At 38.0% G+C, this 43,783-nt stretch carries 33 protein-coding genes and 2 pseudogenes (1 of these 35 running past the window's edge); 29 read left to right on the top strand and 6 right to left on the bottom strand.

Features of this window, described 5'->3' with window-relative positions; genetic code table 11:
• A partial coding sequence (locus BMX83_RS02290) for an IS256 family transposase (RefSeq protein ID WP_143059470.1) occupies nucleotides 1–747 on the bottom strand: 747 nt, incomplete at its 3' end.
• Nucleotides 748–1,175: 428 nt separating this feature from the next.
• Here BMX83_RS02290 and BMX83_RS02285 point away from each other — a divergent pair.
• From BMX83_RS02285 to BMX83_RS02260, 6 genes are all read left to right on the top strand, one after another.
• Nucleotides 1,176–1,907 (top strand): sugar isomerase domain-containing protein, encoded by a 732-nt coding sequence (locus BMX83_RS02285; RefSeq protein WP_091632766.1) that lies wholly within the window; start codon nucleotides 1,176–1,178, stop codon nucleotides 1,905–1,907.
• An 89-nt stretch (nucleotides 1,908–1,996) separates the two neighbouring features.
• Nucleotides 1,997–2,713 carry a GntR family transcriptional regulator gene (locus BMX83_RS02280; protein ID WP_091632763.1) on the top strand — a complete coding sequence of 239 codons (717 nt, stop codon included), beginning with the start codon at nucleotides 1,997–1,999 and terminating at the stop codon, nucleotides 2,711–2,713.
• Between the two features lie 285 nt (nucleotides 2,714–2,998).
• Nucleotides 2,999–4,168: an SIS domain-containing protein gene (locus tag BMX83_RS02275; RefSeq protein ID WP_091632760.1), complete on the top strand. Its 1,170-nt coding sequence runs from the start codon at nucleotides 2,999–3,001 to the stop codon at nucleotides 4,166–4,168.
• 21 nt (nucleotides 4,169–4,189) lie between these two features.
• On the top strand, nucleotides 4,190–5,128 hold the full coding sequence (locus BMX83_RS02270; protein WP_091632758.1) for a hexose kinase: 939 nt from the start codon (nucleotides 4,190–4,192) through the stop codon (nucleotides 5,126–5,128).
• 21 nt (nucleotides 5,129–5,149) lie between these two features.
• Nucleotides 5,150–6,145, top strand: a complete 996-nt coding sequence (gene lacD / locus BMX83_RS02265) for a tagatose-bisphosphate aldolase (RefSeq protein ID WP_091632755.1) — start codon at nucleotides 5,150–5,152, stop codon at nucleotides 6,143–6,145.
• Between the two features lie 90 nt (nucleotides 6,146–6,235).
• Entirely contained in the window at nucleotides 6,236–7,705 is a 1,470-nt protein-coding gene (locus BMX83_RS02260; RefSeq protein ID WP_218141908.1) for an arylsulfatase, read from the top strand.
• 109 nt (nucleotides 7,706–7,814) lie between these two features.
• Here BMX83_RS02260 and BMX83_RS02255 read toward each other — a convergent pair whose 3' ends face one another.
• Entirely contained in the window at nucleotides 7,815–8,651 is an 837-nt protein-coding gene (locus tag BMX83_RS02255) for an AraC family transcriptional regulator (RefSeq protein WP_091632752.1), read from the bottom strand.
• A 146-nt stretch (nucleotides 8,652–8,797) separates the two neighbouring features.
• On the opposite strand from BMX83_RS02255, the gene BMX83_RS02250 reads away from it, so the two are divergent.
• The 16 genes and pseudogenes from BMX83_RS02250 to BMX83_RS02185 all read left to right on the top strand — a co-directional run bounded on the left by BMX83_RS02250 (nucleotide 8,798) and on the right by BMX83_RS02185 (nucleotide 31,730).
• A complete protein-coding gene (locus BMX83_RS02250) occupies nucleotides 8,798–10,168 on the top strand; it encodes a carbohydrate ABC transporter substrate-binding protein (protein WP_091632749.1) in 1,371 nt (456 codons plus the stop codon).
• Between the two features lie 94 nt (nucleotides 10,169–10,262).
• Nucleotides 10,263–11,153, top strand: coding sequence for a carbohydrate ABC transporter permease (locus tag BMX83_RS02245; RefSeq protein ID WP_091632746.1), 891 nt, complete (start codon nucleotides 10,263–10,265; stop codon nucleotides 11,151–11,153).
• Nucleotides 11,154–11,168: 15 nt separating this feature from the next.
• On the top strand, nucleotides 11,169–12,047 hold the full coding sequence (locus BMX83_RS02240) for a carbohydrate ABC transporter permease (protein WP_091632744.1): 879 nt from the start codon (nucleotides 11,169–11,171) through the stop codon (nucleotides 12,045–12,047).
• 23 nt (nucleotides 12,048–12,070) lie between these two features.
• Nucleotides 12,071–14,227: a 1,3-beta-galactosyl-N-acetylhexosamine phosphorylase gene (gene gnpA / locus BMX83_RS02235; RefSeq protein ID WP_091632741.1), complete on the top strand. Its 2,157-nt coding sequence runs from the start codon at nucleotides 12,071–12,073 to the stop codon at nucleotides 14,225–14,227.
• Nucleotides 14,212–14,394, top strand: coding sequence for a DUF6903 family protein (locus BMX83_RS11170; protein WP_425425826.1), 183 nt, complete (start codon nucleotides 14,212–14,214; stop codon nucleotides 14,392–14,394). The genes gnpA and BMX83_RS11170 overlap by 16 nt, the downstream gene beginning before the upstream one ends.
• A 21-nt stretch (nucleotides 14,395–14,415) precedes the next feature.
• The gene (locus tag BMX83_RS02230; RefSeq protein WP_091632738.1) at nucleotides 14,416–15,312 is read left to right on the top strand and encodes an ROK family protein; all 897 of its coding nucleotides are present in this window, start codon (nucleotides 14,416–14,418) and stop codon (nucleotides 15,310–15,312) included.
• A gap of 257 nt (nucleotides 15,313–15,569) precedes the next feature.
• Nucleotides 15,570–16,214 carry a class A sortase gene (locus BMX83_RS02225; RefSeq protein WP_091632736.1) on the top strand — a complete coding sequence of 215 codons (645 nt, stop codon included), beginning with the start codon at nucleotides 15,570–15,572 and terminating at the stop codon, nucleotides 16,212–16,214.
• A gap of 136 nt (nucleotides 16,215–16,350) precedes the next feature.
• Nucleotides 16,351–22,269, top strand: a complete 5,919-nt coding sequence (locus tag BMX83_RS02220) for an endo-alpha-N-acetylgalactosaminidase family protein (RefSeq protein ID WP_091632733.1) — start codon at nucleotides 16,351–16,353, stop codon at nucleotides 22,267–22,269.
• 154 nt (nucleotides 22,270–22,423) lie between these two features.
• Complete coding sequence (locus BMX83_RS02215) at nucleotides 22,424–22,987, top strand: helix-turn-helix domain-containing protein (RefSeq protein ID WP_091632730.1); 564 nt, start codon at nucleotides 22,424–22,426, stop codon at nucleotides 22,985–22,987.
• Nucleotides 22,948–23,817, top strand: a pseudogene (locus BMX83_RS02210) (IS3 family transposase); the annotation flags it as partial. The gene BMX83_RS02215 and the pseudogene BMX83_RS02210, both read left to right, overlap by 40 nt.
• A 52-nt stretch (nucleotides 23,818–23,869) precedes the next feature.
• Nucleotides 23,870–24,195, top strand: a pseudogene (locus BMX83_RS02205) (PTS sugar transporter subunit IIA).
• The gene (locus BMX83_RS10860) at nucleotides 24,196–24,348 is read left to right on the top strand and encodes a hypothetical protein (protein WP_177170462.1); all 153 of its coding nucleotides are present in this window, start codon (nucleotides 24,196–24,198) and stop codon (nucleotides 24,346–24,348) included.
• Between the two features lies 1 nt (nucleotide 24,349).
• Nucleotides 24,350–25,732, top strand: a complete 1,383-nt coding sequence (locus tag BMX83_RS02200) for a glycoside hydrolase family 1 protein (protein WP_091632774.1) — start codon at nucleotides 24,350–24,352, stop codon at nucleotides 25,730–25,732.
• A gap of 15 nt (nucleotides 25,733–25,747) precedes the next feature.
• Nucleotides 25,748–27,067 carry a 6-phospho-beta-glucosidase gene (locus BMX83_RS02195; protein ID WP_091632723.1) on the top strand — a complete coding sequence of 440 codons (1,320 nt, stop codon included), beginning with the start codon at nucleotides 25,748–25,750 and terminating at the stop codon, nucleotides 27,065–27,067.
• A 658-nt stretch (nucleotides 27,068–27,725) separates the two neighbouring features.
• Nucleotides 27,726–29,255, top strand: coding sequence for a flavocytochrome c (locus tag BMX83_RS02190; RefSeq protein WP_091632720.1), 1,530 nt, complete (start codon nucleotides 27,726–27,728; stop codon nucleotides 29,253–29,255).
• A 177-nt stretch (nucleotides 29,256–29,432) separates the two neighbouring features.
• Nucleotides 29,433–31,730 (top strand): glycoside hydrolase family 65 protein, encoded by a 2,298-nt coding sequence (locus BMX83_RS02185; protein WP_091632717.1) that lies wholly within the window; start codon nucleotides 29,433–29,435, stop codon nucleotides 31,728–31,730.
• Nucleotides 31,731–31,938: 208 nt separating this feature from the next.
• Here BMX83_RS02185 and BMX83_RS02180 read toward each other — a convergent pair whose 3' ends face one another.
• Complete coding sequence (locus tag BMX83_RS02180) at nucleotides 31,939–32,637, bottom strand: SDR family oxidoreductase (protein ID WP_091632714.1); 699 nt, start codon at nucleotides 32,635–32,637, stop codon at nucleotides 31,939–31,941.
• 353 nt (nucleotides 32,638–32,990) lie between these two features.
• Between BMX83_RS02180 and BMX83_RS02175 the strand changes: the two genes are divergently transcribed.
• The 6 genes from BMX83_RS02175 (at nucleotide 32,991) to BMX83_RS02150 (ending at nucleotide 40,166) form a co-directional block, all read left to right on the top strand.
• Nucleotides 32,991–33,848, top strand: coding sequence for a metallophosphoesterase (locus tag BMX83_RS02175; protein ID WP_091632711.1), 858 nt, complete (start codon nucleotides 32,991–32,993; stop codon nucleotides 33,846–33,848).
• Nucleotides 33,849–33,987: 139 nt separating this feature from the next.
• Complete coding sequence (locus BMX83_RS02170; protein WP_177170461.1) at nucleotides 33,988–35,223, top strand: MFS transporter; 1,236 nt, start codon at nucleotides 33,988–33,990, stop codon at nucleotides 35,221–35,223.
• 100 nt (nucleotides 35,224–35,323) lie between these two features.
• Nucleotides 35,324–36,727 carry a M24 family metallopeptidase gene (locus BMX83_RS02165; protein WP_091632705.1) on the top strand — a complete coding sequence of 468 codons (1,404 nt, stop codon included), beginning with the start codon at nucleotides 35,324–35,326 and terminating at the stop codon, nucleotides 36,725–36,727.
• 69 nt (nucleotides 36,728–36,796) lie between these two features.
• Nucleotides 36,797–37,642, top strand: a complete 846-nt coding sequence (locus tag BMX83_RS02160; RefSeq protein WP_091632702.1) for an aldo/keto reductase — start codon at nucleotides 36,797–36,799, stop codon at nucleotides 37,640–37,642.
• A 216-nt stretch (nucleotides 37,643–37,858) separates the two neighbouring features.
• Nucleotides 37,859–38,425 carry a GNAT family N-acetyltransferase gene (locus tag BMX83_RS02155; RefSeq protein WP_091632699.1) on the top strand — a complete coding sequence of 189 codons (567 nt, stop codon included), beginning with the start codon at nucleotides 37,859–37,861 and terminating at the stop codon, nucleotides 38,423–38,425.
• Nucleotides 38,426–39,089: 664 nt separating this feature from the next.
• A complete protein-coding gene (locus BMX83_RS02150) occupies nucleotides 39,090–40,166 on the top strand; it encodes a bifunctional glycosyltransferase family 2/GtrA family protein (protein WP_091632697.1) in 1,077 nt (358 codons plus the stop codon).
• Nucleotides 40,167–40,218: 52 nt separating this feature from the next.
• On the opposite strand, the gene BMX83_RS02145 is transcribed toward BMX83_RS02150, so the two are convergent.
• Nucleotides 40,219–40,935, bottom strand: a complete 717-nt coding sequence (locus BMX83_RS02145) for a GntR family transcriptional regulator (protein ID WP_091632694.1) — start codon at nucleotides 40,933–40,935, stop codon at nucleotides 40,219–40,221.
• Between the two features lie 176 nt (nucleotides 40,936–41,111).
• Here BMX83_RS02145 and BMX83_RS02140 point away from each other — a divergent pair, with 176 nt between their 5' ends.
• On the top strand, nucleotides 41,112–41,792 hold the full coding sequence (locus BMX83_RS02140; protein ID WP_091632692.1) for an N-acetylmannosamine-6-phosphate 2-epimerase: 681 nt from the start codon (nucleotides 41,112–41,114) through the stop codon (nucleotides 41,790–41,792).
• Nucleotides 41,793–41,866: 74 nt separating this feature from the next.
• On the opposite strand, the gene BMX83_RS02135 is transcribed toward BMX83_RS02140, so the two are convergent.
• Nucleotides 41,867–42,682, bottom strand: coding sequence for an aldo/keto reductase (locus BMX83_RS02135; protein ID WP_091632689.1), 816 nt, complete (start codon nucleotides 42,680–42,682; stop codon nucleotides 41,867–41,869).
• Nucleotides 42,683–42,759: 77 nt separating this feature from the next.
• Nucleotides 42,760–43,783 carry the 3' portion of a DUF4153 domain-containing protein gene (locus BMX83_RS02130; RefSeq protein WP_091632687.1) on the bottom strand. It continues 743 nt past the right edge of the window, so only the last 1,024 of its 1,767 coding nucleotides appear in the window; its start codon lies off the right edge, out of view — the gene reads right to left on this strand; its stop codon occupies nucleotides 42,760–42,762.

The raw sequence follows: 43,783 nt of genomic DNA, 5'->3' as shown, positions 1-43,783 counted from the left end.
CGTTCCAACGAATACTTCTTTTATAGCTGCTTTCAGACCAGCGTGAGCATCCGAAATAATCATATCTGGCGTTGTCAAACCACGTTCTCTTAACTCTCGAAAAAAAGACATCCAGGTTACTTTTGATTCGCTATTTGCGACCTTAAAACCAATAATTTCTCGTCTGTTATTCTCATTGACACCTTGAGCGATATAAACGGCTTTACTGACGACTTTATGATCTTCTCTTACTTTAATATACATGGCATCAACGTAAACATACCTGTAGGTATGTTCTGTTAAACTACGTTGTTGGAAAGCATCAATCTCTGGATCTATCTTCTTCATAATGGAAGACACAAATGATTTTGAAACCATTTCACCACAAAGTTGTTCAACTATATTTGTGACTTTTCGTGTTGATACACCGTTAATAACTGCTTCGGTCATGCTTAAGACCAGGGATTGGTCCATGCGTTTATATCGTTCAAACAGGTAAGTAGAAAATTCTCCTGAACGGGTACGGGGAACATTTAGTTTCAACTTTCCAATAGATAGGGTATACCCACGAGAATAATAACCATTACGTGAATCAAGACGCGCTTCGCTTCTTTCGTATTGTTTTGCCTTAATATGTTCGTCTCTTTCAGTCTCCATGTACGCATTCATAACTATTACAGCTAGAGACTTCATCATACTATTCATATCACTTTTTAAAATAGCCTCTGTTAATTCTTCGAAGTTTATATTAAAATTTAGTTGGGTCATATCAAATTTCCTTTCTCAATGTTTGTCTGGTAACTACATTGTACCAAGGTTGATATGACCTTTTCTATTTTACACAATTATACGGACATAACACGTTATCTTTACAAGTTTCACCTAGCGGACCAATAACTGCTTAACCAAACACATTATCTTCATCAGTTACACGCAATCAAACAGTAACTCCTCAAGAAAACCCACACACCAACCCCCCTATAAGGCAGATTTTGTCAGGTCCTGACAAAACCACCATCATGAAGGTCTTGTTTTTATTATTGTTAAAGGTCAAGAAGAAAGACAGATAACTGGTTACGAAAATTTAAAATAAAAATAAAAGACAAACGGTACTCTAAATGAGAAAAATATGATAGAGTTGTAGATGAATGATTAAGAAAGCGCTACAAAACAATTAATTAAGGAGGGATGCATAAATGAAACACCTGGAGTACTTTCATAAGATAGAAGAGCAATTAAAAGAACAGATTAAAGAAGAAGGTAATATAGAAAAAGCGGCACAGTATTGTGCAGAATCGATCCGGGCTGGACGGTTGGTTCACGTTTTTGGAAGTGGGCATTCACAAATGATGGCCATGGAAGTTTTTTATAGAGCCGGTGGCATTGTCCCAATTAATGCATTGTTACTGCCACAATATGCGCTGTTCCCCCATGCAGAATTAAGCACACACCAGGAAAGAGTTGAGAACTTCTCAAATCACTACCTTCATATGGAAGATGTTGATGAAAGAGACACGATGATTGTGGCTTCGGTATCTGGTAGAAATGCAGGCGTTATAGATATGGCATTGGAGGCAAAAAAAGTTGGTATGCGTGTTGTAGCATTGACATCCTTATCATTTTCTAAATCCGTTACTTCTCGTCATTCGTCAGGGAAACTTTTAAAAGATGTCGCGGATGTTGTGATCGATATTAAGTGTGATCCGGGTGATGCGGCCATGTCGCTTGAAGGGGTCAATACGAAATTTGCGGCCACATCTAACGTTTTAGGCGTAACGGTTATGGAAAGCATGATGGCAAGAACCATCGAAATCAATCAAGAACACGATTTTGACACACCTATTTTTTTAAGTTCAAACCTTAATGAAGGCGATGAAACTAATAGCAAACATATCAAAAAGTACAGAGCGATGCTTTCTAATCTATAATAAATAAAAACAAGCCAGACTGGCTGTAAGTTGTACTCTTTGATTAAAAAAGTTACAGTTGATTTTAACAATAGGAAGGTAGATTACTTATGGATAAAAATAATAAAGTACCCTTGTATCTGCAATTAGTGGATGACTTGATAAAAAAAATCGAGAACAACACCTATAAAAAAGATGAAAAACTGCCATCAGAGCGCGAATTATGTGAGATGTATGGGATGAGTCGGATTACTGTCAGAAATGCACTCCAGGAACTTGATAGGGACAATTACATTTACAAACTGCACGGCAAAGGAACATTCGTGTCGTCGAAAACATATAAACAGAATTTAGTTAATCTATATAATTTTACAGACGAAATGAAAAAGATCGGAAAAACGCCGCAGACGAACGTTCTGTCATTCAAAACAATCAAAGCAGATAAACGATATGCAGAACGGTTGCAAATCGAACCTGGGGAAGAAGCTTATGAAATCAAGCGATTAAGATTAGCCGATGATGATCCGTTTATTTATGAAACGTCATACTTACCTAAGTATAAATTTCCAGATTTAACTAAAGAAGACTTGGAAAATAGTCCCATGTATAAAGTTTTTAATGAAAAGTATGATGTCAGTGTTTCTAAAGCCACTGAACAATTTAGGGCAACGGGACTCCGCAAAGAAGAAGCAAACTACCTCAAGCTTGAATCTAACCAGCCGGCCATGATGATCAAACGTTTTGCATATAATGAGGATGAATTAATTGAATATACAGTCAGTATTATAAGCGGGCAGAAATACTACTATACTGTAGAATTATCCTGATTCTATAGCTTTGAACTAACTGGTTATGACGACATTACCAGTATGAAACAAGTAAAATTAAAGTACTCATACTGTTTAGAAGTTTAGATGAAATAAAGAGCCTTCATTAGAAGGAGATGAGATGAAAAACAAACTTGTTATAACCAGTTGACTTTTGAAAGGACACCGTTTACACTATAGATGACTGGTCATAACAAGTGCGTGGGAACTGGACAGTTGAAATAAAGTACTAAAAAGTTTAAAACGACGAATAACAATGATTTTTTAAAAAATAGGAGGAGAAACATGTTTAATTTGACAGAAAAAGAATTAGAGCAAAAGGATGCACTTAATACAACAAAGGAAATAAAGCAGCAGCCTGAACTTTGGAAAGAGACACTTGCTAATTATAAGGCGAAAAAGAATGACATTGATGCTTTCATAGATAATATCAAAAAAAATCATGAAAGACTCAGAGTTATTTTTACAGGAGCAGGAACATCTGCTTACGTGGGAGAAACGGTCACACCTTATTTGAGGGAAAAATATAAGAATACGGCTATCGAAATAGAAAGTATTCCTACAACGACCCTGGTATCGAATCCCTATCAGTATTTTGAGAAAGAAATTCCAACTCTTTTAGTTTCTTTCGCTAGAAGTGGGAACAGCCCTGAAAGTGTTGCTACTGTTGATACAGCTTCTAAAATGATCGATGATTTTTATCAGTTGACTATTACGTGTTCAAAAGACGGAAAACTTGCCCAGAAAGCGCAAGGTGACGCTAAGAATTTAGTTTTATTGATGCCTGAGAGAGCAAATGATCAAGGCTTTGCTATGACAGGGTCATTTACAACCATGACTTTAACCACATTGCTGGTATTAGATACAATAGAAGAAACAGAAAAAGAAAGTATAGTTGGAGAACTCATTAATCTGGGTGAGAGTGTGATCAGTCGCGAAGATACGATCATGGAAATTGCAGAAAAAGGATTCAGCCGTATCGTCTATCTTGGTTCTGGCAGCCTGGAGGGTTTGAGTATAGAAGCTCAGCTTAAAATGCTCGAGCTGACTGCAGGTGAAGTGGTCACTGCATATGAATCACCTTTAGGATTCAGACATGGACCTAAATCAATCGTGAATGAAGACACAGCAATTATTGTCTTTAATTCTACAAATGCATACACAAGACAGTATGACCAAGATTTATTAAAGGAGCTTCACGCAGATAAGATTGCTAAAACGATCTGGTCATTGACAACAGATGCGAAAGATCACTTTGAAGGCGACTCATTCTTATATGAAAAAACATCAGAAGTCGATTTACATGATGCTTATCTCGCATTACCTTATGTTGTCTTTGCCCAAACGCTGGCACTTATGACGTCAGTAAAATTAAACAACAAACCGGATAATCCATCACCAACAGGTACTGTCAACCGAGTCGTTCAAGGCGTAACAATTCATAATTATAAATAACTGGTTAAAGGAATGAAAAAAATGATATTAACGATAACACTGAATCCTTCAGTTGATATCAATTATCAACTGGACACCTTGCACATTGACGATGTGAACCGGGTGTCGACCGTATCAAAAACGGCTGGGGGTAAAGGTTTGAATGTAGCCAGAGTCTTGTCACAGCTGGATGAGTCGGTTACGGCCACAGGTCTTTTAGGTGGAACGATTGGGGAATATATCAAAAATCAACTGAACGATCAGGAAATACCAGAACGATTTATGCCGATTTCCCAAGAATCCAGGAACTGTATCGCTGTCATTCACGATAGCGGCAAGCAGACGGAAATTTTAGAATCCGGTCCGGTTATTTCCAAGGAAGAAGGCGACAACTTTTTAAACCATCTGGAAACACTTTTAGATGAAGTCGCTGTTGTAACGATATCTGGAAGTCTGCCAAAAGGTTTGCCTGATGATTATTACGTCAAAGTCATAAAAAAGTGCAAGGACAGAAACATCAAAGTTATCCTTGATACAAGTGGTAGCGTGTTAAAAAATGTAATGGATTCAAAAGTAAAACCATTTGCCATAAAGCCGAATATAGATGAACTGAAGGGTCTGTTTTCTGACTCCGACTTCACATCAGAGAAGGCAATCAGGGAAGCACTGCAATCTGAAAAATTCAGCGGCATTGAATGCGTGATGGTTTCAGATGGGTCCAAAGGCTCTTACGTTAAGTGGGAAGAAAATAGTTACAAAGTCACTATTCCAAAAGTAGACGCTGTCAATCCGGTAGGTTCAGGAGATGCTACAGTTGCGGGGCTTGCGTCTGCTTTAGAAAACAAGCAATCAGTTGAAGAAGGCATTAAAACAGCGATGACCACAGGGGTTCTCAATGCTTTAAATGAAAAGACGGGATCCATCGATGCGACAGATTTTGATGCCATTTTCGATCAAATAACGGTTGAAGCACTAAATTAAATTTAAGAGGAGATATCAATGATGAAAACAATCAGCAAAAATAAATACGAAGCAATGGAAAGATTATCAACAAAAGAAGGCGTTATTTCAGCCCTAGCGATCGATCAAAGAGGCTCTTTGAAGAAAATGATCGCCGAAGGTTCGAAAGAAAAAATTGGGGACGAAGGAATTATTGAATTCAAAAAACTGATTTCCAAAGTACTGACGCCTTATTCCTCTTCAATTCTTCTAGATCCTGAGTACGGGATTCCTGCTACGAAAGAAAGAGACAGTGAATCAGGATTACTTCTGGCCTATGAAAAAACAGGCTACGATGCAACAGAACCTGGACGTTTACCGGATCTTCTGGAAGAATGGTCAGTGAAAAGACTGAAAGAAGCTGGCGTAGATGCAGTGAAATTCTTGCTTTACTATGATGTGGATGAAGATGAAAAGATCAATGAATTTAAACACGTTTATATGGAACGTGTGGGTTCTGAATGTATCGGCGAAGACATTCCATTCTTTTTAGAAATCGTTACCTATGATTCCAAAATTGACGATGCCAAAGGAAAAGACTATGCTAAAGTGAAGCCACACAAAGTCATCGAAGCAATGAAAGAATTTTCTAAACCCCGTTATAATGTTGATGTTTTGAAAGTGGAAGTACCTGTTCATATGCAGTATGTTGAAGGGTTTGCTGAAGCGGGAGAAGAAGTTTATTCCAAAGAAGAGGCTCAAGGCTACTACAAAGAACAAAGTGAAGCCACGGACTTACCGTTTATCTTCTTAAGTGCAGGTGTTTCTGCACAAATGTTCCAGGAAACATTGAAATTTGCACATGAAGCAAAATCAACATTCAACGGTGTACTTTGTGGACGTGCCACATGGAAAAACAGTGTGCTTCCTTATGCATCAGAAGGAAAACAAGCAGGTGAAGACTGGCTGAGCGATCAGGGCGTACGCAATATCACTGAATTAAATGACGTGGTCGATGTGACGGCCTTGTCATGGAAAGAAAAAATTAAACAAGCTTAAAGCAATTAATCAAAAGCAGTTACCGCATTTTAAATAAAGCGTAACTGCTTTTGAACTATAAAGATAAGATAGCAGATTGGAGGCAGAAGGTTGAAAGATAAACCCAATATCATATTGATGATGGTCGATCAGCTCAGATTTGACAGTATCGCGGCAAATGGTCATCCCATCGTTTCATCGCCCAACCTGGATATGATGGCTGCTCAAGGATATAATTTTAAAAATGCTTTTACAGCAGTACCGAGCTGTATCCCATCAAGAGCAGCTTTAATGACCGGTCTTTCTCAAAAAAACCATGGTAGAGTAGGTTATGAAGATGGTGTAGACTGGGCTTATGACCGCACGTTGGCTGGAACGTTTTCTTCTTTAGGTTATCAGACAGAGTGCATAGGAAAAATGCATGTGTATCCTGAAAGAAATCGACTGGGGTTCGATCATGTAATGCTGCATGACGGTTACTTGCACGAAGCTAGAAAATACAGAAAACCGTACCGCTCTCAGTTTGAAAATGTAGATGACTACTTGATGTGGTTCAAAAGAAAAAAAGGCGTGGACGCCGATCTGATGGATATTGGTCTGCACTGCAATTCCTGGGTCGCTCGTCCTTGGATGTATGAAGAAGAGCTGCATCCGACCAACTGGATCGTTTCAGAGTCGATTGATTTCTTGAAACGCAGAGATCCAACAGTGCCGTTCTTTTTGAATATGTCTTTTGCCCGTCCGCACTCTCCACTTGATCCGCCAGAATACTATTATAATATGTATAAAGACATCAGTGAGGATGCACCCGAAGTTAATACAGGAGACTGGATATTTGAGGAAAAAGAGGCACCGTTATTCTCTACGACTGCGCTGAAAGGAAACTACAGTAAACAGGATATGGACAGAATGAGAAGGGGCTATTATGGTTCCATCACCCATATCGATCATCAAATCGGTCGGTTTCTTATTGCGCTGGAAGAACATGATCTAAATAAAAACACAGTCATCCTGTTTCTTTCGGACCATGGGGATCAGCTGGGCGAACATCACTTGTTCCGCAAATCTTATCCTTATCAAGGGAGTACGCACATTCCTTTTATCCTGTATGATCCTGCTGATTTACTCGAAGGGAAAGTGGGAACCATTGATGAACTTGTTGAGTTAAAGGATGTTTTCCCGACTTTAGTGGACATTGCTGCTGATGAAAAGGTAGACGGAGTTGATGGGATTAGCTTAAAAGAAAACCTTAAGCGACATCATACAGTTACACGAGACTATATCCATGGCGAGCACAGCTTCAAAAAAGATTCCAATCAGTTTATCTTAACAAAAGAATGGAAATATATTTGGTATCCCGTCAGAGGAACCGAGCAATTATTCCATTTGTCTTTAGATCCCAAAGAAGAAATAGATGAGTCGAACAATCCAAAGCATAATGAGATAAAAAGGCAGCTGAAAAATCACTTGATTGATGAGCTGCGAGATCGAGAAGAATCGTTTGTTGTCAACGATGAACTGGTTCAGCTTGAAAGAACGAAATCCACGTTATCGTTTTTGAATAAAGAACAAGAAACATAATATAGGTGGATAGATAGTACTAAAATGACCAAAAAGGCCGAGTCATGCGGCTCAGCCTTTTTGTGTCTTGAAATATTTTATAAAGCATTTACTTACAAGTCTACGACACTTATTGGATCAAATCAGCTTGTTGCTGTTCCCGATATTTGCTTGGAGAAACAGAGGTCATTTTTTTGAATCGCTGGGAGAAAAATGACTGAGAAGAAAAACCAGTAAAACCGGCGATATCAGAGATAGAGTAATTTGTACTTTCAAGAAGTATTTTAGCATTTTTTATACGTGTCTGATTCAGATAGTCTATAGGTGAAAGACCCGTTTCATTTTTAAAGGTGTGAGACAGATAATATTTATTTAAGTGACTAATATTTGCCAGGTCATCCAGTGTTATCCACTCGCTGTAATTGAGGTCTATGTATTTTATGAGTTCATAGACATTACTCTTTATTCTCTGGTTGGAAGATTCCTGAATCTCTACATTGTGAAATTGATTGATTTTCAAGATGATGATTTCTAAAATATTCCGGCTTATGTGAAAGGCTTGATCCTGATTCTTTTTCAATTCTTTTAAAAGGAAATCAACTAGAGAAAAAATTTCCAGAAGAGTGTCTTCGTAAATAATAATGGTTTCCTTGATGTTGTTTTTGTTTTTACCAAAAGTTATCCCGTCAAACCCTAAAGTAATATACTCTAAAGAGTCTTCATTTGAGGATTTTTCTGTATGACTAACATTAGCATCAATAATAACCAGCTGATCTTTTTCGACATGATACTCACTATCGTTTACCACAAAAGCTCCTTCACCTTTAACGATATAGAAAAGCTCAACAAAATCATGGGAGTGGGGTCTGCTGTGCCATCCTTTATCATACGAGGAATGTGTAACGTAGAGTAGACGGACGGGAAGTCGTTTGATCTCATCTTTTATTTTGTGAATTTCATAGGCCATTGCACATACTCCTTTGGTCGTTTATTTTATTTTATCTCTAATTTAAAATGATAGCAAGATATATAATAATCGGAGCAATATTTTTATGGTGAAAGCGTTTGTAAAAAAGTAAACTGAACGTACAAATGAATTAGGAGGAAAATATAATGACTAAAGAAAAATTAATGAAATTTGGGCTGGCATCATTCATGACTCTGTCTCTCGCTGCGTGTGGCACCACAGACGATGCTGAAGATACAGATACAAGTTCAGAAGAAACCACAGAAGAAACAGATACTTCTTCAGATGAAGCAGTGACGTTGAATGTAGCAGCGTTAACATCCGGTTACGGCGAGGAAATGTGGAATGAAATTGAAACCGCTTATGAATCAGCTAATGAAAATGTCGATATCGAGCTGACTCTTGCAGCTAATCTGGAAGAAGTGATCCGTCCGAATATGCAGGCCGGTGATTACCCTGACGTTGTTCTTTTGAGTGTATCTAGAGAAGAAGCACTAACAGAAACATTGATTAAAGAAGATGGTCTGGAGAACTTGACCGATGTATTGGACATGAACGTTTACGGTGAAGATGTCAAAGTGTCTGAAAAACTCCTGCCAGGCTTTACCGATACAATGGTAACAAACCCTTATGGTAATGATGAAACATACCTGATGCCAATGTTCTACAGTCCAACTGGTTTATTCTACAACAGTGGACTATTTGAAGAAAAAGGCTGGGAAGCACCAACAACTTGGGATGAAATGATGGCTCTTGGAGAAACGGCTATGGAAGATGATAAATACCTGTTCACTTACCCAACCAGTGGCTATCTAGATACGCTTGTCGGTTCAATGTTGTATGCATCCGGTGGTTCTGACTTCTTCGAATCAGCAATGAGTTATGAAGAGGGCGCATGGGCATCAGACGAAGCGACAAAAGTATTTGAAACAATTGGAGATTTAAGTCAATACGCACATCCAGATACTACTGCGAATGCAAATCCGAACGACTTCACTCAAAACCAGCAGTTACTTTTAGATAATGAAACGTTATTCATGCCAAATGGTACATGGATCGTTGGAGAAATGGAAGAAGCACCAAGAGCAGATGGATTTGAATGGGATATGATGGCTGTACCAGCCTTTGAAGATGATGCGGACCGTTATGCATTCACATTCTTTGAACAAATCTGGGTGCCTTCTGAAGCGCAGAACATTGACGCAGCTAAAGAATTTGTAACCTATATGTACGCTGATGAAGCTGTGGATATCTTTGCAGAATCTAACGCAATCCAGCCAGTAGAAGGAAGTACAGATCTTCTAACAGGTCAGAACGAGAAATTCTATGCTATCTATGACGAAGGTGTATTGCCTGCCATGGGTGGATTTGCAGCAACTGATCCAGTCCCTGGTGTAAGTATCAGTGATGAATTATACGGAAAAGTGGATAGTGTAATGTCTGGTGATGTATCTGTTGAAGAATGGCAGAACAGCGTAATAGAAGCTAGTGACCAATTACGCCCTGCATTACAATAATCAGGAAACTTGCTTTAAAAACGGTGAGTATTTACTCACCGTTTTTTTAAAAAGGATTTAAGCTTGTTTTACTAGAAATGAAAGGAAGAAAAATATGAATAGAAAGAAAAGAGAACGACTTTTCATTATGGCTTGTCTTTCACCGGCAGTGATTTTATTTCTTATATTTATGGTCTGGCCGACTTTTGAAGTTTTTAGAATGTCTTTATATCGATGGGGAGGATTTTCAAATACTCAAACGTTTGTAGGACTGGAAAACTTTAAAATATTATGGAATGACAGCAATTTCTATCGGTCATTTCAAAATACGATACTACTTATTGTTGTCGTTACAGTAGTGACCTTAGCTGTCGCCATATTTTTCGCAAATATTTTAATAAGAGAAAAGTTAAAAGGAAAGAATTTTTTCAGAGTTATTTTTTATATCCCAAATATCTTGTCAATCGTTGTTATTGCAGGTATTTTTTCAGCCATTTATAGACCCAGTCAGGGACTTTTGAATAATACATTGAGTTTAATAAATCTGGAGAACCTTCACCAATTATGGCTTGGCGATCAGAAAATCGTTATCTACAGTCTTATTGCTGCTTTGATCTGGCAGGCTATCGGTTACTATATGGTTATGTATATGTCGAGTATTGCCAGTATCCCTGAGAGTTTTTATGAGGCAGCGGCTTTAGTCGGTGCAAATAAATGGGTACAGTTCAAAGACATTACCTTGCCTTTGCTGTGGAATAATTTAAGAACGACACTCACATTCTTTATCATCAGTACGATAAACCTCAGTTTTTTGCTTGTACAGACAATGACTGGCGGAGGTCCTGATGGCTCGTCTCAAGTGTTCCTGTTTTATATGTACAATCAGGCCTATACAAATTCAACGTATGGGTATGGTATGGCGATCGGAGTCGTCGTATTCTTGTTCTCATTTATCCTTTCAGCGGTATTGATGAAAGTGACGAAGAGAGATGTATTAGAATTTTAAGAGGGGGTGGCATTCATGAAAAAGAAAAAATTAAGTCCTGAAGCACTTTATAAACTGTTTATTTATGTTGCTATGATTACTTTGGCTATTTCGATCATCGTTCCAGTTGCCTGGGTATTTATGGCATCAGTCAAAGAAAATGCTGAATTTTATGGAAACCCATGGACGTTACCCCAGTCATTGAATTGGAGTAACTTTATCGAGGCGTTCCAAGAAGCCAATATGGGGACCTACATGTGGAATTCTGTTTTGGTGACAGCGCTGGCTCTTGTCATTTTACTAGCTGTCGCTTTACCGGCAGCTTATGTACTGTCGCGCTTCAAATTTAAAGGATCGCGGTTTTTCAAAACGCTTATTCGGTCAGGCTTATTCGTTAATATCAGTTTTATCGTTGTTCCTATTTTTCTCATGCTATTAGAATGGGACGACACATTAAGACTAGCTATGGGTAGTGGGTTCTTTCTTAATAACCGCTTTGTTCTCGCATTGGTTTACGCTGCTACAGCATTACCTTTCACCATATTTTTATTGTCAAGTTATTTTGAAACACTGCCACACGATTTTGAAGAAGCAGCCCATATGGATGGCGCCGGCTACTTTAAAACGATGACAGTCGTTATGATCCCAATGGCTAAACCAAGTATTATAACCGTCATATTATTCAATTTCCTGGCATTCTGGAATGAATATATTCTGGCATTGACTTTGATGCCGGGGGCGAATAAGACATTACCGGTCGGTTTGATCAACTTGATGGCTGCAGAAAGAGCAGCTGCCAATTACGGACGACTTTATGCAGGCATGGTCATTGTTATGTTACCGACGCTCGTGCTTTATATCCTTGTTCAAAAACAATTGACTCAAGGGATGACAGCCGGTGGAGTGAAAGGATAAATGATATATCGGAGGACAGTTAAATGAAGAATAAAGGTCGAGTGACTTTACCAACAGAACAAAATTTTTTAAAGGAAACAAAGGAATTAATTGATAAATGGGGCGCAGATGCCGTTAGAGATAGTGACGGGACTGAACTGGATAAAGGGATTATAGAATTAGATACAAAGGTTTATAAAACCTATTTTGTAGCCCGAGGACATAATGATTTTATCAAAAAGCATTTAGAAGAAATGCAGCAGCTGTATCTGATGTCAAAATTTAATACCGCAACGGATAAGACGCTTGAAGTGGCATTAATGGACGGCTATTATGAAGAACAAATCGAGCCGGATTATCGTCATGATCCCAAAAAGTGGTGGGAAGTGATTGATCGTACAACAGGAGATGTTGTAGCCACAGAAAACTGGTCAGTGAATAAAGAAGATCATACAGTCAACATCAATAATGTTGAGCCTTTCCATGAATACACTGTTTCCTTCCTTGTTTACATGAAATGGGATCCAACGCATATGTACAATCACATTACGAATGACTGGGGAGACGCACCTCATGACATTCCTTTTGATGTCAGACAGCCTAACTCTCAAGCCTATATGAAAGATTATCTAAAAAAATGGGTGAAAGAAAATCCGGAAACTGATGTTGTTCGGTTCACAACTTTCTTCTATCACTTCACACTTGTCTTTAATGACTTGGCTAAAGAGAAATTTGTTGACTGGTTCGGCTATGGGTCTACGGTATCTGTATCAGTACTCGAAGCATTTGAAAAAGAAAAGGGTTATGCTCTAAGACCGGAAGATATTGTGGATCAGGGGTATTACAATACGGCATTCAGAGTGCCAAGCAAGGCCTACCTTGATTACATCGATTTTGTTCAGGCATTTGTTGCAGAACAAGCCAAGGAACTTGTGGATATCGTACACGATGCTGGAAAAGAAGCCATGATGTTTCTTGGAGATAACTGGATCGGAACTGAACCATACGGAAAATATTTCGAAAAAATTGGACTGGATTCAGTGGTTGGAAGTGTCGGAGATGGCGCAACCTTAAGAATGATTGCGGACATTCCGCACATCAAATATTCTGAAGGACGCTTCCTGCCTTACTTCTTCCCGGATACTTTTAACGAAAATAATAATCCAGTTACGGAAGCGAATGAACGATGGTTAAGCTCCAGACGCGCTATGATGCGTAATCCTTTGGACCGTATTGGTTATGGCGGTTACTTGCATCTGGCCTATGAATTTCCGGAGTTTGTCGAGTATATAGGCAAAGTCACTGATGAATTCAGAGATATCATCAGCCATGTAGACGGATCAAAACCTTTGACCAAGTTGAAAGTGGCCTTTGTCAGTTCCTGGGGCAAATTGAGAAGCTGGCAGTATTTCATGGTATCGCATGCTCTCTGGTACAAACAGATCTATACTTACCAGGGGATATTGGAATCATTAAGCGGACTCCCCGTGGATGTGGACTTTATATCTTTTGATGAGATCAAAGAAAATGGTGTGCCGGAAGATGTATCTGTCATCATCAATGCCGGCGACGCAGGTACGGCCTTTTCTGGAGGCGACCACTGGACCGACCCTAAACTTGTTGGAAACATTAGAAAATGGGTACACAATGGCGGTGGCTTCATAGGCGTAGGAGAACCCTCAGCTGTTTCACATCAAGGAAGATACTTCCAGCTAGCTGATGTTCTGGGAGTTGACAAGGAATTAGGTTTTTCACTGTCATCAAATAAATATTTCACTGAGACAACTACGGGTCACTTTTTAAACCGTAACCGAACTGATTTCGATTATGGTGAAAGCATGAAAAATATTTATGCAACATCTAAAGATACAACGATTTTAGATTATTCAGACGGGGAAGTCCATCTATCTTCGTCAACCTATGGCAAAGGACGTTCCGTTTATATGGCGGGATTACCATTCAGCGTAGAAAATACACGTCTGCTCTATAAAGCAATGATGTACGCAGCCAACAAAGAGGACGAATACACAACATGGCACGTCACAAATGCGAACTGTGAGGTTAATGTTTACCCAGAAAAAGGCTGGTATGCGATTATCAATAATTCAATGGAACAGCAAAAAACTGATGTGTATAACGGGGAAGGAAAAGCCCTGAGTTACACTCTTGAACCTAGCGAATTGAGATGGGAGAGAATATAATGAGTGATAAATTAAAATTCATATTGAAACTTATTATCTTTATCGGCTGTCTGGTTCTGGTTGTATATGGTCATCAGGCAACCGGGAAGATATATCTGTTAATACAGCTTGTCGGTTTAGCAGGTCTCATTTCACTTCTATGGAACTACAATAGAAAATATGTATGAGGTTTATAAGGAGTGGCATAAATGAACTACGCAATTGCCTTAGATATAGGCGGGACCAAAATAGCAGCAGGATTGATCAATGAGCTTGGAGAGGTATCAGCTTACGAAAAGTTGCCCAGCAAGACTGGTGATAAAGAGAGCATGTTTAAACAAGTCGTCGCGGCAATTGATGCAATCTTCGCTCAATCAGATGCAGTAAAAGAAAACATCATCGGCATAGGTGTTGGACTGCCGGGAAAAGTGGACAGGGAAAACGGTGTGGCCGTTTTTCAGAACAACTTACCCTGGACAAACTTCCCACTTAAAGAAAGACTGCTGGAAGTATATCCAAAGTTGGCTATCCTTATCGAAAACGATGTGGCGGTGGCAGCCTACGGAGAATATTTCTTGAGTAAAGTTGAAACAGGTCAGCTCTTCACGTATATCACTCTAAGTACAGGGGTTGCTTCTGCCAGCATTTTGAACAATGAGCTGATCAAGGGTAATGGCTTCTCTGGTGAACTGGGTCTGATCCCGGTTCAGGCTGGATTAGAAAACAATGAACTGAGAATCCTGGAAAAGTGTACATCTGGTGTTGCAATCGAAGAATATGGCAAACAGTTTTTCAATGATCAGACAATAACTACAAAAGATGTGTTTGACAAGTTTTATGACGGAGATGAGACAGCAGAGAACATACTTAATGAAGTAGCGCGCTCACTGGCTATCGGCTTTACGTCAGTCATCTCACTGCTTGATCCAAATAAAATTGTCGTTGGCGGGAGTGTTGCCGTACATCACCCTGCCCTGGTTGAATTAGTGAAAAAAAAGTTAGCCAATTATCTGCTTGAAGCTCAGCATGATGCTATTAAACGAATCACTGTATCGACTAGTCCTGATGCCGCGCTTATTGGCTCAGTCTCACGTTTGTTCGAATAAAGTTTGTCGTTGAGTAGTTATTTGAAGGTTATGAATGAAATAAGTTTATAAGTAAGTGTGTGACGATCTAGAGTTCACTTCAATGGGTTCTAGATTGCAACGCTTATTTATTGTATTACTTTATGATGATAAAACATCCTCAATGTTTAGTTTTGATAAAATAATGACACTACTCGCCTTGGGATTATAAAAATCCTTGGAATATAAATAGACATCCGTAGATTAACTAATTTATACACTTATTGTGGGGTAAACCTATGAGAAAACATCAAAAAAAGTTAAAATTCTTTAGCATATTAATGATTATTACAGGGATATTTCTATTATTAAAAAAGCCTTTACAAGATCAGAGTATAGCGTATATAAGCCAAAAGTACTCTGAAGAAGTCGTTACAGCTGAGGTGGTTGAAAATAATAATGAAAAGGAAGTCTCATTTGATTTTGATATTATAGAGGACTTGGATGGAGAAGCTGTAATTAAGGCTATGAGAGAACATAAGGATCTACCTGTCATAGGCTCATTGAGTATTCCAAGTGTTGACTTGTCTCTGCCTATCATAAAAGGGGTTTCCAATGCTGGCTTAGCAGTTGGAGCAGTGACACTATCAGAAGATCAGAAAATGGGGCAAGGTAACTATGCACTTGCCGGTCATTATATGACTAATCCGAAATTGCTTTTCAGACCAATCTATCGTATGAAAAAAGGACATCTGATGTATCTCAATGATGGAGATCGTGTTTATGTTTATCAGATGACAGAAAGCAAAACAGTTGAGGCAACAGATTTAAGTGTGTTGGAAGACTCGCTGGATAAATCGGTTATTACGCTTATCACTTGTAATAATGAAGGTGAAACAAGGTACATTGTTAAAGGCGAATTAGTCGAATCCAAAAACATATAATGGTATAAATTATTTTTTAAACAAAATGACAGCGTTACACAAAAAGTGATTTCGCGCAAAGGAGGTGAGAAATAGCGTAGATTTACTGCCAATTTAAAAATAACAATAAAATCTGATTGATTCATAGGAGGATAAAATGGTAGGTAAAAATAATGAGGTAGAAAAGCAAAAGTACTATGGTATCAAATCATATCGTTATGTTCTTAGAAAAACACAAATGGGTTTGATTTCTGTTATCGGTGCTGGGTTTATCGTCTTTCCTGGGCAAGGGCAAGTGGCATCAGCAAATGATATCGATGACAGCCAGTCCGAAACAGTCGTTTCTGAAATGGAACAAGAAAATACTGAATTGCCTAAAGATGCTATAGAACTCGATATTGACGAAGCAGGATCTTTACATAGTGAAGATTCAGCAGTAGAAGAAGCGTCTGTAAATAAAGATTCAGCTGAAACAGAAAAAGAAGTATTGGATGAAAAAGAAGACGCAGTTGAAGATTCTGTAAAAGAAGAAAGTCCAGAGTCGGTTGAAGTCGAAACGGTAAAAGAAGATGAAACTGCTTTAGAAGAGGAAAAACTAACTACTGAAGCATCTGAAGTTGAAGAATTGGTTGATAGTCAAGACGAAGATATGGCTGAAGTACCTGTTGAAGAAACGGCAGATGATAATGAAGTAGTTGAAGATTCAACACTAGTAGATGGGGTAGAAAGAGAAGAGACAGATCTCAGTGATACAACAGCTGAAGAGTCATTGGAAACAATAGAAGAAATGGAAGCGTCTGCATCACCTCGTTCGACATTCGCGCTGTTCCCTGAAGAAGAAACTGCTGGAACTGCATCGGCAGATACAGCAGTTTTAGCCGTAGCCGCTGAAAATACCGAAGAAGTCATTGACTGGACATCTACATCAGATCCAGAAGTTGTTGTTGAAGAGGTTATTGAAGATGGTGTCCGTTACAACGAATTGAAATCTGAAGAGGAGCATGCAAACAATACCAATCCTGCTACATTTGAGAAAGACGGTTTGAATGTTGATGAAAATGGGAACGCTACAATAAACATAGACTTTGTCGAAAAGTCAACACCTGACGAAGGCCGTTTCGGTGTTTTCCTGAACTACGGTAGTCCTGATGAGCATATTTTAGTTGGTTACGATAAAGGTGGCTGGTTCTGGGAGTATAAATCATCAGCCGAGAGCACCTGGTATAGAGGGACACGCGTACCTGCTCCACAAGTTGATTCAAAAAATCATCTGGAAGTCAGTCTGAAGTCAGATGGTCAACTGAACGCTAAAAATAATGACGTTGATCTATTTTCAACTGTGAATATACCAACAAACGTCATGGAAGCTCTAAGCCAGTATAATAAAGTGACATTGAAAGCAGGTTCTTTCAATACAGAACGAACATCTGTTTTAGTTGAAACAGATAACCAGGAAAATCTGCCGGAAGTGGATGATCAGCCAATCGAAAAAGGCGATCCGATCGAAGATCAAAATGCCGTATACGATACCATTCAGTCAGATCAGCTTCAGGCACAAATAGATACACTTTTCCCACGTATTAAAGAATACCAATTCAACGGGGATACATTACCAGGTCAAGAAAATTCAATTGATACGGTAAAGGTGAATGGTCTTGATGTTAAACCAACTGTCGAATATGAAAAGGTAGATGAAACGACTGCTGTATATACAATGGCATTAAGAGATGCTGACAACTTTGTCAATGCAGATATAAAAGTACAGCTGAAGATATTTGAAAATGAATTACACTTTGATGTCATCGACATTCTTAATCACAATGATATCACGCCTGGAGAGGAAATCGATGATGTAAGAAAATTGATTCAGACAATCGAATTCCCTGGGAACTATCTTGTTGCGGTATCAAGTGAATATGAAGATGCCAAGTTTGATGGAGCTCGCATGTCGACCAACACTCATCGCAACGGTGATGTTCATGTTGATGTAGAAAATCCGATGTCTGATTTAGGCAGCGAAGGTTATATGTATGGATTTGTATCAAGTGATAAAATTTCTGCTGGTGTATGGAGTAACTCTCAATTCAGTTACGGCGGAGGATCTAATGACTATACCAGGTTGACTGCTTCCAAGGAAACAATAGGAGACAATAATTATATCGGCTTAGCCAGTTCACCTTTCATATATCAACGTGCCTATCAAGGTTCTGATGTCAATAAAGTGTATGATGCACGAACCTTTATCAATCCAAGCGCAAAAGTAGTCTTTACAAACGACGCGAATGATGATGGTATTGTAGACTGGCAAGATGGCGCGATTGCTTACCGGGATATTATGAATAACCCTGAAGGACATGAAGATGTACCTGAATTAGTGGGCTACCGAGTCGTTATGAACTTTGGCTCACAAGCACAGAATCCTTTCTTGATGACTGCGGACAATTTGAAAAAGATAGCCTTGCATACAGATGGACTAGGACAATCTTTATTACTAAAAGGATACGGAAATGAAGGACATGATTCCGGACACTTAGACTATGCAGACATTGGTGAACGCATAGGTGGAACTGAAGACTTCAAGAAATTGATCGAGATCGCCAGTAAATACGGCACACGTTTAGGTATTCACGTTAATGCTTCGGAAACTTATCCGGAATCACAGTATTTCCAGCCTGATCGTTTAAGAAAAGATGCTAACGGCAACTACTCATATGGGTGGAATTGGTTAGACCAGGGTATAAATATCGATGCAGCCTACGATTTGGCACATGGACGCTATGAACGTTTTGAAGATTTGTATGAAGAATTAGGAGAAGGTTTAGATTTCGTTTATGTTGATGTGTGGGGTAATGGTCAGTCTGGGGATAATAACGCCTGGGCAACACATATATTATCTAATGAACTGAAAGATTTAGGTTGGCGACCAACGTTTGAATGGGGATATGCAGGAGAATATGACTCAACCTTCCAGCACTGGGCGGCTGATTTAACATATGGGGGCTATACACTTAAAGGAATCAATAGTGATATGACCCGATTCATACGTAATCACCAAAAAGATTCATGGGGCGGTCATTATCCATCATATGGTGGCGCTGCAGTGACACCACTACTTGGCGGCTATGACATGAAAGACTTTGAAGGATGGCAAGGAAGAAGTGATTACCAGGAATATATTCAGACCTTGTTCAAATCAAACATTCCTACTAAATTTATTCAGCACTTTGAAGTGACTAACTGGGAAGATGGCGAAGCTGTTCAAATGACAGATAATGGTGAAACTTACTCCTGGACACCGGAAATGCGCATAAAATTAAAGAACAGCACAGGCAGTAATTTGGTCATTGAACGCAAATCGAATGATGTGTCCTCAGCAGGTTACAACGAAAGACTGATGATGCTTGACGACCGTGTCGTTTATGATAATGATGCCTATCTCTTGCCATGGAACTGGGATGCTGATGGCAATGATCTGGAAGAAGACAAACTTTATCATTACAATGAAAATGCAGGAACAACAAGCTGGGAACTTCCTGAAGGCTGGAAGTTGGGGGATGTCTATCTATACAAACTAACTGATTTAGGAAAGATGGAAGAAGAAAAGTTAGAAGTCGTCGATGGTCGAATCACTTTGACTGCTGAAGCTAACACACCATACGTTTTATATCAGACAAAACAAACAAATCCGGAAGTATCATGGAGTGAAGGTATGCATGTTTATGATACAGGATTTAACAGTGGCACACTTGATCACTGGGATATCGATGGAGAAAAAGCAAGTGCCGATATTGAACGATCTCAAGGTGACAATCCAATGTTGCAAATCAAAGACAACACAGATACTGTGACATTGACTCAGCGTTTAGAGAACTTAAAGGCAAACACTCAATATGCCGTTTATGTTGGTGTAGATAATCGTAGTGAAACTAAAGCAAGTATCTCAGTTGATACTGGTTATAAAACGATTTCGAATTATACAAATCAGTCAATTGCTTTGAACTATATTAAAGCGAATGCACACAATACACTCCCTAAGAACGCAACAGTCGATGATAAGAGTTATTTCCAGAATATGTATGTCTTCTTTACTACGGGGGATGAAGTAGATGATGTTACGTTGTCACTCTCTCGCGAGGCAGGGGAACAATCAACCTATTTTGATGACATCAGAGTATTTGAGAATGGTTCTGAAATGTATGATGGTGCACATGACTTAAATAGTGGCGCCTTATATCAGGACTTTGAAGATGTACCTCAAGGGCTGTTCCCATTTGTTATCGGAGGTATTGAAGGCGTACAGGATAATCGTAGTCATTTAGCAGAGAAAAATGATCCTTATACGCAAAGAGACTGGAATGGAAAAGTTGTTTCAGACGTTATTGACGGGAATTATTCTGTTAAAACGAACGGCTTGACTGGCAGAAATCGTTTAGTTTATCAGACGATTCCACAAACCTATCGCTTTAACCCAGGTCAAAACTATCGTGTCAGCTTTGATTATGAAGCCGGATCAGATGATACTTACGCCTTTGTGATCGGCAGTGGTGAATATGGTTCGCCAGACACATTGACAAAGTATATGATGCCAGCAACATGGATCGATAGTGAGACACCAGGCAAAGCTTCATTCTTGGTCGAAGGTGACCAATCAGGAAAAACTTGGATCGGGATTTTCTCAACAACGAATGCAGCAGACACACAAGGAGATTCAGGTAAAGAGGCAACATTCAGATCATACAATGACTTTATGTTGGACAATTTGCTGATTCAGCCTGTTGAAATAAACTCAGAATTACTGATAAATGACTATAAGGATACAGTCGCACCATTAACCAATACTGATCGTTACACTGAATCTTCGATCAACGCGTACAAAGAAGCATTACTTTCTGTATTTGCAGTACAACCAGAAGATTTAACGATCGATGAGGCAAGGGCGCTCATTGAAAGCGTGAATGATGCAAGGAACAGTCTTGAAATGATAAGTGTAGCTATTGGTTCAGAGCACATCGAATCACTGGAGGCACCCGCACAACCCGGTGAAGGCTTGGAAAAAGCATTTGATAGAAGTGAATCATCTATATGGCATACACCTAGGTCTGGCGGTCATGTAGGCGAACCAGCGACCATTACATTAAATGGTCCAAGTGAAATCGCAGGCTTTACTTACTTGCCACGCCAGTCACAGTCTAACGGTATTTTCAAATCAGGCACACTTGAAATCGAAGATGCAGATGGAAAAGTTCATTCATTTGAATTCTCAGACTGGACGAATGATAATTTGCCGAAAGAAATAGACTTTGGTGAAGTTATCAATGCGAAAAAAATAACGCTGACACCAACAGCAACTTATGGTAATACAGCTGATACTTTTGCTTCAGCGGCTGAACTGATTTTCTCCTTAGCAAATGTTGAAGACCCAGCACCGTCAATTAATTATGAAGATATTAAAGAAGCATTAGCATCTGTAGCTGATATTGAAGATCTGGAAGCAAAAAATGCCTTCTTGGCAAAAATGACAGAACTCATTCCAGAACTTGAAAAATATGATTTACTGACAGGTGAACGTGCAGACGAAATATTAGCACAAGCTAGTGATATGCTGGAGCCGGTAAACGAGGAACCAACAGATCCAGAAGAACCAACAGATCCAGAGGAACCAACAGATCCAGAGGAACCAACAGATCCAGAAAAACCAACAGATCCAGAGGAACCAACAGATTCAGAGGAACCAACAGATCCAGAAAAACCAACAGATCCAGAGGAACCAACAGATTCAGAGGAACCAACAGATCCAGAGGAACCAACAGACCCAGAAGAACCAACGGATCCAGAGGAACAGGAACCAACAGATCCAGAGGATGATAAAGATACAGTAGTTCCCGGCGATTCTCAAGAACCATCAGATAAAGATGATTCACCAAAAGATAATGATGGTAATGAGACTGAACAAGATAAATTACCGCAGACAGGTGAAGCAAGTTCAAAAACTGTCTGGGGAGGGATGCTGGCCTTATTCGCTGGCGTAGGAACCCTGTTTGGAATCAGTCGTAAAAAGAAAGGAGAGAGAGAGTAAAAAAACTATAAAAAATATATTTTCCATGTTGTCTAAAGTCAAAATATGCTTATAGTTTGGAACGCCATTAATAAAAAGAAGTAAAAGTAATGAAGAGAAGGTACCAACCCCCAAAAGTTAGAGTAAATAATCTAACTTTTGGGGGTCTTTTTGTATGGCTAAATATAGTGCTGGATTTAAATTGAAAGTTGTGAAGGAGTATCAAAATGGGACGTTGGGATATAGATTATTGGCAAAAAAATACGGTATGCCAAGTTCCTCACCTATAGAAAAATGGGTAAATCTATATACTCACTATGGGGAAGAAGGGTTAATTCGAAAAAAAACAAAAGAAGTCTATTCTGTTCATTTCAAACTAGATGTATTACACTTTATGAAACGAACAGGTGCTTCTTATCAAGAAACGGCTAATTCCTTCGGAATAAGAGAACCCTCTATCATTGCGAACTGGAATCGAGCATTTAATAAAGAAGGTGTAGAAGGCCTGAAATCTAAATCTAAGGGGCGACCTTCTATGTCTAAACAACCAAAGAAAAAGAAACCAAAAGATAATGGAACTATGTCTAAAGAGCAAGCACTTGAACGTGAAAATGAGCTTCTCCGTTTGGAGAATGCTTACTTAAAAAAGTTAAAAGCTTACGAGGAGAATCCGAATGCTTACCTCGAAAAGCACAAGCAGCTGTGGCATTCGAGCTCAAAGAAGAAGGATACAAATTAAAGGATGTCTTTATAGTTGTAGGAATTCCAGAAGCTACGTACCATTACCATTTAAAGCGGTTGAACTCAGAAGACCAAGATAAAGATCTAAAAGATAAGATTTCAGAGCTCTTTTATCAATTTAAAGAACGCTATGGATACAAACGAATTACTAATGAATTGAATAAAAATGGACTGGTAATCAATCATAAAAAGGTTTATCGTCTGATGAAAGAGTTGGGCCTGAAGTGCATTAAATTCACTCGTAAGACTAGAAAGTACAATTCTTATAAAGGAACGGTTGGGGAAGTCGCAAAAAACTTACTAAACCGACGGTTTTCTACTCCCTTTGCATTACAAAAATTGGTGACAGATGTAACTGAATTTAAATGTTTAAATGATCAGAAACTTTATCTTAATCCAATTTATGATTTATATAATGGAGAAATCATCTCGTATGGTATTAGCAAACGTCCAACATTAGACCTAGTATTAGGTCCTTTAGAAGATGCCATTCAGATAGTAAAAAAGAACGGTACGGTTCGCACCACGATCCACTCAGATCAAGGATGGCTTTATCAGCATAAAAAATGGAGACAGCATTTGAAAAAGAACAAAATTTTTCAAAGTATGTCTCGAAAAGCTACCTGTTCTGATAATGCCGCAATGGAGAATTTCTTTGGTATTATGAAACAAGAAATGTATCATGGAGAGCCTCTAGTTACCTATGATCAACTCAAGAAACAAATCGAAGAGTATATCGATTGGTATAATACCGTCCGCACAAAACAAAAACTGGCAGGCTTAAGTCCAGTAGAATACCGAACTCAAACCAGCCAGTTGGCTGCATAATATTAAACTCTAACTTTTGGGGGTCAGCACCGTCTTATTTTATTTAGAGAGGATGTTAAAAATGGAAGAAATGGAACTGATATTTTTTGAAATTATCTCAACAGTAGGTACAGCGAGGTCAGCTTTTATTGATGCAATCGGTCTTGCAAAAAAAGGAGACTTCAAAGCTGCTGAAGCTAAAATCAATGAAGGAAATGAACACTTTTACAAGGACATAAATCGCACGCAAAACTGATTCAAAGAGAAGCCAGTGATGAAAAATTAGAATTTAGTTTAATCTTGGTGCATGCTGAGGATCAGATGATGAGTGCTGAAGCTTTCAAAATATTATCTGAGGAGTTTATAGACGTTTATAAACGAATCGAAGAAGGCGAGTAAATGAATAAGTGGGCGCTTTTTATCATATCAATCGGCTTTTTAATCCTAGCAAGCAGTCCCATGTTCACGAACCAAATTGTTTCTATACTAATGGGCGGGGTCGTTATATCTCTGGGCATTTACGTTTACATGAAAAAAGGAAAGGATGAGTGACATTTTAACATTTCCAAAAGATTTTTACTTCGGTAGTGCAACTTCAGCCACACAATCAGAAGGAACGTATGAAGGTGACGGAAAAGGCCAAGATATATGGGGCAAGTGGTTCGATATGGAACCTGAAAAATTCTACAACGAAGTAGGTCCTTATAAAACGACGACGATGTATAAGCATTATAAAGAAGATATCCAGCTCCTTAAACAAACTGGACACAATTCTTTTAGAACATCGATCAGCTGGGCGAGACTTTTTCCAGAAGGTCATGGTGAGATAAATGAAAAAGCCGTTGCATATTATAGAGATTATTTTGAAACATTGAGAAAGCATGATATTGAGCCGTTCGTTAACTTATTCCACTTTGATATGCCTGCAGCCTTGCAAGATATTGGTGGATGGGAAAATCGAAAAGTAGTAGACTACTATACAGAGTATGCCAAAGCATGTTTTGAATTATTTGGCGATGTTGTCAAAAAATGGTTTACATTTAATGAGCCAATTGTTCAAGTGGAGACGGGGTATTTACTTCAATACCAATATCCAATGAAAGTTGATGCTGCCCTTGCAGTAAAAGTTGGCTATCATACAGCTTTAGCAAGTGCTTGTGCTGTCAAAGAATTTAAAAAATTAGATACAGACGGGAAAATAGGTATTGTTCTAAACCTTTCTCCGGCATATCCTCGAAGCAATAACGAAGCAGATATGAGAGCGGCAGAAATAGCAGAAGCTTTCCAGAACAAGAGCTTTTTGGATCCAGCTATAAAAGGTGAATTTACACCATTACTTGTCGAATTAATCAAAAAACATGACTTAATGCCTGATTATGACGAGGAAGATTTGGATATCATCAAGAAAAATACGGTAGACTTTTTGGGTGTTAATTATTATCAGCCCGTTAGAATTAAAGCAAGAGACAGTGTTACTAATCCAGACGCACCATTCTTACCAACGTACTACTTTGATATCTATGATATGCCAGGTAAGAAAATGAATCCGTATCGTGGCTGGGAAATATATGAAAAAGGAATTTACGATATTGCCATGAACATTAAAAATGACTATGGAAATATTGAACGGATGATTACTGAGATCGGTATGGGTGTTCAAGATGAAGACCGCTTCAAGAAAGATGGTATGATCGAAGATGATTACCGTATCGACTTCTATAAAGGGCATTTGAAATGGCTTCACAAAGGAATCGAAGAAGGATCCAATTGTGTCGGTTATCAAGTCTGGACACCGATCGACTGCTGGTCATGGCTAAATGCTTACAAAAATAGATATGGCCTGATCGAACTTGATCTAGAAACGCAGGAACGAACGATTAAAAAATCCGGTTACTGGTTCAAAGACCTTCATGATAATAATGGGTTTGAATTATAGAAAGGGTGAGTTTGTGTGAATGATCTAAAAGTAGTCGTTATAGGTGGCGGTTCGTCCTATACACCTGAACTGGTCGAAGGATTTATCAATCGTTATGATGAGCTGGAAATTACAGAACTGCATTTAGTCGATATTGAGTCGGGAAAAGAAAAATTAAATACTATTTTTAATCTATCAAAGCGAATGATTGAAAAAGCTAATGTTGGCATCAAAATTTTTCAAACCCTTGACCGGCAAAAGGCACTTGAGGATGCAGACTTTATTATGACTCAAATTCGAGTGGGCGGATTGGATGCAAGGGTATTGGATGAACGAATACCTCTTTCACATGGTATTATTGGACAGGAAACCAATGGAGCTGGCGGAATGTTCAAAGCTTTGCGTACGATTCCTGTGATTTTAGACATAGTGGAAGATGTTAAAAAATATGCTAAAAAAGATGCATGGCTTATTAACTTTACAAATCCAGCAGGTATGGTTACTGAAGCAGTCAATCGCTACAGTGATTTTGACCGTGTTGTTGGCTTATGTAATATTCCAGTCAATATGAAGAATCAATTCGGCGAAATTTTCGATGTTGACCCAGAAACTATCGAATTAGATATTGTCGGGGTCAATCATCATTTCTTTGTAACAGATATCCTTTTGGAAGGGAAATCTTCAATCAAAGCATTGTTAGACATGTATGCATCCGGTGAATTACAAAACACACCAACAATGAATAATATTGAAAGCTTGCAGTGGTCTAAATCATTGATCAAGTCACTGGAAGCAATTCCGAACCCATATTTAAACTATTACTTTATGACTAAAGAACAGTTAAAAGCCGAACGGGAACAGTATGAAGAAAATAATGTTCGAGCAGAAGAAGTTAAGAACATTGAGAAAGAACTCTTTCAAGAATATGCTGATCCGGATTTAGATGTTAAACCGAAAGCATTAGAAGAACGTGGGGGTGCTTATTATAGTGACGCGGCCTGCTCGCTTGTTGATTCCATTGTGAACAATAGACACGATATTCAGTATGTAAATACATTGAACAAAGGGACAGTGAGCGACTTTCCGTATGAATCGGTAATAGAGACAGCATCAATCATTACAAGCGATGGACCGAAACCTTTAAATTACGGACAGATTCCGTATAAACTAAACGGTACACTACAAACGATAAAAACATTTGAACGTATGGTATGCGAGGCAGCTGTCAAAGGTGATAGAGACATAGCCATTGCAGCCCTCACTCTGAATCCATTAGTTGACTCAGATACCGTAGCAAATGACGTATTCGAAGAATTGTACCAAGCACATAAAACGTATTTACCTCAATTCGATTAGACTTTTTAAAGAAGCGAATAGAGAATTAAAGAAAACTCCTGAAGATACTTAGCTATCTTCAGGAGTTTTTGACTACTCTTAGAAACCCGTGAAGCCGATGGATTACGATGACGAGTTTTGGTTGAAATAACCGAAACTGGTGACGCAAACCGATTAGCGTCACGAGTTTTATAGATATGACTGAGAACTCATGAAGCAAATCTGTAACGTGGTCGAGTTTTGATTGAAACACCCCAAACTCAGCACGCAAATCGTTTAGCGTCACGAGTTCAGACTAAAACAGTCAAAACTCGTCCAGCAAAAGACAGCAAACCAAAGCTCGCGCCGACTTCCATAAATAAGAAATGATTTTTAAGATGACATTTTCGCCCCAGGGAAAATTTACGACTATCAAGAGAAGCTTAAAGAAAAAATGTAGCTACTCACTTTAATAGCGGATTGTGTTTTTTGCACAAAAAATAATTATATCTTGAAAAATATGACTATATAAAAGTAGTATACATTTAATAAAAGAGATGAGTAGTAGGACGTTAAATGCTATTATATAATGTTTATACAAGAAATTAAATTAATTTAATGATGTAGAAAAAACCTGTGTTTAATCAATTTTTTGTGATATACTCATTGGTGAAATAATTCACAAAAAGGAGATGTACAGATGAAAAAAAGAATGGTTTTAGCTAGTTTATTGGGTGCCTCTTTATTCTTAAATGGATGTGTCGGCGCAGATGATGCAACCTCAGATAATAAGGTTGAGGATACTGGAAAAGAAGATACGAAAAATGAAGAGGAAGACGCCACAACGTCAGCTACTTATCGAGAGTATACAGATATTTCAGAACTTGAAGATCAATATGATGTCATTATTGTTGGTTCTGGTGGAGCTGGATTATCAGCTGCAATCGAAGCTAAAGATGCGGGTGCTAACCCAGTTATTTTTGAAATGATGCCCGTTGCAGGTGGGAACACAAAAAAATCTTCAGCAGGTATGAATGCCTCTGAGACAAAATTCCAGGAAGCAGCTGGAGTGGAAGATTCAAATGAAGCCTTCTTCGAGGAAACAATGATAGGAGGGAAGGAAACGAATGATGAGGAGCTATTAAGCTATATGATTGATAATTCAGCAGATGCTATCAACTGGCTGGACTCTATTGGTATCACTCTGGATAATCTAACGACGACAGGTGGAATGAGTGTCGAGCGAACGCATCGTCCTTCAGATGGATCAGCAGTAGGTGAATACTTGGTCAATGGATTACTAGATAATGCTTATGAACGAGATATTTCATTGTTTGTTAACTCTGAAGTACAGACTATTCTTGAAGAGGACGGAAAAGTAACTGGAGTAGAAGTCCTTGTCAATCAAACGGAAGAAAGAACGATTAAATCAGATGCTGTTATTGTTGCCACGGGTGGATTTGGAGCTAATTCAGAAATGGTCGTAGAAAATGATCCGGCATTAGAAGGATTTGTTACTACAAATCATGAAGGAAGCACTGGAACAGGGATAGAAATGATTTCTTCATTAGGTGGCGATGTTGTAGATATGGACGATATTCAAATTCATCCAACAGTAGAACAATCTTCTGGATACTTAATCACTGAGGCAGTACGAGGTGAAGGAGCTATTTTAGTTTCAAATGAAGGCACGCGTTTTACGAATGAAATGAACACGCGAGACGTTGTGTCTGCAGATATTATTGCTTTACCTGAAAAGAAAGCTTATTTGATTTTTGATGACGGAGTTAAGGAAAGAGTCAAAGCAATCAATAAGTATGAGAGTGAAGGTTTTGTTGTAAGTGGAGACTCAATTGAAGAACTTGCGAACGAAATGTCATTACCAGCCGAAGCATTAAATGAAACAATCGAAACATGGAATAAATCAGTTTCTGAAGGAAGTGATAGTGCATTCGGACGAGACACAGCCATGGATGAAGATTTATCCAATGGTTCCTATCACGCTGTAGAGGTTGCTCCTGGCGTTCACCATACAATGGGGGGCGTTCATATAAATACATTCACAGAAGTAATAAAAACAGATGGGAATAAAGTTGAGGGTCTATATGCTGCTGGAGAAATGACAGGCGGTATTCATGGATCTAATCGTATTGGAGGAAATGCTGTCGCAGATATCATTATATTTGGTAGACAAGCTGGTAAACAAGCAGCTAATTATTTACAAAATTAAGTTAAATCTCTAAATAGAGCCAGAAGCAGGTGGATATTAAACCTGTCTCTGGCTTTTTTTATAAAATGTATGAAAATGAACCTCCATATCCGTATTATTGTTAATCTACCACTCATCTGTCATATAATGTGATTAAGTATAAATGAAGGGAAGTTAACTGTAAGAAAGGGGATTGCGATGAATACTTTGAAAGTAAAACAGTCTAAATGGATTTTGACAGAAGAAGGAACGGATCCTGAAATCATACGACAAAACGAAACGCTTTTTGCCTTATCCAATGGCCATTTTGGTACACGAGGAAGTTTGGAAGAGATCAACAGTCCTAGTAAATATAGTAATAGTGAAGCAACACTCGTAAATGCATTTTATGACAGTGAACCAATTGAGTATGGCGAATGGGCTTATGGTTATGCCAAAGAGCATCAAACGATTATCCCCGTACCAAACGGTAAAAAGATAACGCTCAAATTAGATCATGAGATTTTTGATTTGGAGGCTGGCAAGACAACTAAGCATAAGCGTGAACTCGATTTGAAAAAGGGTATATTGAAGCGAACCTTTACATGGGAAAATACTCAAGGTCATAAAATTGATGTAGAAATTATTCGGTTTGTTTCTTATGATCACAAAGAACTGCTAGCACAAAAAATTACAGTGACTCCCTATAATGATAACAATGAATTAGAAATCATAACGGAACTTGACGATTTGAAAGAGTTAGGAAGTAGAAAAAAAGATACAAGCAAGGATCCAAGAGTTAAGGAACAAGGAGAAAGACGTTTTCATTCAGAACGTTTTAAAAAAGATTCTGTCGATTTGTTGCATATAGAAACTAACCATACAAAGTGCCATTTAATTGTAGGAGAGAAAGATAAATTAAAGGGTTTCAAGAGTCCCATTTATAATAAAAATAATTCTGAAAAATTTATAGTTAAAACTAAAAAAGGTAAACCTGTTGTGTTAGAACGATTAGTTGCGTATAGCAACATGTTTGACGAAGAGGACAAACAAGAAGAAATCGCTCAAAAGACAGCAACAATCCTCAACGAAACATCTGTCCTTGGCTTTGAAAACCTTTTAGAAAAACATATAAAGCATATGGAAAAATTTTGGAATATGTCTGATATTGAAATTGAAGGCAATGATGAATTACAAGTTGGACTGCGTTTCAATTTATTTCATTTACATCAAGCGGCTGGTCGGGACGGCAAACGTAACATGTCTGCAAAAGGACTCACGGGTGAAGGATATGAAGGGCATTATTTCTGGGATACTGAAATGTACATGCTTTCTTTTTTTCTTTACACACAACCTGAGATAGCTAAGCAATTATTAACCTATCGTTACACAATACTTGAAGAAGCAAGGAATAGAGCACGCATTATGTCCATAGATGAAGGTGCGCTATTTGCTTGGCGTACGATTAATGGCAAAGAAGCGAGCCCTTATTATCCTGCTGGAACAGCACAAATTCATATCAACGGAGATATTGCTCATGCAATCTATACCTATATAAAAGTGACTGGGGACAAGCATTTTGGTATGAATGAAGGACTTGAGATCCTTGTAGAAACTGCACGCTTCTATGCCAATTGGGGGCATTATGATGAGAAGCGAGAAGGAGCCTTTGTACTAAATAATGTAACTGGACCGGATGAATATACAGCAATTGTTAATAACAACTATTATACAAACCTCATGGCAAAACATAATTTCAAGTATGCCATTGAGATGGTTGAAGCTACCCTCGAATCAAATGAAGAGCGAGGCAAAGATGTACTGGAAAGAATTAATTTCAAACATCCGGAATTAGAGAATTGGAAAAATGCTCAGAAAAAAATGTTTTTACCGTACGATGAAGAGCAAGGATTAACAATGCAAGATGATAGTTTCTTCCATAAAGAAGTATGGGATCTTAAACATACACCAAAAGAAAAGTTTCCACTCCTTCTACATTATCATCCTTTGACGATTTATCGCTACCAGGTAAATAAACAGGCAGATACAATCTTAGCTCAATTCATTTTCTCACATGCGTTTTCCCATGATCAAAAGGTACGCGACTATAATTATTATGAATCTGTCACGACTCATGATTCGTCCTTATCTCGGTCAGTTTTTGGTATGATGGCTAGTGAATTAGGGTTTATGCAGAAGGCGTATACGTATTTCATGGATACAGCATTGATGGATTTAAGCGATTTACAGAGCAATACGAGAGATGGTGTTCATGCTGCAAATATGGGTGGAACGTGGATGAGTATGGTATATGGTTTTGGCGGATTAAGACTTATTGGCGACAGGCTAAACTTTAATCCACGTCTACCAAAAGAATGGCAAGCGGTTACCTTTAAAGTGACATTCCGAGGACGAATCATAAAAGTCTCCATTAAAAAGGAAAAAACGGAATACAAATTGATTGAAGGGGAACCTCTTGTTATAAATCATTTCAATGAGGAAAGACAGTTAAAATAAATGAAAATAAAATAGGGATGTGAACATGCCAGTCACATCCCTATTTATGTGCTATATATAACGTTAAGAATAGATCAATGTAAAAAACTAGTTGTTTGGTGGTTGCAACAAAATAAGAAAAGACTGCTTTAGTTGTCTTTTTTAAGACAATAATAGCAAAAAAATTAGAAAGTTAAAGAGGTTGGGAAACCCCAACCTCTTTAACTTTCTAATTTATGTGATTTTTTATAACGATTTCTGGTACTGTAAGGTTTTTACGTGGTTTAACGTTCGCTAGAATAATATCAGCGACGTCATCTGGTTCCATTAAATGTGTGATTTCCTCTTCTTCATAAATATCATCCCAGAAATTAGTCTTCATGCCACCCATATAAGCAGCTAAAACATGAATATCTGTATCGGCAACTTCTTTAACCAAGCTTTCTGTGAATCCTCGAGCGCCAAACTTGCTTGCGCAATACACGGATTCAGTTACTTTACCGGTTAAGCCTGCTGTTGAAATAACTTGAATAATTGTTCCTGAATTTCTCTCTTTCATATCCGGCAAGACGGCTTGCGTACAAAAAATGGTTCCCTTTAGATTGATATCAATCATTTGATCGACAGCATCTTCGGAAATAGTTTCAGCTTTATCAAAAACACCCACACCTGCATTGTTTACAAGAATATCTACTGGCCCATTTTCTTCTTTGATATCTGAAAAGACTTTTCTAACCTCTTTGTTAGATGATACATCCAGCGTATAAATTGAAACGTTGTCTGACTCTATGCTTTCAGAAACCTTTTTCAGCTTGCTGAATGTTCGGCCAATAAGTGTAACGTGATGACCCATCTCTGAATATTTTAGAGCAAGGGATGAGCCTAAACCACTACCGGCACCTGTAATAACGACATGCTTTGCTTCCATTAATTATTCCTCCTTCGATTTCTATCTCTCACTATCAAAGTACCAGATATTTAGCTTTTTAGCAATTTTTAAAGATGATACATTATAGGAATACTAAGCAAAAGATAAAGGTTTAAAGAGACTAGGCGAGGAATCGGTCTGAGTATTTTACAGCTTTTAATCAATACGATAGTTACTAAATATATGGAGTAAAACTTCCATAAAATTAGAGCAATACATGATCCTCTTTTGAAAAAGTAAAAGTGAAATCACTTTAATAAAACTTCAATAAAGGATATAATACTTAACGTTCCATAGTAACGAAAAGGATCAACCAATATTAAAAGAGCAAACGATTTATTGAGGGGATTATAATGAATAAAAAGAGAAAGCCGTATAAAATTGGACTAATGCTCGTTCTTCTTGCCGGGCTGGCTTATTTTCTTTATTGGGGAAATAATGCTATAGAAGTTTCGCGTTACAACTATCAGAATGCTGAGCTCCCAGAAAATTTTAATGGTTATAAAATTGCGCAAGTTTCTGATTTGCATAACAAGGCATTCGGTGATGAATTGATTGATAGGATAGAAAAACAACAACCTGATATTATAGTGATAACGGGGGATCTTATTGATAGCAATCGTACAGATTTAGCTGTTGCAAAGGCCTTTCTAGAGGAAGCCAAAATACATGCGCCAGTCTATTTTGTATCAGGCAATCATGAAGTTGCATCAGGCAAGTATGACGAGTTGAAAAGAATTATTGATACTCTCGGTGTCGTCAATTTAGATAACGCAAACCAACTCTTAGAAAAGGATGGGCAGCAAATAAATTTAATTGGAGTGGCTGATCCACTTTCCATTTTTCAAGAAGAGATTGAAAAAGAAGGGTCAAAAGAAGCAATTATTCTTAGTGAAATTAATGAGGGAGTAGAGGTAGATCCTGAACTATTCTCCTTACTCTTAACGCATCGACCGGAGCTTATCGATGTCTACCAGCAAGGGAGTATCGATCTAGCTTTAGCTGGCCATGCACATGGTGGACAAATTAGATTGCCTTTTATCGAAGGACTGTATGCTCCTTCGCAAGGCATTTTACCAGAATACACAAGTGGATTGTATAACTCACATGACACCGCGATGATTGTCAGCCGTGGTCTTGGTAATAGTCTTTTTCCATTGCGCATTTTTAACCGTCCAGAACTGGTGATTATAACTTTGGAAACAAAATAAATATGTGAAGTAATTTTTCAATGAGAAATAACCGACTTTTCTTACTTCTACCCGTAGAGTTAAGTATAATAGTCACTATTAATTACATTGCACTATAATGCGATGTGTTGCACTGTATTGCATGATGAGGAGAGATAATTTGCAAAGTAAAAGTATGAAACATTGGACAGTTGCGGTCATGATGTGTGGGGTAGCAATCAGTGCTGTAGGGTTGCCCGTTATGACAAATGGTGTGTTTATCACTCCAATAGCTGATACCTTAAACGTTTACCGTGGATCAGTTGCTATGCACAACACGTTAAGTTTATTTATGAAAGCTGTCATGTCGCTTTACGTCCCGCGATTAATTAGACGTTTTGGTTTCAAGCAAACACTTTTTGCAGGTGTTTTTTTGGCAGGTGGGGCAAACTATTTACTCGGTTGGTCAGTAGCACTTTGGCAATTTAATATTTTAGGAACGATTAGAGGAATAGGTACGGGACTTTTAGCGTGGGTTCCGTTGACTATTGCAATCAATGAATGGTTTAGTGAAAAACACGGCCTTGTGACAAGTATTGTTCTGAGCTTTAGTAGTATCGGTGGAGCAATATTTTCCCCTGTTTTTTCTAATTTAATTTTATCTATCGGTTGGGAGCAGTCCTATCGATTTATGGGAATGCTTATTGTGCTGTTCTCATTACCAGCGATACTTGTTCCATATACTTTGAATCCTAGAGATAGCGGATATTTGCCTTATGGAACAGATGATTCGGAAGAAGGACAAGCGAAAGAAAATGACATTCTGAAAAGGGATGAACAACGCGAGGTTTCTATGTTAACTTTTGGACTCTTATTTATGTTCACACTTCTTCAAACACTATTAATTGGTGTACCACAACATTTCCCAGGCTTTGTTCAGTCGATTGGTTATACGACAGAGATTGGCGCAACGATGTTGTCAATTGCAATGGTTAGCAGTATCGGATTTAAATTGGGACTTGGTTATATTAGTGATTATTTTGGACCTGTAAAAAGTACCATTGGTGTCTTGCTTATCATTGGCCTATCTAGCACGCTTTTACTAAGCTTTGAACAGATATCTATTTTGTATGTGGGAGCATTTTTATTTGGTGCGGCTTATTCTATCCCATCCGTCAGTGTGACATTATTGACGAAAGAATTTTTCGGACGCTACCATTTTACTCGTTTGTATCCAATTTTAGCGTTCGCAAATAGTTTAGGAGGTGCAATATCTATTTCAGCTGTAGGGTTTATTTATGACTTCACAGGATCCTATTCACCAGCTTTTGCAGTCGCAACAGGAATCAACATACTAAATATGCTCGTTATATTTAGTATTGTGAATCGTTTAAAAGCACGCAATGTTGCTAATTAAAAAACGAATGATTTGAAAAAATTCATTTATATTAATTACTCTTATCTTCTTCATATATAATATGCTATGATGAAAGTAATGATTATATAGGAGGATATCAATGAATTACACTTATCAAAATGCAAGTTACCAAACTGTTCCAGCGCCGCTCCCTGAAGAGGACTTAAAACAGGTTGTGTTGACTGATGAAACAATGAATGAACGGTATGAGAAAGTTCTTGAAAAGATGAAAGCGGACGGTTTGTCTACTTTGGTTATTTATGAGGATCTAGAACATGGGTCAAATTTTGAATACTTGACTGGTTTCTTGACACGTTTTGAAGAAGGGCTCCTTGTTCTTCATGATGATGGTAAGGTTTATTATTTACTTGGTAATGAAAATCTAAAACTAATTGATCATGCGCGATTGAAAGGCGAACTTATCCATGTCCCGCACTTTTCACTTCCAGATCAACCAATGGAGCCTGAAACACCGTTGAATGAGCTGCTTAACGATTCTGTAATTAAATCTGATAAGCATGTGGGTATTGCTGGTTGGAAATTATTTACAGGGAAAACGGATAACAAAAAGTATTTCGATATTCCGCATTACATTCTTGAGCAGATTATTTCTGTGGCAGGGAAAGAAAAGGTTGTTAACGCAACTGCTTTATTCACTGGACCAGAAGGTGTTAGAACCCAAAACAACGTCAATGAAGTGGCTCATTATGAATTTGGCGCAGCTTTAGCTTCGCAGCGTATGCTGAAAACACTAGACGCGATAGAGGTTGGCGTCAGTGAATGGGATTTGGGTGGCGTATTAAATGCTTATGGTCAGCCCAATAACGTTGTTACGATTGCAGCAGCAGGGCAACGCTTTGTAAAGGCAAATGTTCATCCTTCAGAAAACAAACTGAAACTAGGCGATAAATTATCTCTTACAGTCGGCTATAAAGGGGGCCTTCAAAGTCGTGCACATCTAGTCGTTCATGATGAATCAGAATTACTTGATGAACACAAAGACTACTTGGATAAAGTCGTGAAGCCATATTTTACAGCGGTAACGGCTTGGTTAGAGCAAGTTCATATTGGCATGAAAGGGAAAGAGCTTTATAATTTAATTGAAACAGTATTCCCTAAAAATCAATATGGATGGGAATTGAATCCGGGACATTTAACAGCGGATGAAGAGTGGATGGCTTCTCCAGTGAAAGAGACATCTGAAACGACACTTAAAAGTGGCATGCTTTTTCAGGTAGATATAATTCCTTCCGTCAAAGGCTATCCTGGTGTGAGTGCAGAAGGTGGCGTGATTTTAGCTGATGAAGAGTTACAGAATCAGTTGAAAACCAATTATCCAGATGTGTGGAATCGAATGGAAGCAAGAAGAGCTTATGTAAAAAACACATTGAATATAGATGTTCACAAGGATATTTTGCTTTCTGGCAATGCAACACCTTACCTTCGTCCCTTTGCATTAAATAAAAACAAAGCTATGGTCTGGGATGGAACACCCTCCAATTAATGCCTTGCTTTAGATTTAAACTGAAATTTTGTATAATAAATGAAGAACGTTTGAGAGGAGACAAGAGTTATGAATAAACATTATTTTGAAACAAATGATGGTTTACGCCTTCCTAAAGTTGGTTTTGGTACTGTCTATGTCAAAGGAACACAAGGTGTAGCGAGCACACTTTCCGCTATCAATAATGGGTATCGTCTTATTGATACATCTACGAACTACAATAACGAAGGTATGGTTGGGGAAGCAGTTAGGCAATCCTCAGTTCCGAGGGAAGAGCTGATTATCAGTTCAAAACTTCCTGGTGAAGCACATGACTATGATAAAGCTATTTTAATGATTCAAGAATCCCTTTATCGTACGGGGTTAGATTATTTTGATAAGTATCTCATCCACTGGCCTTTACCGAGAATAGATAAATACGCCGAAGCATGGCAAGCATTAGTTGACGCGCAAAAATTTGGCTTAATCAAATCCATCGGTGTATCAAACTTTTTGGAAGAACACTTGGATCGTATCATTGATGAAACAGGAGTCACGCCGGCTACAAACCAAATTGAACGCCATCCTTATTTTAATAATAATGAATTGGTTAGAGTCAATAAAGAGCGCGGTATTTTAACAGAAGGCTGGAGTCCTTTTGGAAGAGGCAAGTTGAATGTCTTAGATATAGATGTTCTAAAAGAAATCGGTAAGAAGTACGGAAAATCTCCCGCTCAAGTCGTTTTAAGATGGAATATTGAAAATGACGTATTAACTGTGGCTAAAGCGGCTTCTCCAAAAAATCAAAAGGCCAATCTTGATATCTTTGATTTCTCATTAACGGATGAAGAGATTGAATTAATTAATACCTTGGATAAAGGAGAACCTGGAAGAGTCGAAGGTCAGCATCCAAACGAATATGAAGAATTCGACTAGGTCAAAGCAAGTAACATAAATCATAATAGGTCAAGAAAACGCTCAGTAGCAAATTTACTGGGCGTTTTTCTCTTGGAACGATTATTAACATAAAAAGATAGGGCATAAACGATTAGAGTGTTACTCAAAACTTTTGAAAATTACATTAAAAAGAAGGAAGAGGCTTCTTACATGCTATACTGGGTAAAATAAAGCAAACCGAAGGAGGCGAATGAAATGTTTACAAAAATCATTGATAAAAATATTTCTTTGAAGCTGAAAGATTATCAAGATAATGACGCTTTTTTTCAACTAATCGATTCATCGCGGGATCATTTATCCTCTTACATGGTGTGGGTAAAGAGTGTTCAATCGGTTGGTGATGTTGAGAAGGCAACCCGACAGCATCTCCTTGAGTATGTAAATAAGCAAGCCTTGCATTGTCTGATTCTCTATAAAGGCGAAATAGCTGGAAGCATTAGTCTGCAAGATATTAATTGGTCCACGCGTTCGGGAGAAATCGGATACTGGCTAGGCCCTGACTTTACCGGACTGGGGATTATGACAAAAGCGGTAAGCACTCTGTTGGACTATGCTTTTATGGAACGTGACCTACACAAAGTTGAAATCTGGGCAGCTGAAGAAAATATAAAAAGTAGAAACATAGCCAGGAGACTGGGCTTTATCCAAGAAGGTACTCGACGAGATGATGAATATATCAATGGGAAATATCTTACGATGGTGATTTATGGCTTGCTGAAAGAGGAATGGCAAAAGATGGAGTCAAACACTAAAAAAGTCTAAAACAAAGAATAATCGGTAGAAAAAACGTCGCCTTCCTTTAAGGGAGACGACGTTTTTTACACGTCAACATATATTGATTAATCTTAGTTTAGACTTTGAGAAATGAATGTGAAGAAATTTGAGGGAGATTTTAATCTATATATTTAATATATGTGGACTTCGACACATTAAAAAATAAAACAAGGCTTGACCTGTCGAAGATTGAGTAGTTCGACACATTCTCACTTGGGAAACGTTGGAATTGTCCGAACTTGGCACGACTTCGACATTTAAAAAAATAAATCAAGGCTGAAACTGTCGAAGATTAAGTTGTTCGACACATTTTCGCTTGGGAAACTTCAAGAGTGTCCGAACCCAGCCCACCTTTGACACATTAAAAAATAAAACAAGGCTTGACCTGTCGAAGATTGAGTAGTTCGACACATTTAGCCTTGGAAAACTCGAGAAGTGTCCGAACCGAGCAACGCTCCTTAATTAAAAATCCTTTCCTCTGTATCACTAAGACGATAGAAGCAGACTATCTTTACTCAAAAGTACTCAAAAATTACTAGCCCATTGTCGCTTATACTATTATAGAATAAGCAAAATATGTTATGATAAAAAAATAAAGACAATATGGTAAGAGTTATGTTTTATCATAAATATCATTTACAAAGGAGTCCTTATGAGAAAAACTATTATTGTTATTCCTGTATTAAATCCAAATGATGCCTTCCTCCCTTATGTAAGGAAGCTGATTGATGAACAATACGCATCCATTATTATCGTCAATGATGGTAGCGCTGCTGAGAAGGCCCCGTTATTTGAAACGCTTAAAAAGCTTCCGGAAGTGACGGTATTAACGCATTCCGTCAATATGGGGAAAGGGCGTGCCTTAAAGAGTGGGTTCAATTACATATTAACTGATCCAAATGCGTCAGACTATTCGGGAGTCATTACAGTTGATGGCGATGGACAGCACACAATCGAAGATGTACTCAAACTTTCCTGTAAAATGGAAGAAGAGGCAGCTAATGCTTTAGTACTTGGAGTAAGAAGCTTTAATGAAGATAACGTACCTTGGACAAGTCGTCTGGGGAACACCATAACTAAACATCTTTTCAAACTCTTATATGGTAAAGGGTTGGTTGATACACAAACCGGACTTAGAGGAATTCCTATAAGCCTTTTGTCAACTTTCGTAGCTATTGAAGGGGAGCGTTATAGCTATGAAACGAATATGCTTGTTGTTGCGGTGAAAGAAGATATTACTTTCCAAGAAGTACCTATTGAAACGGTGTATATTGAAGATAATGTCGAAAGTCACTTCAATGCGCTGAAAGATTCTGTGGATATTTATGCCTTGCTGTTCAAGAATTTTTTCAAGTTTATGAGTGTATCTTTTTCTTCTTTTTTGATTGATCTTGCTTTTTTCCAATTCTTCTTATTTTTATTTAGCTTTTTAATCACACGGAGTCAAATCATCGTCGCAACTATCTTAGCGCGCGTCGTATCTAGTGTATTTAACTTTGTACTCAATCGAAGATGGGTATTTGAAAGTGATAAAAATTTAAAGCAAACATTAATTAGTTATTATGGACTTGCTTTGGTGGTAGCACTGGTATCGGGGATAAGTGTGTATTGGCTATTCCAACTAACCAGCATAAAGGAATTAATTTTAAAGATAGTTATTGATGCACTCTTATTTATTATGAGTTACCGTATCCAAAAATCACTTGTCTTTAAAACGCGTGAAAAATAAAAAGGTCCAACCTTAAAGATGTTTAGTCTTTTCTAGGTTGGACTCTTTTTCGTTATTTTGTAACAATTGTTTCTGCAATAAACATATCTGCACGTGACTTTGTTATACCGTATTCGATTGTTTCGCCTGTATCGAGATAAGTGATTTGTTCTGTTACAGCAACGGGATCATCTTTCTCAATATCTAACTGAAGAGCTTCATCTTCGTCTGCTTTTTTAACCGTGTACTGACGGTGAGCGCTTTGGATAGTTAAGTCTAAGTCTTCTTTAAGGTAGTGATAGATAGAATTTTCCAAATGTGTCTGCTCAAGGCCGGGGACGCGTTCAATAGGCATGGCTGTTTTTTCCAACACAACTGGTTTATCGTTTATATATCTTAAGCGATAAATAGTGTAAACAAAACTACCGGGTTTTAAATTTAATTTATCCATTACAATGTCATCAGCCTGGATAACGTCAAAGTCCAAGATTTTACTAGTGACTTTATTACCATCCTTGTCATAGGTAGCTGTAAATCCATTGAGTTGGTTCAATTGGGTGATACGATTAATTTCTTTTTGACTCAAGTCTTTAACGAATGTACCTGACCCACGACGCTTAATAATTAACCCCTCATCAACGAGTAAATCCAATGCGCGCTTGACTGTCATCTTACTTGTGGTGTAAGCTTCACATAGGTCCTTTTCAAAAGGAAGCTGTGCTGTTGCAGAATAGTCGCCATTAATAATTTTATTTTTAATATCAGTATAAATTTCTTCATATTTTTTCATAACGCACCAAACTTTCTTTTATAGTTGACTCGCATGGTAGAGTATAACATACCCAAAAACGAACTTTGTGCCATTCGATGACAACTATAATTTTGTTCAAACGAATAAATAACACGTCTTATACTTGTTATGATATACTTAATAAAAGCAAAAATCAAGCAGTTGGAGGGACTAATATGTTAAATATAGTAAAAAATAAATTAATTGTGTCTTGTCAAGCTCTCTCGGATGAGCCACTCTATAGTTCGTTTATTATGGGACGTATGGCCAAAGCAGTAACAGAAGGTGGTGCTGCAGCGATACGTGCGAACTCGAAAGAAGATATTGCAGAGATTAAAAAACAGACCTCTTTACCAATTATTGGGTTAGTTAAACGTCATTATCAAGGATCAAAGGTTTATATTACAGCAACAATGAAAGAAGTAGATGAGTTGATGGATGCGGGGAGTGACATGATTGCACTCGATGCGACGAAGCAGGAACGTCCTGAAGGGGAAAGTCTTGAAGCATTTGTAGAAGCTATTCGGGCAAAGTATGATGATGTTCTCTTGATGGCCGATACCTCTACCGTTAAAGAAGGCGTTGAGGCTGAGCGTTTAGGTTTTGATGTTGTATCAACCACACTTGTCGGCTATACAAGCTATACAGAAAACGAATCAATTTTTGAGAACGATTATGCTATGCTGAAAGAGTATATAGAAAATATTTCCATACCAGTTATAGCTGAAGGAAACGTTGATACACCTGAAAAAGCAAAGGCTGTATTAAATCACGGGGCATATTCGGTCGTTGTTGGCAGTGCGATTACGCGCCCACAAGCGATAACGAAGAGATTTATTGATACGATGAATAACTAGGAGTAAAAGTTTAGATAAAATGCAAACCCGCTAACTTTAAAGAGTATGAGTTAACGGGTTTTTGCATGCAGAAATTACTTGCGAACGTCTTTAATTTTATCTAGTTTCGTAACATCTTCTTTAAAAATCTTGAAATCAAGTTGTTTATTCTCGATAATACGTTTTTCATGCGTTGATTTAGGCAGAGGTAAAGTATCTTTTTCTAAACAATAACGGATAGCTAGTTGTGCAACGGTCACATCATATTTTTCTGCCATCTCTTTAAGTTCAGGTAGATTTAGAATATCTCCAGTAGCCAGAGGTGAGTAAGCTTCGACAACAATACTATGCTCTTTACAGAATGCCAAAAGGTTCTCTTGATCTTTTCCGATATAAAAGGGAATTTGATTAGCTAAAGGTACGATATCACAGGTTTCTAAGATAGGCTTTAAATGTTTGATTTCAAAATTCGATACACCAATTGCTTTTATCTTACCTTCTTTATACAAGGCTTCCATAGCTTTCCAGGATTGGATGTTTCCTTCTGTACACTCTTTTCCTATATCGTCCCACGGCCAGGGCGCATGGATAAGGTAGAGGTCAAGGTAATCAACACCTAAATGAGTCATTGTTTTATTGAAAGCTTCAAGTGTTTCATCATAGCCTTTAATATTTGCAGGAAGTTTACTTGTGATAAAGATATCTTCACGTTTCACATCGAAGTCGTGAATAGCCTTACCAACATTTTCTTCATTTTTATAAGCGAGGGCCGTATCAATATGAGTGTAGCCGTTTTTTAAAGCCATCGTCACAGAATCATAAGCTTCCTCATTTGGGATTTGCCACGTTCCAAAGCCTATACTGGGGATGCTGACACCATTGTTAAATGTAAATGTTTCCTTGTCCATCATTCAATTCCTCCTATATTATTCATCTGCCATAAGTATAACGTAAAAATAATGAAAATGCTTACTTAAGGTTTCTAAAGTCATTTGTAATCAATTAAAAGAATAAACTCTCCATTTGTAAAAGTCTTTTCTTGTCTTTCAAAGCTCTTCACTATTACAGTTAAACGAAAGTTATCTGTTTCTTCGGTCCATTTCATTTCCTCTAGAGAACGTGTAGGATCGGTTTGATTTGTTTCAGATGGGATGTTGAGTAACTCCGACAAGTCTACCTCTAATGACGTTTCTTCCCCTTCAATAAGTTTTACAAAGAAGTCTTCTCCGACATTACTTATTTTCACCTTCAAAGACTCACGGTTCAATGCGATGGTCTTATCAATTATCTGATGAGTAGAAAAGGTCACCACTTCATCCACACTATCCGTAGATAAAACAAGGGGCTTGCTTGAATCTAATTCAATGTAAGCATACGTCGACTCAGGTAAGTGAGAAATGTTTTGATTTTCTGAATGATAAAGATAATAATCTGAAGAAAAGCCAAACGCCTCTTCAAAATCAGAAGAGTAATCAAAATGTTTGGGTAGCCACTCCAATTGATCCAACGTTTCTTGTTGATTTAAATAATCCATACTGTAGCTAAAACGTGTTTTTTCTTTAGTAGTGAGGACATCCTTTAATGAACTTACTTTTCCAGTATCTTCGATATAAGGTTCAACAAGGGCATCCAATTTAACGGTCTGGTATTTAATTGAGGCCGGAACAGCACCGACGATAGGTAAAATAGATAAGATGCTTAAACCAATAAGTAGGAATGGGATAACTACTTTTTTTGACGATATAAAGATATAAATGAGCATACTCACTATAGAGAAAACACCGAACATCAATACAAAATAACGGTTATGCGTTAACCCTTGATCAGCGGTCTTAAGACCAGAGGAAAGGGTCTGGAAAATCGCAATAACGAGTAAAAGGTACGGGAAAAAACGACTAAACAAACGCGATATACTCTTGTTTATATTTTCAGATAGAAAGACTGTAATAATTCCAATGATTGTATAACTAATCAACATAGGTTCCAATAAGTTATCTTGCCAAAAGTCACCA

This window comes from Alkalibacterium gilvum, from assembly GCF_900109085.1.
Lineage (GTDB): Bacteria > Bacillota > Bacilli > Lactobacillales > Carnobacteriaceae_A > Alkalibacterium > Alkalibacterium gilvum.
This window is presented reverse-complemented; position numbering and strand designations above follow the sequence as displayed.

Bases quoted from the DNA above. Each gene is read 5' to 3' on its own strand.
- BMX83_RS02285 (WP_091632766.1), top strand. From the start codon at position 1,176: ATGAAACACCTGGAGTACTTTCATAAGATAGAAGAGCAATTAAAAGAA.
- BMX83_RS02280 (WP_091632763.1), top strand. From the start codon at position 1,997: ATGGATAAAAATAATAAAGTACCCTTGTATCTGCAATTAGTGGATGAC.
- BMX83_RS02275 (WP_091632760.1), top strand. From the start codon at position 2,999: ATGTTTAATTTGACAGAAAAAGAATTAGAGCAAAAGGATGCACTTAAT.
- BMX83_RS02270 (WP_091632758.1), top strand. From the start codon at position 4,190: ATGATATTAACGATAACACTGAATCCTTCAGTTGATATCAATTATCAA.
- lacD (WP_091632755.1), top strand. From the start codon at position 5,150: ATGAAAACAATCAGCAAAAATAAATACGAAGCAATGGAAAGATTATCA.
- BMX83_RS02255 (WP_091632752.1), bottom strand. From the start codon at position 8,651: ATGGCCTATGAAATTCACAAAATAAAAGATGAGATCAAACGACTTCCC.
- BMX83_RS02250 (WP_091632749.1), top strand. From the start codon at position 8,798: ATGACTAAAGAAAAATTAATGAAATTTGGGCTGGCATCATTCATGACT.
- BMX83_RS02245 (WP_091632746.1), top strand. From the start codon at position 10,263: ATGAATAGAAAGAAAAGAGAACGACTTTTCATTATGGCTTGTCTTTCA.
- BMX83_RS02240 (WP_091632744.1), top strand. From the start codon at position 11,169: ATGAAAAAGAAAAAATTAAGTCCTGAAGCACTTTATAAACTGTTTATT.
- gnpA (WP_091632741.1), top strand. From the start codon at position 12,071: ATGAAGAATAAAGGTCGAGTGACTTTACCAACAGAACAAAATTTTTTA.
- BMX83_RS11170 (WP_425425826.1), top strand. From the start codon at position 14,212: ATGGGAGAGAATATAATGAGTGATAAATTAAAATTCATATTGAAACTT.
- BMX83_RS02230 (WP_091632738.1), top strand. From the start codon at position 14,416: ATGAACTACGCAATTGCCTTAGATATAGGCGGGACCAAAATAGCAGCA.
- BMX83_RS02225 (WP_091632736.1), top strand. From the start codon at position 15,570: ATGAGAAAACATCAAAAAAAGTTAAAATTCTTTAGCATATTAATGATT.
- BMX83_RS02220 (WP_091632733.1), top strand. From the start codon at position 16,351: ATGGTAGGTAAAAATAATGAGGTAGAAAAGCAAAAGTACTATGGTATC.
- BMX83_RS02215 (WP_091632730.1), top strand. From the start codon at position 22,424: ATGGCTAAATATAGTGCTGGATTTAAATTGAAAGTTGTGAAGGAGTAT.
- BMX83_RS10860 (WP_177170462.1), top strand. From the start codon at position 24,196: ATGAATAAGTGGGCGCTTTTTATCATATCAATCGGCTTTTTAATCCTA.
- BMX83_RS02190 (WP_091632720.1), top strand. From the start codon at position 27,726: ATGAAAAAAAGAATGGTTTTAGCTAGTTTATTGGGTGCCTCTTTATTC.
- BMX83_RS02185 (WP_091632717.1), top strand. From the start codon at position 29,433: ATGAATACTTTGAAAGTAAAACAGTCTAAATGGATTTTGACAGAAGAA.
- BMX83_RS02180 (WP_091632714.1), bottom strand. From the start codon at position 32,637: ATGGAAGCAAAGCATGTCGTTATTACAGGTGCCGGTAGTGGTTTAGGC.
- BMX83_RS02175 (WP_091632711.1), top strand. From the start codon at position 32,991: ATGAATAAAAAGAGAAAGCCGTATAAAATTGGACTAATGCTCGTTCTT.
- BMX83_RS02165 (WP_091632705.1), top strand. From the start codon at position 35,324: ATGAATTACACTTATCAAAATGCAAGTTACCAAACTGTTCCAGCGCCG.
- BMX83_RS02160 (WP_091632702.1), top strand. From the start codon at position 36,797: ATGAATAAACATTATTTTGAAACAAATGATGGTTTACGCCTTCCTAAA.
- BMX83_RS02155 (WP_091632699.1), top strand. From the start codon at position 37,859: ATGTTTACAAAAATCATTGATAAAAATATTTCTTTGAAGCTGAAAGAT.
- BMX83_RS02150 (WP_091632697.1), top strand. From the start codon at position 39,090: ATGAGAAAAACTATTATTGTTATTCCTGTATTAAATCCAAATGATGCC.
- BMX83_RS02145 (WP_091632694.1), bottom strand. From the start codon at position 40,935: ATGAAAAAATATGAAGAAATTTATACTGATATTAAAAATAAAATTATT.
- BMX83_RS02140 (WP_091632692.1), top strand. From the start codon at position 41,112: ATGTTAAATATAGTAAAAAATAAATTAATTGTGTCTTGTCAAGCTCTC.
- BMX83_RS02135 (WP_091632689.1), bottom strand. From the start codon at position 42,682: ATGATGGACAAGGAAACATTTACATTTAACAATGGTGTCAGCATCCCC.